This window comes from Kitasatospora sp. NPDC050543 (genome assembly GCF_044457565.1).
GTDB lineage: Bacteria > Actinomycetota > Actinomycetes > Streptomycetales > Streptomycetaceae > Kitasatospora.
Window position 1 is genome coordinate 1 of the sequence record NZ_JBITGZ010000042.1, and the last position, 53,239, is coordinate 53,239.

The window sequence follows — 53,239 nt, forward strand, 5'->3', positions numbered from 1 at the left end:
AACTACGCGGCGGCCAACGCCTTCCTGGACGCGCTGGCCGAGCACCGCCGCGCGGCCGGTCTGCCCGCCACCTCCCTCGCCTGGGGCCTCTGGGCAGGCGGCATGGCCGACACACTGGACGACACCGACGTGCAGCGGATGGCCCGCGGCGGCGTCGCGCCCCTGACCGCCGGCCTCGGCCTCGCCCTGTTCGACGCCGCCCTCGCCCAGGACGCCGCCGCGCTGGTGCCGATCCGACTCGACCAGGCCGGTCTGCGCGTCCAGGCCAGGGTCGGCCGGCTGCCCGCCGTGCTGCGCGGGCTGGTCCGCACGCCCAGCCGCCGCGCCGCCGAGGGCGCCGCGGCCTCCGCCGCCGGCTCCTCGCTGGTGCAGCGCCTGCTCGGCCTCACCGAGGAGGAGCAGCAGCGCGAACTGCTCGATCTGGTACGCGCGCAGGTCGCCCTGGTGCTCGGTCACGCCGGCGCGCACGCCGTCGACCCGGTGAAGGCATTCCGCGAGACCGGCTTCGACTCCCTGACCTCGGTCGAGCTGCGTAACCGCCTGGGCGCCGCCACCGGTGTCCGGCTGCCCGCCACCGTCGTCTTCGACTACCCGACCCCCACCGCCGTGGCCGGCTACCTGCTGACCGAGGCGTTGGGCCTGCGCGACGCCGTCGCCGAGCGTGCGCCCGTACGGGCCGCCGTCGCCGACGACGACCCGATCGCGATCGTCGGCATGGCCTGCCGCTACCCGGGCGGCGTCCGCTCGCCCGAGGACCTGTGGCGGATGGTCGCCGGCGGTACGGACGGCATCTCCGCCTTCCCCACCGACCGCGGCTGGGACGTCGAGAACCTGTACCACCCCGACCCGGACCACCCCGGCACCTCGTACACCCGCGAGGGCGGGTTCCTGCACAACGCCAGCGAGTTCGACCCGGCGTTCTTCGGGATCTCGCCGCGCGAGGCACTGGCCATGGACCCGCAGCAGCGCCTGCTGCTCGAAGCGTCCTGGGAGGCGTTCGAACGGGCCGGCATCGACCCGGAGACGGTCCGCGGCAGCCGCACCGGTGTCTTCGCCGGCGTGATGTACCACGACTACATCTCCCGTCTCCCGGCCATCCCGCCGGGCGTCGAGGGCTACCTCGGCACCGGCAGCTCCGGCAGCATCGCCTCCGGCCGGGTCGCCTACGTGCTGGGCCTGGAGGGTCCGGCCGTCACCGTCGACACCGCCTGCTCCTCCTCGCTGGTCGCACTCCACTGGGCGATCCAGGCGCTGCGCAGTGGCGAGTGCTCACTCGCCCTGGCCGGCGGCGTGACGGTGATGTCCACGCCTGACACCTTCGTCGACTTCAGCCGCCAGCGCGGACTGGCCGCCGACGGCCGCTGCAAGTCCTTCTCGGACGATGCGGACGGTACGGGCTGGGCCGAGGGCGTCGGCATGCTGCTCGTCGAGCGGCTCTCCGACGCGCGCCGCAACGGGCACCCCGTGCTCGGCATCGTGCGCGGCTCGGCGATCAACCAGGACGGCGCGTCCAACGGCCTCACCGCGCCCAACGGCCCCTCCCAGCAGCGCGTCATCCGCCAGGCACTCGCCTCGGCCGGACTGTCGGCCGAGGAGGTCGACGTGGTCGAGGCGCACGGCACCGGCACCACGCTGGGCGACCCGATCGAGGCGCAGGCGCTGCTCGCCACGTACGGTCAGGCGCACACCGAGGAGGAGCCGCTCTGGCTCGGCTCGGTGAAGTCCAACCTCGGCCACACCCAGGCCGCCGCCGGCGTCGCGGGCATCATCAAGGTGGTGCTCGCCATGCAGCACGGCGTGCTGCCGCAGACCCTGCACGTCGGCGAACCCTCCACCCACGTCGACTGGACCGAGGGCGCGGTCGAGCTGCTCACCGAGGCCCGCCCGTGGCCCGAGACCGGACGGCCCCGCCGGGCCGGCGTGTCCTCCTTCGGCGTCAGCGGCACGAACGCCCACACCATCATCGAGCAGCCGCCCACCCCGCCTGCCGTTCCGGAGGACCGGCCGCAGAGCGGCCCGCGCCCGCTGGTCCTGTCCGCCAAGAGCCCCGAGGCGCTGCGCGCCCAGGCTGCCCGGCTCGCCGAGCACCTGAAGGCCCGGCCCGAGGCCTGGTCGCCCGTCGACCTCGCCTACTCACTCGCCACCACCAGGACCGCGTTCGAGCACCGGGCCGTGCTGCTCGCCACCGAGCCCGACCGGATCGTGGCGGAGCTGGGATCCTTCACGGGCCTGGTCGCAGGCCTCGCCGGGACGGCGGGGCGGACGGCGTTCCTGTTCGCGGGGCAGGGCAGTCAGCGTGCTGGGATGGGGGAGGAGCTGTACGGCGCGTACCCGGTGTACCGGGAGGCCTTCGACGCCGTCTGCGCGGAGCTGGATCCGTTGCTGGGTCGTCCGTTGCGCGAGGCGATCGCGGATGCGGAGCTGGTCGGTGAGACGGGCTTCACGCAGCCGGCGTTGTTCGCGTTGGAGGTGGCGCTGTTCCGGCTCGTCGAGTCGTGGGGTGTGCGGCCGGACTTCCTGGCCGGGCATTCGATCGGTGAGCTGGCCGCTGCGCATGTGGCGGGTGTGTTCTCGCTGGCCGATGCCGCGAAGTTGGTGGCGGCTCGTGGCCGGTTGATGCAGGCGCTGCCGCGCGGTGGTGCGATGGTGGCGGTGCAGGCATCGGAGGCGGAGGTGCTGCCGCTGCTGACCAAGGACGTTGGCATCGCGGCGGTCAACGGGCCTACGTCGGTGGTGATCTCGGGTGCCGAGGACGCGGTGCTGGCGGTGGTGGCCGAGCTGGAGGGCCGTAAGACCAAGCGGCTGACGGTGAGCCACGCGTTCCATTCGCCGTTGATGGACGGCATGCTGGCGGACTTCCGTGCGGTCGCGGAGGGGTTGACGTTCACTGCGCCGCGGATCCCGGTCGTCTCGACCCTGACGGGTGCGCTCGTGTCCACCGAACTCACCGAGCCCGAGTACTGGGTGCGGCATGTCCGGGAGGCGGTGCGCTTCGCCGACGCGGTCCAGGTACTGGAGGCCGAGGGCGTCCGGACCTTCCTGGAGCTCGGCCCGGACGGCACGCTGACGGCGATGGCTCAGCAGTGCCTGACGGAGGACTCCGAGGCCGTCCTGACCCCGGCCCTGCGCCGGGACCGCGCCGAGGCGCTCAGCTTCGCCACCGCTCTCGCCCAGCTGCACGTGCGCGGCGTCAAGCTGGACTGGCAGGCCGTCTTCGCCGGCACCGAAGCCCGCCGCATCGACCTGCCCACGTACGCCTTCCAGTACGAGCGCTACTGGCTGGAGGCCCCGCCGCTCCTGGTGGGCGATGCGGCTGCTGCTCAGCTGGGCCTCGACCTGGCGGAGCACCCCTTGCTGGGGGCCTTCGTCGGCCTCGCCGACGGCGACGGTGTCCTGTTCACGGGTCGGCTCGCCCTGGACGCCCAGCCGTGGCTGGCGGATCACGCCGTCGCCGGCAGCGTGCTGCTGCCGGGGACGGCGTTCGTGGAGCTCGCGGTGCGGGCCGGCGACCAGGTGGGTTGCGGTCTGGTCGAGGAGTTGACGCTGGAGGCGCCGCTGGTGCTGCCGGTGCGTGGTGGTGTGCAGGTCCAGGTGTCGGTGGGCGTGCCGGATGCGGCGGGCCGTCGTTCGGTGGCGGTGTTCTCCCGGCTGGAGGATGCGCCGCTGGACGAACCGTGGCTGCGCCACGCGGCAGGCTTCCTGTCGCCGGCTGCCGAGCCTGCCGGCTTCGATCTGAGCGAGTGGCCGCCGGCGGGTGCGGAGCAGCTTCCGGTGGACGGGGTGTACGAGGCGTTCGCCGGCGCGGGCTTCGCGTACGGGCCGGTGTTCCGGGGCCTGCGGGCGGCGTGGCGGCGGGACGGTGAGGTGTTCGCCGAGGTTGCCCTGCCGGAGGAAGCCAGGGTGGAGGCCGGCTTCTTCGGTCTGCATCCGGCGTTGCTGGATGCCGCGCTGCACGCCGTGGGCGTGGGCGGGCTGCTGGAGGAGACCGGCCAGGGCCGGCTGCCGTTCGCCTGGTCGGACGTGTCGCTGTTCGCGGCCGGCGCGGGCGAGCTCCGGGTGCGGATCGCCGCGGCCGGTGCGGACGCTGTGTCGCTGGCGGTGGCGGATGCCACCGGGCAGCCGGTCGCGGTGGTCGGCTCGCTGATGCTGCGGGCGTTCGCCGCCGAGCAGCTGGCGGCTCCCGGCGGTCACGAATCGCTGTTCCGCCCCGAATGGACGCCCGTGCCGCTGCCGGCGTCGGCTCCGGCCGCCGGCTCGATCGGGGTGCTGGGCGGGGACGACCTGGGCCTGCCGGGTGCGGTGCGGTTCACGGACCTGGCCGCGGTGGCCGGCGGCGGGGCGGTACCGGCCACGCTGGTGTTCCCCGCCGTCACCGCGAGCAGTGCCGACCTGGTGGCCGGCACCCACGCGGCGGTGCGGGAGGCGCTGGCGCTGGTGCAGGAGTGGCTGGCGGCGGAGGAGTTCGCGGACTCCCGCCTGGTCGTGGTGACCCGGGGTGCGACCACCGCCGCCGACCTGCCGGCCGCCGCCGTGCACGGCCTGTTGCGTTCGGCGCAGTCGGAGAACCCGGGCCGGATCGTGCTGGTGGACCTGGACGAGGACGTCGAGTCGTCGGCGGTCCTGGCCCGGGCGTTGGGGTGTGGTGAGCCGCAGCTGGCGTTGCGCGCGGGTGTGGCGCTGGCGCCGAGGCTGGCGCGGGTGCTGCCTGTCGAGCCTTCGGTTCCGGCGCTGGATCCCGAGGGTACGGTGCTGGTGACGGGTGCGACGGGTTCGCTCGGTGGGGTGGTCGCGCGTCATCTGGTGACGGAGTACGGGGCCCGCAGGCTCCTGCTGGTCTCGCGTCGCGGGTCTGGGGCGGAAGGTGCGGCGGAGCTGGCGGCCGAACTGAGGGCCCTGGGCGCCGAGGTGGCGTTCGCGGCGTGTGATGTGGCCGACCGTGGCGCGCTGGCGGGGCTTCTGGGCGGTGTGCGGTTGACGGCGGTCGTGCACACGGCGGGTGTGCTGGACGACGGGATCGTGCCGTCCCTCACTCCGGAGCGGCTGGACACGGTCCTGCGTCCGAAGGTGGACGCGGCCTGGAACCTGCACGAGCTGACGAAGGATCAGGATCTCGCGGCGTTCGTGCTGTTCTCGTCCGCCGCCGGTGTGTTCGGTGCGGCGGGTCAGGCGAACTACGCGGCGGCCAACGCCTTCCTGGACGCGCTGGCCGAGCACCGCCGCGCGGCCGGTCTGCCCGCCACGTCCCTCGCCTGGGGCCTCTGGGCCGAGGACGGCGGTATGGCCGCCGCGCTGGTCCGCTCCGACGTGGAGCGGATGGCCCGCGGTGGCGTGGTCGCCCTGAGCGCCGAGGACGGCCTGCTGCTGTTCGACGCGTCCCTGGCCGCCGCCGAACCCGTACTGGTCCCCATCCAGCTCGACCTGGCGGGCCTGCGCGCACAGGCGGGCACCGGCCTGCTGCCGCCGATGCTGCGAGGACTGGTCCGGGCGCCGCTGCGCCGTGCCGCCGCCGACGGCGCGGGATCCACCGGTACCGGCGGCGGGTCGGCGCTCGCCGACCGGCTGGCGGCGCTGGGCGAGGCCGAGCGGGAGGCCCTGCTGCTCGACCTGGTCCGCGCCGAGGTGGCAGCCGTCCTGGGCTACCCGGACGCGTCCGCCGTGGACGCCGGCCGCGCCTTCAAGGAGCTCGGCTTCGACTCGCTGACCGCCGTCGAGCTGCGCAACCGCCTCAACGGCGTCACCGGTCTGCGGCTGCCCGCCACGCTGGTGTTCGACTACCCGAGCCCGGGTGTGCTCGCCGACCAGCTGCGTACCGAACTCCTCGGCGCATTGCCCGCCGCCGGTGGACTCCCGGTGGCGGTCGCCGCGGCCCTGGACGACGAGCCGATCGCGATCGTCGGCATGGCCTGCCGCTTCCCCGGCGGGGTGGACTCGCCGGAGGAGCTGTGGAGCCTGGTCGCCGACGGGCGGGACGCGGTCTCGTTCTTCCCCGAGGACCGTGGCTGGGACGTCGAGAACCTCTACCACCCGGACCCGGACCACCAGGGCACCTCCTACGCCCGCGAAGGCGGCTTCCTGCACGACGCCGGTCTCTTCGACCCCGGCTTCTTCGGGATCTCGCCGCGTGAGGCGATGTCGATGGACCCGCAGCAGCGGCTGCTGCTGGAGACCTCCTGGGAGGCGTTCGAGCGGGCCGGCATCGACCCGGTCGGTATGCGCGGCAGCCGGACGGGTGTCTTCGTCGGCGTGATGTACAACGACTACGGCATGCTGCTCCAGCAGTCCGCCGAGGGCGCCGAGGGCCACGTGGGCACGGGTACCTCGGGCAGCGTGGCGTCCGGGCGGGTCTCGTACACGCTGGGCCTGGAAGGGCCGGCCGTGACGATCGACACGGCCTGCTCGTCCTCGCTGGTCGCGCTGCACCTGGCCTGCCAGTCGCTGCGGCAGGGGGAGTCGACGCTCGCTCTGGCGGGCGGCGTGACGGTGATGCTGACGCCGAGCACCTTCGTGGAGTTCAGTCGGCAGCGTGGTCTGGCGACGGACGGGCGTTGCAAGGCGTTCTCGGACGACGCGGACGGCACCGGCTGGGGCGAGGGCGTGGGCATGCTGCTCGTGGAGCGGCTCTCGGACGCGCGGCGCAACGGGCATCGCGTGCTGGGCATCGTGCGCGGCAGCGCGGTCAACCAGGACGGTGCGTCCAACGGGCTCACCGCGCCCAACGGCCCCTCGCAGCAGCGCGTCATCCAGCAGGCGCTGGCGAACGCCCGGCTGACGGCCGACCAGGTGGACGCGGTGGAGGCGCACGGCACGGGCACCCGTCTCGGTGACCCGATCGAGGCGCAGGCGCTGCTGGCCACGTACGGTCAGGCGCACACCGAGGAGGAGCCGCTCTGGCTCGGCTCGGTGAAGTCCAACCTGGGGCACACCCAGGCGGCGGCCGGTGCGGCCGGTGTGATCAAGATGATCCTCGCGATGCAGCACGGGGTGCTGCCCAAGAGCCTGCACGTGGGTGAGCCGTCCTCGCACGTGGACTGGGAGGCGGGCGCGGTCGAGCTGCTCGCCGAGGCCCGCGACTGGCCGGAGAGCGGGCGTCCGCGCCGCTCGGCGGTCTCCTCCTTCGGGTTCAGCGGCACCAACGCGCACATCATCCTGGAGCAGGCGCCCGCCGAGGAGCCGGCCCCCGCGACGTCGGACGAACCGGTGGCGCCGGTCCCGCTGGTGCTGTCCGGCCGGACGCCGGAGGCCCTGCGGGGTCAGGCCGCCCGCCTGCACGGGTTCCTGCTGGCACGTCCCGCGTTGGACGCGACCGACCTGGCTCGGTCGCTCGCGACGGCACGGTCGGCCTTCGAGCAGCGCGCCGCGCTGGTGGCGGACGACCGCACGGAGCTGCTGGCCGCCCTGGCCGCGCTCGCCGCCGGCGAGTCCACCGCCCGGGCGGTCGCCGGCCCGGTGACCGGCGGCCGGACGGCGTTCCTGTTCACCGGCCAGGGCAGCCAGCGGGCCGCGATGGGCGAGGAGCTGTACGGCGCCTACCCCGCGTTCGCTGCCGCCTTCGACGCTGTCTGCGCGGAGCTGGATCCGCTGCTGGATCGTCCGCTGCGCGAGGCGATCGCGGACGAGACGCTCGTCAACGAGACGGGCTTCACCCAGCCGGCGCTGTTCGCCCTGGAGGTCGCGCTCTACCGCCTCGTCGAGTCCTGGGGTGTGCGGCCGGACTTCCTCGCGGGGCACTCGATCGGTGAGCTGGCTGCCGCGCATGTGGCGGGTGTGCTGTCGCTGGCGGACGCCGCGAAGTTGGTGGCGGCGCGTGGCCGGTTGATGCAGGAGCTGCCGCGCGGCGGGGCGATGGTGGCCGTCCAGGCGACGGAGGCCGACGTGCTGCCGCTGCTGACCGACAGTGTCGGCATCGCCGCCGTCAACGGGCCCACGTCGGTGGTGATCTCGGGTACCGAGCAGGCCGTCCTCGATGTCGCGGAGAAGCTGGCGGCGGACGGTCGCAAGACCAAGCGGCTCACCGTCAGCCACGCGTTCCACTCGCCGTTGATGGACGGCATGCTGGCGGACTTCCGGGCCGTCGCGGCGCAGCTGGCGTACAGCGCGCCGCGGATCCCGGTCGTCTCGACCCTGACGGGTGCGCTCGTGTCCACCGAACTCACCGAGCCCGAGTACTGGGTGCGGCATGTCCGGGAGGCGGTGCGCTTCGCCGACGCAGTCCAGGTGTTGGAGGCCGAGGGTGTCCGGACGTTCCTGGAGCTGGGCCCGGACGGCACGCTGACGGCGATGGCTCAGCAGTGCCTGACGGAGGACTCCGACGTCGTCCTGACCCCGGCCCTGCGCCGGGACCGCGCCGAGGCGCTCAGCTTCGCCACCGCTCTCGCCCAGCTGCACGTGCGCGGCGTCAAGCTGGACTGGCAGGCCGTCTTCGCCGGCACCGCCGCCCAGCGCGTCGACCTGCCCACCTACGCCTTCCAGCAGGAGAACTACTGGCCGCGCGCCCGACCCGGGCTGGTCGGGGACGTGGTGTCCGCGGGTCTGGGTGCGGCGGATCACCCGTTGCTCGGTGCCTCTCTGGCGCTCGCGGACGCGGACGGCCATGTGTTCACCGGGCGGCTCGCCCTGGACGCCCACCCGTGGCTGGCGGATCACGCCGTCGCCGGCAGCGTGCTGCTGCCGGGAACGGCCTTCGTCGAGCTGGCGGTGCGGGCCGGTGAGCAGGTGGGCTGCGCGGTGCTGGAGGAGTTGACGCTGGAGGCGCCGCTGGTCGTGCCCGACAAGGGCGCGGTGCAGATCCAGGTCTCGGTCGCGGGCCCCGAGGAGTCGGGTCGACGGACCGTCACCCTGCACTCGAGGGCCGAGGACGCGACGTCCGACGTGCTCTGGACGCGGCATGCGGTGGGTGTGCTGGCGGAGGCCGGGGCTGGTGCGGGTGAGGCGCTGACGCAGTGGCCGCCGGCGGGTGCGGAGTCCGTGCCGGTGGACGGGGTGTACGAGGCGTTCGCCGGCGCGGGGTTCGAGTACGGGCCGGTGTTCCGGGGGCTGCGTGCGGCGTGGCGGTGTGGGGGTGAGGTGTTCGCCGAGGTCGTGCTGCCGGAGGAAGTGCGTGCCCAGGCGGGGTTGTTCGGTCTGCATCCGGCGTTGCTGGACGCCTCGCTGCATTCGGTGGCTCTTGGTGGGTTGTTGGCGGACACGGGCCAGGGGCGGTTGCCGTTCGCCTGGTCGGGGGTGTCTCTGCATGCGGCCGGCGCGGACGAGTTGCGCGTCAGGATGAGCGCGACCGGGCCCGACTCGGTCTCCCTCGCGGTGGCGGATGCCTCGGGTGCTCCGGTGGCGACCGTCGAGTCGCTGGTGCTGCGGGCGTTCTCGCCCGAGCAGCTGGCGGCCACCGGCGGCCACGAGTCGCTGTTCCGCCCGCAGTGGCTGCCGGTGGCGCTGTCGCCGGAGGCTCCTGCCGGGGTGATCGGTGTACTGGGCGGTGACGATCTCGGTCTGGGCGGGGCGATCGCCTTCGCGGACCTGGCGGACGCGGCCGAGGGCGGTGTCGTCCCCGACCTGCTGGTGCTTCCGGTCCCCGGGGCGAGTGGCCCGGACCTGGCCGAGGCCACGCACACGGCCGTCCGGGACGCTCTCGCGCTGGTGCAGGAGTGGCTGGCGGCCGAGGAGTTCGCGGACTCCCGCCTGGTCGTGCTGACCCGGGACGCCGATGCGGGGAACCTCCCCGCGGCCGCAGTCCGAGGCTTGCTGCGTTCGGCGCAGTCCGAGAACCCCGGCCGGATCACCCTGGTCGACCTCGACGACGACCCGGCCTCGCTGCGGGCCCTGCCCTACGCGCTCGGCGTCGACGAACCGCAGCTGGCCCTGCGGGCCGGCACCGCCACGGCGCTCCGCCTGGCCCGCGCCGCCGAGACGGCTGCTCCGGCGGATGGTCTGCGGGCGTTGGACCCTGAGGGGACGGTGTTGCTGACGGGTGCGACGGGTTCGCTCGGTGGGGTGGTCGCGCGTCATCTGGTGACGGAGTACGGGGCCCGCAGGCTCCTGCTGGTCTCGCGTCGCGGGTCTGGGGCGGAAGGTGCGGCGGAGCTGGCGGCCGAACTGAGGGCCCTGGGCGCCGAGGTGGCGTTCGCGGCGTGTGATGTGGCCGACCGTGGCGCGCTGGCGGGGCTTCTGGGCGGTGTGCGGTTGACGGCGGTCGTGCACACGGCGGGTGTGCTGGACGATGGGATCGTGCCGTCCCTCACTCCGGAGCGGCTGGACACGGTCCTGCGTCCGAAGGTGGACGCGGCCTGGAACCTGCACGAGCTGACGAAGGATCAGGATCTCGCGGCGTTCGTGCTGTTCTCGTCCGCCGCCGGTGTGTTCGGTGCGGCGGGTCAGGCGAACTACGCGGCGGCCAACGCCTTCCTGGACGCGCTGGCCGAGCACCGCCGCGCGGCCGGTCTGCCCGCCACGTCCCTCGCCTGGGGCCTCTGGGCCGAGGACGGCGGTATGGCCGCCGCGCTGGAGGACGCCGATGTGCAGCGGATGGCCCGTGGCGGGGTGCAGGCGCTGTCCACCGCGGACGGTCTCGCCCTGCTCGACGCGGCCGGGGAGCTCGACGAAGCCGTCCTCGTCCCGATCCGCCTCGACCTCGCCGCACTGCGCGCCCAGGCCGACGCCGGGATGCTGCCGCCGGTCCTGCGCGGCCTGGTCCGGGTGACCGCCCGCCGGGCGGCCGCGACGGGCGGCACGACCGGCGGGCCCTCGCTGGCACAGCGGCTGCTGGGGGTGCCCGAGGCGGAGCACGAGGCCGTGCTGCTGGATCTGGTCTGCTCGGAAGTGGCGGCCGTGCTCGGCTATCCGAGTGCCGCTTCCGTGGACGCCGGCCGGGCGTTCAAGGACCTCGGCTTCGACTCGCTGACCGCCGTCGAGCTGCGCAACCGCCTCAACGGGGTCACCGGTCTGCGGCTGCCGGCCACGCTGGTCTTCGACTACCCGACCCCGGCAGCCCTGGTGGACCTGCTGCGGGCGGAGGCCGTGCCCGACCCGGCGGCGGCCCTGGTGCCACTGCTGGCCGAGCTGGACCGGCTGGAGGCCGCACTGCTCGGGACACCGGCGGACGACGACGGCCATCTCCGGGTCGCCAACCGACTGCAGTCGCTGGTCACCAGGTGGAACGACCAGCAGGCCGCCTCGGCGGAGAACGCCGCCGTCTCCGAGGAACTGGAGGAGGCCACCGATGACGACCTCTTCGACTTCATCGGCAAGGAATTCGGCATCTCCTGACCGCTCCGCCACCGCCCGACCTTCTGCAACATCCTGAAAGGTGACCTGACATGCCGGCAGACCAGGCGGCCGAGGACAAGCTTCGGTACTTCCTCAAGCGCGTCACGGCGGATCTCCACGAGACACGCCGACGGCTGAAGGAGATCGAGGACGGCGAGCACGAGCCGATCGCCATCGTCGGCATGGCCTGCCGCTTCCCCGGCGGGGTGGACTCGCCGGAGGAGCTGTGGCACCTGGTCGCCGACGGGCGGGACGCGGTGTCGTCCTTCCCCGAGGACCGTGGCTGGGACGTCGAGAGCCTCTACCACCCGGACCCCGACCACCCCGGCACCTCCTACGCCAGGGAAGGCGGATTCCTGCACCGGGCAGGGGAGTTCGACCCGGGGTTCTTCGGCATCAGTCCGCGTGAGGCCCTGTCGATGGACCCGCAGCAGCGGCTGCTGCTGGAGACCTCCTGGGAGGCGTTCGAGCGGGCCGGCATCGACCCGGTGAGCCTGCGCGGCAGCCGGACGGGTGTCTTCGTCGGCGTGATGTACAACGACTACGGCATGCTGCTCCAGCAGTCGGTGGAGGGCGCCGAGGGTCAGATCGGCACGGGCACCTCGGGCAGCATCGCGTCCGGGCGGGTCTCGTACACGCTGGGCCTGGAGGGGCCGGCCGTGACGATCGACACGGCCTGCTCGTCCTCGCTGGTCGCACTCCACCTGGCCTGCCAGTCGCTGCGCACCGGAGAGTCCACGCTGGCACTGGCCGGTGGCGTGACGGTGATGCTGACCCCGGGCACCTTCGTGGAGTTCAGCCGGCAGCGTGGTCTGGCGACGGACGGGCGTTGCAAGGCGTTCTCGGACGACGCGGACGGCACCGGCTGGGGCGAGGGCGTGGGCATGCTGCTCGTGGAGCGGCTCTCGGACGCGCGGCGCAACGGGCATCGCGTGCTGGGCATCGTGCGCGGGTCGGCGGTCAACCAGGACGGTGCGTCCAACGGCCTCACCGCGCCCAACGGCCCGTCGCAGCAGCGCGTGATCAAGCAGGCGCTCAGCAACGCCGGTCTGACCAGCGACCAGGTCGACGCGGTCGAGGCACACGGCACCGGCACCACGCTGGGCGACCCGATCGAGGCGCAGGCGCTGCTCGCGACGTACGGGCAGGGCCGACCCGGTGGGCGAGCGCTGAAGCTGGGGTCGGTGAAGTCGAACCTGGGGCACACCCAGGCGGCGGCCGGTGCGGCCGGTGTGATGAAGATGGTGCTGGCGATGCAGCACGGGGTGCTGCCCAAGAGCCTCCACGTGGGCGAGCCGTCCTCGCACGTCGACTGGTCGGCAGGAGCCGTCGAGCTGCTGAGCGAGGCGGAGCAGTGGCCGGAGACCGGCGAGCCGCGCCGCTCGGCGGTCTCGTCCTTCGGGTTCAGCGGTACCAACGCGCACATCATCCTGGAGCAGGCTCCGGCGGTGGATGCCGAGGAGCCCGTGGCCGTGGCTGCGGGCGTGCCGGGTGTTCCGGTGCCGGTGGTGCTGTCCGGGCGGTCGGCGGAGGCGCTGCGGGGTCAGGCGGGGCGGTTGGCGCAGCGCCTGGTGGCGGAGCCGGGGCTGGGTCTGGCGGATGTGGCGTTCACGCTGGCGACGGCCCGCTCGGCGTTCGAGCACCGGGCGGCGCTGGTGGGCGGTGACCGGGCGCAGGTGCTGGCGGGGCTGGAGGCGCTGGCGGCGGGTGGGCCGGGTGCGGGTTCGGCATCGGCGTCGGTTTCGGTGTCCGGGGTGTCGGGGACGGCGGGGCGGACGGCCTTCCTGTTCGCGGGGCAGGGCAGTCAGCGGGCCGCGATGGGGGAGGAGCTGTACGCCGCGTACCCGGTGTACCGGGATGCCTTCGATGCCGTCTGCGCGGAGCTGGATCCGCTGCTGGATCGTCCGCTGCGCGAGGCGATCGCGGATGCGGAGCTGATCGACGAGACGGGCTTCACCCAGCCGGCGTTGTTCGCGCTTGAGGTGGCGCTGTTCCGGCTCGTCGAGTCGTGGGGTATCCGCCCGGACTTCCTGGCGGGGCATTCGATCGGTGAGCTGGCCGCCGCGCACGTCGCCGGGGTGCTGTCCCTGGCCGACGCCGCGACGCTGGTGGCCGCTCGTGGCCGGTTGATGCAGGAGCTGCCGCGCGGTGGGGCCATGGTCGCGGTGCAGGCGACGGAGGCCGAGGTGCTGCCGCTGCTCACTGACGAGGTGGCGATCGCGGCGGTCAACGGGCCCACCTCCGTGGTGATCTCGGGCGTCGAGGACGCGGTGCTGGCGGTCGTGGCCGAGCTGGAGGGCCGCAAGTCCAAGCGGCTGACGGTGAGCCACGCGTTCCATTCGCCGTTGATGGACGGCATGCTGGCGGACTTCCGTGCGGTCGCCGAGCAGCTGACGTTCACTGCGCCGCGGATCCCGGTCGTCTCCACCCTCACCGGTGCGCTCGCGTCCGCCGAGGAGCTGACCGACCCCGAGTACTGGGTGCGCCACGTCCGCGAGGCCGTGCGCTTCGCCGACGCCGTCCGTGTGCTGGAGGCCGAGGGCGTCCGGACCTTCCTGGAACTCGGCCCTGACGGCACCCTGACGGCGATGGCTCAGCAGTGCCTGGCGGAGGACTCCGACGCCGTCCTCGCTCCCACCCTGCGCCGGGACCGCGCCGAGGCCCTCAGCTTCACCACCGCCCTGGCCCAGCTGCACGTGCGCGGCGTCAAGCTCGACTGGCAGGCCGTCTTCGCCGGCACCGCCGCCCAGCGCGTCGACCTGCCCACCTACGCCTTCCAGCAGGAGTACTTCTGGCCGAGGCCGCTGCGTGGCTTCGTCGGAGACGTGGTGTCCGCGGGTCTGGGCGTGGCGGATCACCCGTTGCTCGGTGCCTCGCTGGCGCTCGCGGACGCGGACGGCCATGTGTTCACGGGTCGGCTCGCCCTGGACGCTCACCCGTGGCTGGCGGATCACGCCGTCGCCGGCAGCGTGCTGCTGCCGGGGACGGCGTTCGTGGAGCTCGCGGTGCGGGCCGGCGACCAGGTGGGTTGCGGTCTGGTCGAGGAGTTGACGCTGGAGGCGCCGCTTGTGCTCCCGGCGCGTGGCGCCGTCCAGGTCCAGCTGTCGGTAGGCGTGCCGGATGCGGCGGGCCGTCGTTCGGTGGCGGTGTTCTCCCGGCTGGAGGATGCGCCGCTGGACGAACCGTGGCTGCGCCACGCGGCGGGCGTGCTGGCGGCGGGGAGTGCCACGGCCGCGTTCGATCTGAGCGAGTGGCCGCCGGCGGGTGCGGAGCAGGTTCCGGTGGACGGGGTGTACGAGGCGTTCGCCGGCGCGGGCTTCGCGTACGGGCCGGTGTTCCGGGGGCTGCGGGCGGCGTGGCGGCGGGACGGTGAGGTGTTCGCCGAGGTTGCCCTGCCGGAGGAGGCACGGGCGGAGGCCGGCTTCTTCGGTCTGCACCCGGCGCTGCTGGATGCCGCGCTGCACGCGGTCGGTGCGGGCCGCGTGTTCGAGGACACCGGCCAGGGGCGGCTGCCGTTCGCCTGGTCGGACGTGTCGCTGTTCGCGGCCGGCGCGAGCGAGCTGCGCGTACGGATCGCCGCCACCGGCGCGGATACGGTGTCGCTGGCTGTCGCGGACGGCACAGGCCGGGCGGTCGCCGAGGTCGGCACGCTGGTCCTGCGGCCGTTTGCGCCGGAGCACTTGGCGGGTGGCCGGCAGGAGTCGCTGTTCCGCCCGCAGTGGCTGCCGGTGCCGCTGCCGCAGGAGACACCGGCGCCCGGGTCGATCGGGGTGCTGGGCGGGGACGACCTGGGCCTGCCGGGTGCGGTGCGGTTCACGGACCTGGCCGCGGTGGCCGGCGGCGGGGCGGTACCGGCCACGCTGGTGCTTCCGGTCCCCGGGGCGAGCGGCCCGGACCTGGCCGAGGCCACGCACACGGCCGTCCGGGACGCCCTCGCGCTGGTGCAGGAGTGGCTGGCGGCGGAGGAGTTCGCGGACTCCCGCCTGGTCGTGGTGACCCGGGGTGCGACCACCGCCGCCGACCTGCCGGCCGCCGCCGTGCACGGCCTGTTGCGTTCGGCGCAGTCGGAGAACCCGGGCCGGATCGTGCTGGTCGACCTCGACGAGGACCCGGCTTCCCTGAAGGCGCTCCCGTTCGCGATCGGCGCCGAGGAGCCCGAACTCACCCTGCGTGCGGGCGAGGCGTCCGCGCGACGGCTGATGCGCGCCGCCGAGACGGTTGCTCCGGCGGATGGTCTGCGGGCGTTGGACCCTGCGGGGACGGTGTTGCTGACGGGTGCGACGGGTTCGCTCGGTGGGGTGGTCGCGCGTCATCTGGTGACGGAGTACGGGGCCCGCAGGCTCCTGCTGGTCTCGCGTCGCGGGTCTGGGGCGGAAGGTGCGGCGGAGCTGGCGGCCGAACTGAGGGCCCTGGGCGCCGAGGTGGCGTTCGCGGCGTGTGATGTGGCCGACCGTGGCGCGCTGGCGGGGCTTCTGGGCGGTGTGCGGTTGACGGCGGTCGTGCACACGGCGGGTGTGCTGGACGATGGGATCGTGCCGTCCCTCACTCCGGAGCGGCTGGACACGGTCCTGCGTCCGAAGGTGGACGCGGCCTGGAACCTGCACGAGCTGACGAAGGATCAGGATCTCGCGGCGTTCGTGCTGTTCTCGTCCGCCGCCGGTGTGTTCGGTGCGGCGGGGCAGGCGAACTACGCGGCGGCCAACGCCTTCCTGGACGCGCTGGCCGAGCACCGCCGCGCGGCCGGTCTGCCCGCCACGTCCCTCGCCTGGGGCCTGTGGGCCGAGGACGGCGGCGGTATGGCCGCCGAGCTGGAGGACGCCGATGTGCAGCGGATGGCCCGTGGCGGGGTGCAGGCGCTGTCCACCGCGGACGGTCTCGCCCTGCTCGACGCGGCCGGGGAGCTCGACGAAGCCGTCCTCGTCCCGATCCGACTCGACCTCGCCGCACTGCGCGCCCAGGCGGCCTCCGGCGGCCCGGTGCCGCCGGTCCTGCGCGGCCTGGTGCGGGTGCCGCTGCGGCGGGCGGCCACGGGGAGCGCGGGAGCCGGCGGGTCGGCGCTCGCCGACCGGCTGGCGGCGCTGGGCGAGGCCGAGCGGGAGGCCCTGCTGCTCGACCTGGTCCGCGCCGAGGTCGCCGCCGTGCTCGGCTATCCGAGTGCCGCGTCCGTGGACACCAACCGCGCGTTCAAGGACCTCGGCTTCGACTCGCTGACCGCCGTCGAGCTGCGCAACCGCCTCAACGGCGTCACCGGTCTGCGGCTGCCCGCCACACTGGTCTTCGACTATCCGAGCCCGGGTGTGCTCGCCGAGCAGCTGCGTACCGAACTCCTCGGCGCATTGCCCGCCGCCGGCGGTCTCCCGGTGGCGGCCTCGGCGGCCCTGGACGACGAGCCGATCGCTATCGTCGGCATGGCCTGCCGCTTCCCCGGCGGGGTGGACTCCCCGGAGGAGCTGTGGCGCCTGGTCGCCGACGGGCGGGACGCGCTCTCCTTCTTCCCCGAGGACCGTGGCTGGGACACCGACAACCTCTACCACCCGGACCCCGACCACCAGGGCACCTCGTACGTGCGCGAGGGCGGATTCCTGCACCGGGCGGGGGAGTTCGACCCGGGCTTCTTCGGGATCTCGCCGCGTGAGGCGATGTCGATGGACCCGCAGCAGCGCCTGCTGCTGGAGACCTCCTGGGAGGCGTTCGAGCGGGCCGGCATCGACCCGGGGACGATCCGAGGCAGCCGGACCGGCGTCTTCGTCGGCGTCATGTACAACGACTACGCCATGGTGCTCCAGCAGTCGGTGGAGGGCGCCGAGGGCCAGATCAGCACCGGGACCTCCGGCAGCATCGCCTCCGGTCGGGTCTCGTACACCTTCGGTCTTGAGGGGCCGGCCGTCACCATCGACACGGCCTGCTCGTCCTCGCTCGTCGCGCTCCACCTGGCCTGCCAGTCGTTGCGGCAGGGGGAGTCGACGCTCGCTCTGGCGGGCGGCGTGACGGTGATGCTGACGCCGAGCACCTTCGTGGAGTTCAGCCGGCAGCGTGGTCTGGCCACCGACGGGCGCTGCAAGGCGTTCTCGGACGATGCGGACGGTACGGGCTGGGGCGAGGGCGTCGGCATGATCCTGGTCGAGCGGCTGTCGGACGCCCGCCGCAACGGGCACCCGGTGCTCGGCATCGTCCGCGCCAGCGCCGTCAACCAGGACGGCGCGTCGAACGGGCTCACCGCGCCCAACGGGCCGTCCCAGCAGCGAGTGATCAAGCAGGCCCTGGCGAACGCGGGCCTGACGCCCGACCAGGTCGACGCGGTCGAGGCACACGGCACCGGGACCACTCTGGGCGACCCGATCGAGGCGCAGGCCCTGCTCGCCACCTACGGCCAGGGCCGGACCGAGGACCGTCCGCTCTGGCTCGGCTCGGTGAAGTCCAACATGGGCCACACCCAGGCGGCGGCCGGTGCGGCCGGTGTGATGAAGATGGTGCTGGCGATGCAGCACGGGGTGCTGCCCAAGAGCCTCCACGTCGGCGAGCCGTCCTCGCACGTCGACTGGTCGGCGGGCGCCGTCGAGCTGCTCGCCGAGACCCGCGACTGGCCGGAGAACGACCACCCGCGCCGCTCGGCGGTCTCCTCCTTCGGATTCAGCGGCACCAACGCGCACATCATCCTGGAGCAGGCCCCCGAGCCCGCCCCCGGCGAGACGGCGGACGGGGACGGCGCGCAGCCGCCCGCACCCGCGCTCGCGTCCGGCTTGCCCTGGCTGCTCTCGGCCCGGACACCCGGCGCGCTGGCCGGCCAGGCGCGGCGCCTGCTCGACCTGCTGGACGCCGCGCCGGACACCGCGCCCGAGGCGGTCGGCCTCGCCCTGGCGTCGACCCGGGCCGCCTTCGAGCACCGGGCCGTCCTGGTGGGTGCCGACGTCAGCGAGCTCAGGACGGCACTGGAGAGCCTGGTGGCCGACGGCGTGTCGGCCGGTCAGGTCCGGGGTGTGGCGGGTTCTGCGGGGAAGGTGGCGTTCGTCTTCCCCGGTCAGGGTTCGCAGTGGGCGGCGATGGCGGTGGAGCTGTTGGGGTCGTCGGTGGTGTTCGCGGCTCGGATGGCGGAGTGCGGGGCGGCGTTGGCGCCGTTCGTGGATGGGTGGGCGCTGCTGGATGTGGTGCGGGGTGTCGAGGGTGATGCCTGGATGGACCGGGTGGATGTGGTGCAGCCGGTGTTGTGGGCGGTGATGGTTTCGCTGGCGGAGGTGTGGCGGGCGTCCGGTGTGGAGCCGGGTGTGGTGGTGGGGCATTCGCAGGGTGAGATCGCGGCTGCGGTGGTGGCGGGTGCGTTGTCGCTGGAGGACGGTGCCCGGGTGGTGGCGTTGCGTAGCCGGGCGATCGCCGGTGGTCTGGCGGGTCTGGGCGGCATGGTGTCGGTGACGCTGCCGGTGGAGCGGGTGCGTGAGCGCCTGGCGCAGTGGGGTGAGGAGCGGATCTCGGTGGCGGCGGTGAACGGCCCGTCGTCGGTGGTCGTCTCCGGTGAACCCGCCGCCCTGGACGAGCTGCTGGCCTCCTGCGAGGCGGATGGTGTGCGTGCCCGCCGCATCCCGGTGGACTACGCCTCGCACTCGGCGCAGGTGGAGTCGATCCGCGCCGAACTGCTGGACGTGCTCTCCGAGATCCGCCCGCGGGCCGGCCGGGTGCCGGTCTTCTCGACGGTGACGGGTGAGCTGGTCGACGGCTCCGGCATGGACGGCGAGTACTGGTACACCAACCTCCGCACCACCGTCCGCTTCGCCGAGGCGACCCAGGCGCTGCTGCGCGAGCAGGGTGTCGGCACGTTCGTGGAGGTCAGCGCCCACCCGGTGCTGGTGACGGGCCTTCAGGAGAGCGCCGAGCAGGCCGGCTGCGACGCGGTCACGGTCGGCACGCTGCGCCGCGACGAGGGCGGGCCCCGCCGGGTGCTGGCCTCGCTCGCCGAGGCCTGGGTGCGCGGGGTGCCCGTCGACTGGCGGGCCGCCGCCTTCGCCGGCACCGGCGTGACTCCGGTCGCGCTGCCGACGTACGCCTTCGAGCGGGAGAACTACTGGCCGCGCCCGCTGAGCGGCTGGCTGGGCGACGTCGCCTCCGCCGGCCTCGGGGCGGCCGACCACCCGCTGCTGGGCGCGTCGCTCGCGCTGGCGGACGGTGACGGCGAGGGCCACCTGTTCACCGGCCGCCTCGGCCTGGACTCCCACCCGTGGCTGGCCGACCACGCCGTCGGCGACCTGGTGCTGCTGCCGGGCACCGCCTTCGTGGAGTTGGCCGTCCGGGCCGGCGACCAGGTGGGCTGCGACAGGCTGGACGAGCTGACGCTCCAGGCCCCGCTGTTCCTGCCCGCCCAGGGCGGGGTGCAGGTGCAGCTCTGGGTCGGCGCGCCGGACGAGGCCGGCCGGCGCACCGTCAGCCTCTACTCCCGCACCGAGGCCTCCGCTGCCGAGGAGCCGTGGACCCGGCACGCTGCCGGGCTGCTCTCCGCGGGTGCGGATCCGGCGGGTGAAGGTACGTCTGCGCCTACGGACGCCGGCCTGGCGGTGTGGCCGCCGGCGGGTGCCGAGGCGGTGCCGGTCGACGCGCTCTACCAGGGCTTCGCGGCCGCCGGGTTCGGCTACGGCCCGGTGTTCCAGAGCCTGCGCGCCGCCTGGCGCCGCGACGGTGAGCTGTTCGCCGAGGTCGAGCTGCCGGAGGAGAGCCGGGACCAGGCGGCCCGCTACGGGCTGCACCCGGCGTTGCTGGACGGCGCCTTGCACGCCATCGGCCTCGGCGGTGTGCTCGCCGACGCCGGGCAGGCCCGCCTGCCGTTCGCCTGGGGCGGGGTGAGCCTGCACGCCGTGGGGGCGACCGCGCTGCGGGTGCGGATCACCGCGCAGGGCGCCGACACGGTGTCGTTGGCGGTGGCGGACGGAGCCGGTGCACCGGTCGCCTCGGTCGAGCAGCTGGTGCTGCGGCCGGTCGCGGTGGATCAGCTGTCGGCCGGGCGCACGCCCTTCCACGAGTCGCTGTTCCGGCTCGACTGGGCGCCGGTTCCGCTCGGCGCGCCCGCCGCGAACGCGCCGGGCGACGGCTGGGCGGTCCTCGGGGACGGGGACGGCACCGCCGACACGCCGTCCGAGGGGCCCGCCGACGGGCCGGAGCGGCTGCTCGGCCTGAGCCGGGCGACCGCGTACGCCGGACTGGACGCGCTGGCCCAGGCCGTCGCCGAGGGCACCGCGGTCCCGGGCACCGTCGTCCTGCCGCTGATCGGCACGGTCGATGCGATCGATGCGGCCGCCGACGCCGGCGGGAGTGCGGAGGCCGGGGCCGCAGCGGAGAGCGGGCCCGGCATGGCGGGCGCCACCCGCGCCCGCCTGCACGGGCTGCTCGGGCTGCTCCAGCGCTGGTTCGCCCTGGAGGCCTTCGCGGACTCCCGTCTCGTCGTGGTGACCCGCGGTGCGACGACCGCCGAGGACCTGACGGCCGCGGCCGCCTGGGGCCTGCTGCGGACGGCGCAGTCGGAGAACCCGGACCGGATCGTGCTGGTCGACCTGGACGGCGACGCGGCCTCGCTGCGCGCCCTGCCGCAGGCCGTCGCCTGCGGGGAGCCGCAGCTGGCACTGCGGGCCGGTGCCGGGCTCGCCCCGCGCCTGGCGCGGGTGCCCGACACCGGCGGGGGGAAGGCGCCCGGGCTCGACCCGGACGGCACGGTGCTGGTCACCGGCGCGACGGGCCTGCTCGGTGCGCTGTTCAGCCGGCACCTGGTCACCGCGTACGGGGCCCGCCGCCTGCTCCTGGTCTCGCGCCGGGGTGCGGACGCCGAGGGCGCCGGGGAGCTGGCCGCCGAACTGACGGCCCTCGGCGCCGAGGTGACGCTCGCCGCGTGCGACGTCGCCGACCGCGCGTCCCTGGCCGGCCTCCTGGACGGCCTGACGCACCCGCTGACCGCCGTCGTGCACGCCGCCGGCGTGCTGGACGACGGGGTGCTCTCCTCGCTCACCCCCGAGCGGCTCGACGCCGTGCTGCGTCCGAAGGTCGACGCGGCCTGGAACCTGCACGAACTGACCGCGCACCGGCCGCTCGCCGCGTTCGTCCTGTTCTCGTCCGCCGCCGGTGTGTTCGGTATGGCCGGGCAGGGCAACTACGCGGCCGCCAACGCCTTCGTGGACGCCCTCGCCGAGCGCCGTCGCGCCGCCGGCCTGCCAGCGAGCTCGCTCGCCTGGGGCCTGTGGGCCGAGGAGAGCACCATGACCGGCGACCTCGGCGACGCGGGCGTGCAGCGCCTGGCGCGCGGCGGTGTCGGCGGGCTGTCCTCGGCGGAGGGCCTGGCGCTCTTCGACATCGCGATGGCCCTGGCCGGCACACCCGTCGCGCCGGACCCGGCCGCCGACCCCTCCGGCGCCACCCCCGCCGACCCGTCCGGAGTCGCGCCCGAGGCCGCCCCCGGCGGGGCGCTGCTGGTGCCGGCCAGGATCGACCTGGCGGGCGTGCGGGCGGGCGCGGCCGCCTCCGGGCAGGTGCCCGCGCTGCTGCGCGGCCTGGTCCGGATCCCGGCACGCCGCTCCGCGACCGCCGGCGGGTCCTCCCCGCAGGCCCTGGCCCAGCGGCTGGCCGGGCGGTCCGCGGAGGAGCAGGACGGCGTGCTGCTGGAGCTGGTCCGGGTGCACGCGGCCGCCGTTCTCGGCCACCCGCGGCCGGAGGCCGTGGACGCCGAACGGGCCTTCCTGGAGCTCGGCTTCGACTCGCTCACCTCGGTGGAGCTGCGCAACCGCCTCGGCGCGGCCACCGGCCTGCGGCTGCCGGCCACGCTGCTCTTCGACCACCCGGCGCCGCGGCTGCTGGCCGCCCGGCTGCGGACGCTGCTGGCGTCGGCCGCCCCGGCCTCCGGCCCGTCCGCGGACGGCCCGGCCGCCGCCGGGGCCGCGGCGCCCGGCGGGAGCGGGGACGCCGACGGCGGGGAGGCCGGGCGCCCGCTGGGCACCATCGGCACCCTGCTGCGGTCGGCGGCCGGCTCGGGCCGCAGTGGAGAGTTCATGGAGCTGCTGTTCGCGGCCTCCCGCTTCCGCCCGTCCTTCGGGGCGGCGGAGGTGGCGCGGGAGTCAGGGCCGGTGATGGAGCCGGTGCGGCTGGCGCAGGGCCCGGAGCAGCCGGTGCTGGTCTGCCTGCCCTCGCTGCTGGCGATCTCAGGCCCGCACCAGTACGCGCGGCTGGCCGCCGCGTTCCGGGGCCGGCGCGCTGTGAACGCGCTTCCGCTGCCCGGCTTCCTGGACGGCGAGCGGCTGCCCGCCGACGCGGCGGCGATCCTCGAACTGGCGGCGCAGAGCGTGCTGCGGGCGGCCGGGGGAGCGAAGTTCGTGCTGCTCGGCCACTCGACCGGCGGCCTGCTCGCCCATGCGACGGCCGACCGGCTGGAGGAGCTCGGCGCCGGGCCGTCCGCCGTCGTGCTGGTCGACACGTACTCCTTCGGACCGGCCGGTCCCGGGGACGTCGCCGCGGAGGTCGCCGGGGGCGCGACATCCGTCGCCGAGCTGCTGCCCGTCCTGACGGGCGCCATGCTGGCCCGGGAGGGCGCGTACGTGCCGATGGACGACGCCAGGCTCACCGCCATGGGCGGCTACCTGCGGCTGTTCACCGGCTGGCGGCCCGCGGAGATCGCCGCGCCGACGCTGCTGGTGCGGGCGCCCGAGTCGCTGTCCGTCCCCGGCGGCGGGGAGGAGAGCCTGACCAGCGGGGCCCGCGCCTCGTGGCCGCACGAGCACACGGTGCTCGACGGCCTCGGCGACCACTTCACCGTCATGGAGGAGCACGCCGCCGCGACCGCCGCGCTGATCGAAAACTGGCTGCGCGAGGTCTGCTGAGCCCGGTGCGGTGCCGTTCGCGGCACCGCACCCTTCCGGGCACCGGCTCCCCGTGCGCCGGTGCCGTGGCCGCCGTCCCGGCCCGACCCCCGGCGGGCCGGGACGGCGGCCCCTCGCCCCCTTAACCGACCCCACCCCACCCGCGAGAGACGAGAGAGATCCCCGAATGACCGTGCCCAACCCCGCCGAGTACGACCTCTGGATCCGCCGCTTCCACCAGGCTCCGGACGCGAAGGTGCGCCTGCTGTGCCTGCCGCACGCCGGTGGCTCGGCGAGCTTCTACTTCCCGGTGTCGACCGCGCTGTCCCCGCAGATCGAGGTGCTCGCGGTGCAGTACCCGGGCCGCCAGGACCGCCGCTCCGAGCCGAGCATCGGCACCGTCGCCGAGCTGGCCGACCGGATCCACCGGGTGCTGGGGCTGGTGGCGGACGACCGTCCGCTGGCGATCTTCGGCCACAGCATGGGTGCGGTCCTCGGCTTCGAGGTGGCCCGCCGGCTGGAGGCGGACGGCCGCGCACCGGCCGCGCTGTTCGCCTCCGGGCGGCGCGGGCCCGCCACCCACCGCGACGAGAGTGTCCACCTGCGGGACGACGACGGCCTGGTGGCGGAGCTCAAGTCGCTCAGCGGCACCAACACGGCGCTGCTCGGCGACGAGGAGATCCTGCGGATGATCCTCCCGGCGATCCGCAACGACTACCGGGCGATCGAGACCTACCGCCGCCCGGAGGGTGGCCCGCTGAGCACCCCGATCACGGCGATGATCGGTGACGACGACGTGAAGTCGAGCGTGGAGGAGGCCAAGGCGTGGGCCGAGGAGACCACCGGCGACTTCGCGCTGCGGGTGTTCCCGGGCGGCCACTTCTACCTGGCCGCCCACCAGAAGGCCGTGCTGGCCGACATCACCGACCGGCTGGCCGCGTACGCCTCCTGACCCCGGGCGTGCGAACGCCGCCGGCCCCGCTGGAGGAGCGGGGTCGGCGGCGGGCCCGGGCGGGTTTGGTGTGACTGCGTCAAGAGTGTGGTCAGGGGTCTGCGGTGCCAAGTCGCCGGAGGAGGGGGAACCGGAGGAGGACCGCCGGTCCTGAGGGTGCGTCGGATGCGGCCGGCCCCCGCGGCCGGCCCGGTGGCGCCTCAGGCGTAGCTGGCGGCGCCCGTGGCGCCACCGGTGACCAGGCACAGCTCGCCCGGCAGGTCACTGCGCCGGGTCACCTTGAGTTTGCGGTACACCCGGGTCAGGTGCTGTTCCACCGTGCTGACGGTGATGAACAGCTCCCGGGCGATCTCCCGGTTGGTGTGTCCGAGCGCCGCCAGCGAGGCGACCCGGCGCTCGGCGTCGCTCAGCCCGCCCGCGTACGCGCTGCCGGCCGCCTGCGGGGCCTCCTCGCGGACGTCGGAGAAGAGGCTGGACAGCCCTCGCTGGATGGGCTCGGCCCGGTGCTCCTTGGCCAGCTGCCAGGCCCGGTTCATCATGATCCGGGAGCGCTTGTGGTCGCCGAGGTTCTGGTGGGCGTAGCCGAGGTCGGCGAGCGCGAGGGCGAGCTCGATCGGGGAGTCGCTGCGCTGGAGCTCGTCCACGGCCTGGCGCAGCAGGGAGGGGCGGTGCTTCAGCTCGGCGACGGCGGCGCTCAGACGCACCGTCATGCCGCGGGAGCGGGAGGGGCCGGGCTGAAGGCGCCGGGCCTGCTCGTCGATCAGCACCTTGGCCTGGAGCATGTCGCCGGCCTGGAGGTGCACCCGGGCGGCGGCGCCGCGCCACGGCACCACGCTCGGCAGGTCGAGGTCCCAGTCCTGCATCATCTCGCCGCAGATCGTGAAGTCGTCCAGGGCGGCCTGGGAGTTGTTGGTGGCGAGCCGGAACTCGCCTCTGGCGTAGAGGTAGTGCAGGCCGTAGCGGGTCTTGTAGATGGCCTGCGGCACCGGTCGGTGGAGCAGCTCGGCGGCGTCCTCGTACTTGCCCATCGCGGTCTGGGCGAGCAGCAGGGTGGCGAGCGGCAGGCCGATGTTGACGCCCCAGCCCTGCCAGGGCATGATCTCCAGCGCCGTCATGGCGTCGCGCTCGGCGTCGGCGAGCCGGCCCTGGCGGATGGCGATCTGGCTGCGCAGCGCCAGCAGCGGGGGGCGCCAGCCCTCGGCGGCGTTGCCGATCCGCTCCAGCAGCTGGTCGCAGCAGAGCGCCGCGCGCTCAAGCTGGTCGCCGTAGATCAGGGCGAGCAGAGCGAACTCGGCCTGCTCCCACGAGCGGTAGGTCAGGCGCAGGCTGCGCAGGACCTGCTCGGCGGCGAGGAAGGTGTGCTCGCGGGCCCGGCCACTGAGGACCTCGTCCAGTACGGCGGCGGCCTGGAGCTGTGGGTCGGCGCGGACGGCGGCCGGGGTGCGGACCTCGTCGACGCGGCCGGGGCCGAGCGGCGGCAGGTCGGCCAGGGCGCCGGGGTAGGAGCTGGAGAGCATCAGTTTGACGGTCTGCAACTCGGCGGCGGTGCGGCCCTCCACCGTCCACTGCTGGCTCATGATGTGCTCCAGGGTGGCGGAGGCCTCGGTGAGCCGGCCGTGGCGCAGCAGGTACTTGAGCACGACGACGGACTGGCGCTCGGCGATGTCGCCGGCCCGCAGGGCGGACGTGAGCTGGGGCAGGTGGCGTACGGCGTTGCCGGCCTGGAGCTGCCATTCGACGCCGGCCAGCAGGGTGAGCACCTCGCCGCGCCGGCGGCGGTCCGTGCAGCTGCGGTGGGCGTGTTCGACGCAGCGCCGGGCGAGTGCGGCGTCGCCGTCCACCAGGGCCTCGCGGGCGACGTCGCAGAGCACCTTGATGCTCCAGGACTCGCCGGGCTCGGTGGAGGCCAGCAGCTGCTGGGCGATGGCCCGCTCGGTGGCGCCACGGCTGTAGAGCAGGTGGGCGGCGCGGAAGTGCAGCCGGCTGAGCTCGGCGGCGTCGGTGTCGTGCAGGACGGCGGTGCGTACGGCCGGGTGGCGGAAGCGGCCGTGCTCCAGCAGGCCGGCCGAGTCGAGGCCGCGTACGACGCGTTCGACGGAGGAGGGGGAGCGCTCCAGCAGGTGGCCGAGCACCTGGGGGCAGCCGTCCTCGCCGAGGACGGCGATGCCGCGGGCGACGGCCAGGGCCGAGCTCTCGCTGCGGTGCAGGCAGCTGACGACGGCCTGGGAGAAGGCGTAGCCGGCGCCGAGGGTCGCCGGCCGGGCCTCGGAGGGCAGCCGGGTGCAGGTGCGCAGGTCGTCCAGGAGGGCGTGCACGAGCAGCGGGTTGCCGCCCGTCAGGGCGTCGACGGCGGAGCAGAGTTCCTTCGCCGCCGGTTCCTGCGTCGTGAGGTCGCCGTCGCGGTGGGCGCCTCGGTGGGCGCCGGTGCGGTGGACGTCGTCGAGCCGGGCGCCGATCAGCTCGTTCACGCCGTCCCTGGTGAGCGGGCCGAGCATGACGCGGCGGCAGTTCGGCTGGCGCAGCAGTTCGGCGTGGAAGGCGGGCTGCGGGTGCTGGGAGGCGGTGCGCTCGGCCAGCACCACGGCTATCCGGGCCGAGCCCAGACGCCGGATCAGGAAGAGCAGCCACTGCAGGGAGTGGTCGTCGGCGTGGTGGACGTCGTCCACGCAGAGCAGGATCGGCGAGGTGGTGGAGAGTTCGAACAGCACGGCGCAGAGTTCCTGGACCAGGTCGGCGCAGAGGTGGGCCGCGCGTTCCCCGCCCCCCTCACCCCAGTGCGGGGCATTCTGCGTGGCGGCGGCGGCCAGCCGCAGCAGGTGCTGGACGTGCTTGTGCCGAGTGGGGCTGAGCGGGGCGTGGCGCAGCAACTGCCCGGTGATGCTGAGGGGGGTGTTGCTCTCGGCCTGCGCGCCCACGGCCCGCAGGGTGATGAAGCCGGCCAGGTGGGCCTGCTCGCACAGGGCGCTGAGCAGGACGCTCTTTCCGGTGGCGACCGGTCCTGCCACCAGGCCGACCGATCCCATGCCGTTCGTCGCGTCGGTGGTGAGCCGGGTCAGCTGAAGCAATTCCTCGCCGCGCTCGATCAATTCGGGTCGGGCCGTCATGTACTGGGCTCCTTGCTTCGGGTCCCGATAGCCGCCCGCAGTGAATTCCCGGTGCCGGGGAATCACCGTGGGCCCATGGATTGTTCAAAGAGGGTTTCCCGGCGGTTCGCCGGCCGCGGTGCGTGCCGGCCGGCGGTGTGCCGGCCCCGCCTGGGCGGGGCGGCGGCACCGGCGCCCACCTGGCGTTTCGTCGCCGTGGGTGCCGGTGGCCGCCTCAAGGATTGGCAGGCGCACAAGTGAAGTTGACGGTGCGTCCAGTGGTGCACCGGCGCGGCGCGGCCGACTGGCGGACCTCAAGGTGTCGAATGCCGTATCCCATAGCGTGGAACACCGTTCCCCCGTGAACTGGCGGAGACAATTCCGGCTGACCCGAATGAAGAATGATTCGGGATTCAACCAGAATCGTGTCCGCGCGGATTCCATGCCCGTCCGCTCCTCGTCCTGGCCGGTCGCCCTGACGGTGAATTGGAGTTGCGGGACAACTGGTCCGAACATAACACTGCCGACCCCCGCGGGGCGAAGGTTGTCGTCAGGAACTGATCAAGATTTGAGGTGCCTAGGTGCGCTAGGGGTAGGGGTAGGGGCCCCCATTCGGCGGGGGTCGATGGGGCAAATGGGGGCGAATCACCCCATCTTGCCGGGCGGCCACATGCGCACGTAATGGACACATGTGGTTAACCCTCGAACGCAACGGGTCGGCGTTCGGACAGCGACCGGACGGGGATCCGGGGGAGGTCCGTGGCAGGCGGTAACTGTCCCGTAATTGTTTTGACATATGAGAGAACGGCCGGGTTCACGCCAGCGGTTCACCGCTGGGGAACCCGGCCGTCCCGGATGGTCCTGCCGGCGCGTACCGCGCCCGGCGTAGCCGGCCCTACCCCGGTGTGCAGTCGGAGCAGCTCAGGCCGTGCGGATGGGCCGGTGGCGGGACCACGCCGTCGCCGTCGCACGGCGGCCCGGTCCGGACGACGAGCCGGCAGCGGCGCCGGCGAAGGGCGCTGGTGAACTCCAGGTGCGGGCCCAGGTGGCCGACGACCCGGTCGGCGGCGGACTTGGAGACCCCGAACAGCGAGGCGACCTCACGCATGGTCAGATTGGTGCGCCAGTAGGCCACCACCAGCAGGACCCGGTCCTCCAGGTCGAGGGTCCAGCGGCGTCCCGCCCGCGGTCCGTCGGCCCCGGCGAGCGGCCGCAGGGCCTCCAGCAGCTGGTCGAACTCCTCGGCGCTCAGGCCGGTGAGCAGTTCCACCCAGGTCGTCTCCGCCGCGCTGATCAGCTGGGTCATCGCCGGCCGCGCCCGCTCCGGCCCGTCGGGCCCTGCCCGGTCCGGTCCCGCGCCGTCGTGCGAGGCCGCCCCCTGCGCCGGCACCCTGTGCCCGGTCCCGCCGGACACCACCTGAACGTCGGACACCACCTGGACGTCGAGTACCGCCTGAGCGCCGAACACCGCCCCCGCCCCACTTTCACCGCTGCCGTCCCCCATTGCCCCACCCAGCCACAACACACCACGCTTGCCCCCGAGGCGGGCGCTCACTCCTCCGGGAGGAGGACGGGCGCGATCTCCTCGAAGACGTCCCCGGGGCCGGGGTTGGCCGGATCGCTGGCGCCCCCCAGGTGGTGCACCACTCCCCAGACCGCGTTGAGCGCGGTGGTGACCGCACCCTCGGCGAATCCCGCCGTCCAGGAGACGTCGTCCCCTGCCAGGAAGAACCCGCGCCGGCCGGCCGGCAGGCCGTCCTGAACGAACTGGGTGAACAGTCGCCGCTGGTAACGGTACTGGCCGGGAAGGTTCGCCTTGAAGGCACCCATGAACAGTGGCTCGGTCTCCCAGGTCACCGTGATGGGTGCTCCGATGATATGCCGACGGAGATCAACACCGGGATAGATCTCCGCCATCCGGAACAGCAGTACCTCCAGCCGTTCCTCGTCGCTCAGGGTGGCGAACTTCAGCGAGTCGTCGTTCCAGGTGTACGACAGGCAGATCACGCCGGGCCGGTCGGGGCCCTCGTCGAAGAGGTAGACCCCGCGCGGCGAGCGGTCGGTGAGCGTCATGCTCATCGCGTCGTGGCCGGTCCGGGGATCGCGGTCCAGCCAGAACGGGCGGTCCGTCAGCACGAACAGCTTGGAGGCCCCCATGTAGTGGGTGCGCTCCACCGCCGTCCACTGCCGCGGCGACAGCAGGGCCGGATCGCACTCCACGCGGCCCAGCAGCGTCCACACGTGCGGGGTGAACACCACCGCGGGGAAGCGCTCCGAAGCCCCGTCCTGGTCCGTCACCTCGACCCCGTCGCCGATCCGCCGCAGCGCAGACACCCCCGGGCGCGGGCGCCCGTCGTGCAGCGTGGCCAGCGAGGTGGCCGCCGGCCAGTGGCCGCCCGGACCCGCCGGGCGGGTCCACAGCCCGTCGACGAACCGCCCGGTGCCGCCCACCAGCCGCACCTGGTCCTGGTCGGCGCCGGTGAACACCACCCGCAGCACCTCCAGGATGGAGTTGGGGAAGTCCGTGTCCCAGCCGCCGGTACCGAACCCCACCTGCCCGAAGATCTCCCGGTGGCGGAACGAGCGGAAGTACGGCGAGGCGGCCAGGAAGCCGTAGAAGGACTGGTCGTCCAGGGTGCGCACCATCCGGTTCCACACCGCCTTGAGCAGCGGGGCGTTGCGGCGCCGGACGGAGTCCTCCATCACCGCCAGCTCGGCCTGCTCCAGCAGCGTCTTCTCCCAGGCGTCGGAGACCTCCCGGTACACCGGCGGCAGATCCTCCACCGTCCGGGCCACCCGCCGCTCGCCGTTCAGGTCCACCAGCGTGCTCGGGGTGTGCGCCGAGAGCGGGTTGGGGAACGGGCTGGTCTCCAGACCGAGTGCGTTCACATAGTGGAAGAGCGCCGTCGCCGCCAGCGGGAAGCGCATCGCGCCCATCTCCGCCGTGACCGCCGGATCCGCCGGGAAGGGCACCGCCCGCATCCGGCCGCCCAGCTCGCCGGCCTCGTACAGCACCGGACGCAGGCCCAGCCGCATCAGCTCGTACGCGGCCACCAGGCCCGCCACCCCACCGCCCACCACCGCGACCCGCGTACCGCGCCGCTCGGCCGGCAGCCGGCCGAGCCCGGCCGGATGCCCCAGCCAGTCGTCGTACGCGAACGGGAAGTCGGGGCCGAACATCGTCAGCGGAGCGGTCACTTCACGCGAGTACTCGCCGGTACCGGGAGACATGGGACACCTTTCGGGGCCCGGCGCACGAGGTCAGCCCAGCCGGGCGGGCAGACCCTCGTAGAGCTCGGGACGCCGGTCGTGGAGATAGGGAGTGTCGGCGCGCGCCTTCGTCACCACGGCCGGGTCGACGTCCGCCAGCAGCAGTCCCTCGACGGGCTCCTCCAGCGTCACCCGGGTGCCGTCCGGGGCGGCCACCGTGGTCAGCCCGCAGAAGTCCAGGCCGCCCCGCTCGCCGATCCAGTTGGTGTAGGCCACGTACAGCTGGCTCTCGAACGCCCGGGCCGGCACCAGGGTCCTGGCGACGAAGTCCCAGGGGCGCATCAGCGCCGTCGGCACCACCAGCAGCTGGGTGCCCGCCATCGCGTGCGCCCGCACGGACTCCGGGAACTCCACGTCGTAGCAGACCAGCAGACCCACGGTCAGCCCGCCCAGCCGCGCCTGCACCACACCGTGGTCGCCCGGCACGAAACGGGAGGTGTCCACGTCGCCGAAGAGATGCGCCTTGCGGTAGGCCGCCAGCGTGCCGCCGTCCGCGGCCACCAGCCGCGCCGCGTTGTAGACGCCGGCGTCCTCGTCCTCCGGCCAGCCGTGCACCACGGCGATGCCGAACTCACGGGCGATCGCCGAGACGGACGCGCAGTGCGGGCCGTCCAGCGGCTCGCGGGCCTGGGCCAGATTGCCGGGCCGCAGCGGATAGCCGCCCACGGTCATCTCCGGGGCGACCAGCAACTGCGCACCGGCCTCCGCGGCCCGGCGGGCCGCCTCGCGCAACCGCGCCAGCAGGTGCGGGACGTCGGGGGAGCCGCACGCGGCCTGCCAGCAAGCAATCCTCATCGCGTGCGTCCTCAGGTAGCGGGTGCGGTCGTCCCCGGGCGTCGTTCGCCGCCACCGACGCTAGGCTGGCGCGCCGCGGCCCGACAACCCCTGGCCAGCGCGGATCCGCCGGGGGCCGCGGCTAGGGGCGGCAGGGGTGGCAACAGGGGTGGCGGCCACCGGCCCCGGCGCGGTTACGTTCGACCAGGCCCTGTCCGGCCGACCCCCGCCGGGCGTGCGACGCCGGGCCCGCCTCCCCTGCGACCGGGGCCGGGCCGGCGCGAGCCGATCCGGCCGGATCGCCCGGGCAGGACCCGGACCGCACCGCGCCGACCCCTCGGCCGCCGCGCTCCGGCCTCGAACCGCCGACAGAACGGGCTGGACATGACGATCGGTAAGCCGGGGAGCAGCGCAATCGTCTTCCCCGCCATGGGCCCCTCGCGCTTCGCCGACTTCGGCCGCTTCATGGTGGCGAACGCCGCCGCCAGGAGGCGCTTCGCGGTGGCGGACGAGGTGCTCGGCCACAGCGTCTTCGACGCGCTGCGCGAAAGTGACGACGACTACTCCGAGGTCGCCCAGGTGACCTCCTTCGTCGCCTCGCTGGCCCTGGTCGAGTGGGGCCGGGACACCGGGCGGCAGGCGCCCGCCGACTACTGTGCGGGCGTCAGCTTCGGCAAGATGGCCGCGGCCGCCCACGCCGGCGTGCTGCCCTTCGACGAGGCCGTGCGCCTGGTCGCCGAGACCGCCCGCTGCGAGGCCGGCTACTTCGCCGAACACCACAGCGACATCGTCACCCACTCCTTCGTCAAGATCGGCCCCGAGAAGCTCGACGAGCTGCTCGCCGAACTCGCCGCCGCCGACGAGTGGTACGAGGTCTCCTCCCACCTCGACCACGACCTCTACATGGTCTCGCTCTCCGAACGCGCCCTGGAGGGCTTCAAGAAGCGCATCGGCGCCTGCGGCGGCTACTCGCTCTACACCATGCGCCCGCCCGCGCACGCCAGCATCTTCGCCCCGCTGCGCGAGCGCGTCCAGCAGGACGTCCTCGCCCGCTACCGGCTGCGCGACCCTCGGGTGCCGATCGTCTCGGACCAGGACGGCTCGCTGGTGGAGAGCGCCGAACAGGCCGCGCAGTGGATCCTCGGCGGTTTCGTCCGGCCGATGAACTGGCCCGGCATCGTCGACACCCTGGTCGGACGCGGCGTCGACCGGATCGCCATCGTGGGACGCGACCGGCTGCTGCGCCGCCTGCGGTGCACCGTCGACAACTTCACCACCAGCACGCTCGCGCCCGACTCGGCGCTCAAGCCGGTCACCTGAGCGTCCGGGACCGCCGGACCGGCGCCGGCCACCCGCTCGCCGCACCGCCGCACCGCCGCACCGCCGCGCCCGAGCGGCCCGAGGAAGGCACAACCCCCTTGACGAACCACCCCGGACCAGCGCACGGCACGCTCTTCGCCACCAGCGACCTGCACATCGGCTACCAGGAGAACCGCGAGATCGTCCAGGGCCTGCGGCCGCGGACCCCCGACGACTGGCTGATCGTCGCCGGTGACATCGGCGAGATCATGGCGGACGTCGAGTGGGCGCTGGGCGTGCTCGCCGAGCGCTTCGCCACCGTCGTCTGGGCGCCCGGCAACCACGAGCTGTGGACGCACCCGTCCGACCCCGTCACGCTGCGCGGAGTCGAACGCTACGAGCACCTGGTGCGGCTCTGCCGCGACCTGGGCGTGCACACCCCGGAGGACCCCTACCCGCTCTGGCACGGTGAGGGCGGCCCGGTGCGGATCGCCCCGCTGTTCGTCGGCTACGACTACACCTTCCTGCCCCCGGGCACCCGCACCAAGGCGCAGGCGCTGGCCCGGGCGCACGAGAGCGGTGTGGTCTGCTCCGACGAGTACCTGCTGCACCCCGACCCCTACCCGAGCCGCGAGGCCTGGTGCCGGGCCCGGGTCGCCGTCACCGAGCGCCGGCTCGCCGAGGCCGACCCGGCGGTGCCCACCGTGCTGGTCAACCACTACCCGCTGGTGCGCACCCCCACCGACGTCCTGTACTACCCCGAGTTCGCCCAGTGGTGCGGCACCACCGCCACCGCCGACTGGCACACCCGCTTCAACGTGGCCGCCGTCGTCTACGGCCACCTGCACATCCCGCGCAGCACCCGCTACGACGGTGTCCGCTTCGAGGAGGTCTCGGTGGGCTATCCGCGGGAGTGGCGCCGGCGCGGCCCCGACGTACCGTCAGGGCTGACCCGGATCCTGCCGGAGCGGGGTGCCCGGTGATCGAGCGGATCCTGCCCGGACAGGTCGTGGCGATCGAGTCGACGGCCCAGCTGCCGACCGTACCCGCGCAGCACGAAGGTCTCTTCCCCGAGGAGCAGGCGCACATCGCGCGCTCGGTGCCGCACCGGCAGGCCGAGTTCCACGCGGTACGGGCCTGCGCCCGGCGCGCGCTCGCCGCTCTCGGCCGCCCGGCCGTGCCGCTGGTGCCCGGGCCGCGCGGCGAACCCCGCTGGCCGGACGGCGTGGTGGGCAGCATGACGCACTGCGCGGGCTACCGGGCGGCCGCCCTCGCACCGGCCGCCGAGCTGCTCGGCGTCGGCATCGACGCGGAGCCCGACCAGCCGCTGCCGGACGGGGTGCTGGAGGCGGTCGCCCGCCCCGAGGAGCTGCCCCGGCTCGCCGAACTCGCCCGCGCCCACCCGGCGCTCAGCGCCGACCGGCTGTTGTTCAGCGCCAAGGAGAGTGTCTACAAGGCGTGGTTCCCGCTGACCGGGCTGATGCTCGACTTCTCCGAGGCGAGCCTGACCTTCGCTCCGGACGGTACCTTCACGGCGCGCCTGCTGGTGCCGGGCCCGGTGGTGGCCGGCCGGCGGCTGCCGGGCTTCGAGGGCCGCTGGCTGGCCGCGTCCGGCCTGGTCGTGACGGCCGTCGCGGTGCCGCACCCCTGAACGCCCGGCACTCTGAGGCGACACCCCGAGAAGGCACCTGAACGGCCAGCATGCCTGTGTCGAACGGGAGTTGGCCGTCCGGTACGGGCGCGCCGGCGGTGCGGCGGGTGGGGGCGGATAGGGGTACTGCGTCCGGCGTCGCCTCGGTAACGTCCGGAAGGTGGCGGTGCGGCGTTCCGGCGTTCCGGGCCGGGCCCCGACCGCGCCGACCGTGCGGTGCGCGCGCCCGGCGGCCGGCGCCGCGGGCGCCCGACCCCAGGCCGCGTCAGCCGACTGCCGCGGTCATTCCCCTCGGCCCCGGATTCGACGCCCGCGCGCCGCAGTGGCGGGCGCACCCCCTCGGTGGCCGCCGAGCACAAGAAGGAAGAGTGAGCCGATGGCGGCAAAGATCCTTGCGGAGGACTCGGCGGCGACCCTCGCCGAGTTCGAGCAGGACACCCTGAGGGTCGCGCAGGTGCTGCGCGAGCGCGGTGTCGGGCTGGGCAGCCGGGTACTGCTGAAGGCGGGGAACTCGGCGAGCTACGTCTCGGTCCTGTTCGCCCTGATGCACCTCGGCGCCTCCGTCGTGCTGGTCGACCAGCAGGAGAAGAGCGAGGCCACCGGCTCGATCATGCGCCGGGCCGGCACCAAGCTGGTTCTGGTGGACGACGACGCCCCGGTGCCCGCCGAGACCGAGCCGGTTCACCTCTACGAGCTGATCTCCGCCGCGCCCGAGGTCCAGGTCACCGACGAACGTCTGGACTTCGGCGCCTGGTGCGATCTCGACGACGCCCTGATCATGTGGTCCTCCGGCTCCACCGGCGAGCCGAAGGGCATCGTCAAGAACGGCGGCAGGTTCCTGGAGAACCTGGAGCGGAACGCCCGGCACATGGGCCACTGCTCCGACGACGTGCTGCTGCCCCTGCTGCCGTTCTCCCACCAGTACGGCCTGTCCATGGTGCTGATCGCCTGGATCGTGCAGGGCTCGCTGGTCATCGCCCCCTACAAGCGCCTGGACCGGGCGCTGCGGATGGCCGGCCCCTCCGGTGCGACCGTCCTGGACGCCGCCCCGGCGACCTACCGCAGCATCCTGGGCATCCTGCGCCAGAAGCCCGCCCTGGAGGGCTCGCTGGGCGCGGTGCGGATGTTCTGCAGCGGCGCGGCCCCGCTCGACCAGGCTCTCACCGACCTGTACGTGGAGCGCTTCGGCCTGCCGCTGCTGGACAGCTACGGCAGCACCGAGGCCGGCAACGTCGCCTTCGCCACCGGCGACAACCCGGTCTCCTGCGGCCAGGTCATGGACGGCCTGCGGATCCGGGTCGTCGACGACGAGGACCGGGAGGTGCCGGCCGGGGTGGTCGGCGAACTGCTGGTCGAGACACCGGACGTGATGATCGGCTACCTGACGGACGCGGGCGGTATCGACCCCGTCGCCCAGGACGTCTTCCGTACCGGCGACCTCGGCTACCTGGACGCCGCCGGCAACCTCTTCGTCCTCGGGCGGAAGTTCGCCGTGCACCGCAACGGCTACACGCTCTACCCGGAGATCGTCGAGCGCAAGGCCGCCGCCGGGGGCTGCGCGACCCGCATCGTGGCGCTGCCGGACGAGCGGCGCGGCAGCAGCCTGGTCTTCTTCGTCGAGGACGAGCAACTGCGCGACGCCGCCCACTGGCGGGAGAAGCTGAACGGGCTGCTGCCCGCCTACGAGCAGCCGAACCGGGTGGTCGTCCTGGAGCAGTTCCCGCTCAACCGCAACGGCAAGCCGGACAAGCGCCGGATGACCGAGCTGGCGCTCGCCGAGGCCGAGGCCGGCTCCGGGGCCCCTGCGGGCACGCCGGGCGGCTGACCCCCGCTCAGCGCGTCGGGCCGCCGCCCGTGCTCCGGGCGGCGGCCCGAAGGCATGCCCGGGGCGCGCGGGGCCGGCCCGTCCATCCGCCGTCGGTCCATCCGCCGTCGATCCGCCGCCGGCGTGCATCCGTGGGTGTCAGTCCAGCAGCCCGCGTTCCATCGCGGCCAGCACCGCCGCCGTGCGGTCGGACACCTCCAGCTTGCGGAAGATCCGCAGCAGGTGCGTCTTGACCGTCGCCTCGCCGATGTGCAGCTCGCGGCCGATGTCGGCGTTGGTCAGGCCCCGGCCGACCAGGTGCAGCACCTCGCGCTCGCGGGCCGACAGCGGCGGCGGCTCCTGGGCCCGCGCCCGGAAGAGCCGGCCCGCGACGGCGGGGGAGAGCACCGTCTCGCCGCGGGCCGCGGCCCGGACGGCGTCGATCAGGTCGCCGCGCGAGGTCCCCTTCAGCAGGTAGCCGGCCGCGCCCGCCTCGACGGCGCGCAGGATGTCCGCGTCGCTCTCGTAGGTCGTCACCACGACCACCCGGGGGCGGCGCGAGCGGGCCAGGATGCGCGCGGTGGCGGTGACGCCGTCCATCGCCCCCATCCGCAGGTCCATCAGCACCACGTCCGGGTCGAGCGAGGCGGCGAGCACCACCGCCTCCTCGCCGCCGCCGGCCGTCCCCGCGACGGTGATCCCCGGCGCGGACTCCAGCATCGCCGACAGGCCCTCGCGTACCACGGGGTGATCGTCGGCGATCAGTACGGTGATCGCCGGCTGGTCGGGGGCGGCGGTGGTCATCTGGTCTCTCCGGAGGGCTTGTGCTGTGCGTCGTCGGGGAGCCGGCCCGCGCCGGCCGCGTCCGGCTGCGGTGTGTCCGGGTGCGGTGTGTGCGGGCCGGCCGTGTCCGGGCCGGCGCCGAGCGGCACCCGGACCTCAACGACGGTGCCGAAGCCGGACCGGCTTGACACCCGGACGGTGCCGCCGGTCTCCCGCAGGCGCTCCCGCAGGCCGCGCAGCCCGTATCCCTCGCTCTGCCGGCCGGTGTCGAACCCGCAGCCGTTGTCCGTCACCGTCAGCCGGACCTCGCGGTCCGTGAACTCGGCGCGCAGCGCGACCCGTTGGGCACCGGCGTGCTTGCGGACGTTGGCGAGCGACTCCTGGACGGTGCGCAGCAGCACCACGCCCACGGCCGTCGGCAGCGGGAACTCGGTGCCCTCGGCGGTGTAGTCCACCGTCAGGCCGGTCTCGGCGGCCAGCGCCTCGCCCTGGCGGCGCAGCGTCGCGCCGAGCGAGTTGCCGCGCAGCGCGGCCGGGGTGAGTGCGGCCACGAAGCCCCGCGTCTCGGCCAGGTTGTCGGTGGCGGACCTCGCCGCCAGCGCGAGGTGGTGCCGGGCCAGTTCCGGATCGTCCTCCAACTCCGACTCGGCGGTCTGGATCAGCGCGATGATACTGGTCAGGCCCTGCGCCACGGTGTCGTGGATCTCGCGGGCCAGCCGCTCACGCTCGGCGGCGATCCCGGCCTGGTGGGAGAGCCGGGCCTCCCGCTCCCGGCTGCACTCCAACTCCTCGATCAGCCGGCCGCGTTCGCGGCTCTGCTCGACCACCCTGGTGATCCACAGGCCCAGCAGCACCGTCAGGGCGATCCCCAGCAGCGTCAGCGGCAGGATGCCCAGCACCTCGGCGCCGAGCCGGCCGCTGCTGATCCACACCAGCACGAGCGGCACCAGGTTGGCGCAGAGCACCACCGCGACACCGAGCGAGGACGGCAGGCTCATCAGCAGCATCGGGCAGATGGCGAACAGCGCGAACCCACTGGCCGGGTCGAGCACCGAGGCGACGGCGAACAGGGTGAGCAGGCCGAACGCGAACCACCGGCTGCGCGGGAGCTTCTCACGACCGAGCACCAGCGGCCGGCCGAACGCGGCGTACCAGGGGACGATCAGGGTCAGCGCGGCGACGGCGCCCGCCACCCGGCCCGGGGCGGCCTGCGAAGTGAGCAGCAGCCCGGCGGTGACCAGGTAGGAGAGGCCGAAGTAGGTGTCCCACAGCCCGGCCCAGCGCACCACCGGGTCCTGACGGAAGGCCGCCTCGGCGGCGGCATCGCCGGCCTCGGCGTCGTCGGGGACGCGCGGGGCGGCGGTGGCCTGGTCGGTGGTCACCTGCCCGGCGGCGCGGGGGCCGGTGGCACGGGAGCCGGTGGCGGATCGGTCGGCGGCGGGGGGCTGGTCGGGCAGGGCGCGAGCTGGCACGCTGACCAGTCCTACCACGCGCCGCCACCCCGTGCACCCGCCGCCCGGGGCAGGCCCCGGCCGCGACCGTGGTCGGGTGCCGGAGCGCGCGCCCCCGCCGCCCCTCCGGCGGCACCGGCCGGGCCGTCCGCCGGGTCGTCAACCGCCCCGTGTCCACCGACCGGTGGACAGCCGGGTCCGTCCACCGGTTGTTCCGCCGCGTACGCCGCGTCCCTAGCGTGGAAGCAGTGAGGACGTCAGAAGGTCCTCGACCCACGAGCTTCGGGAGCCGCACCACATGAGCGGGTTCGCCACCACCCTGGTGGTCAGCGGGACGGTGCTGGCCGTCATCCTGGCCAGTGACCTCGGCCGCCGCCGGATCACCACGATGCGCCTGATCCGGCCGCTGATCGCGGTGGCCGTCGTGATGGTGCTGTTCTTCCACACACCGCAGCTGGCCGGCAACGACCTGTCGCTCCAGCTGGTCGGCGTCGGCGTCGGCATCATTCTGGGCCTGACCGCCGGGGCGATGCTCCCCGGCGAGGCGGATTCCGACGGAACCGTGTACACCAGGGCCGGTCTGCTGTACGCATTGTTCTGGCTCGCAATGTCGGCGGCCCGGGTGGTCTTCGTCTACGGAATCGAGCACTGGTACACGGCCGATATCATCGAGTTCGCCGTCAAGTACCGGATCAGCGGGCCCGAGGTCTTCTCGAATTCGCTCGTCCTGATGGCGCTCGCCACCGTACTCGCACGGACCGTCGTGGTGCTGAACCGCCGCCGACGGCTCCAGGTCGCCACCCGATAGGAACAGGACAGGAAATGCCCTCATCCGAAGGTCTCCGGCTCCGGCCACCGCAGCACCGGGTGGAGCGCCGCGCCCTCGCCTGGTGGACGGTGCAGGCCTCGCTGATCCCCGTGCCGCTCATCCTGACGGTTGCCGCCCTCTACCTGTTCATCCCCCCGGCCCGGTTCGTCTTCGGGTGGGTGCTGCTCGCGGTCACCGTCCCGGGCCTGGCCTACATCGCGGTGATGCCGCAGTGGCGCTACCGGGTGCACCGCTGGGAGACCACCGACGAGGCGGTGTACACCACCTCCGGCTGGCTCTGGCAGCGCTGGCGGGTGGCCCCGCTGTCGCGGATCCAGACCGTCGACACCGTCCGGGGCCCGCTGGAGCAGCTGTTCGGCCTCTCCGGCATCAAGGTCACCACGGCCTCCGCCTCCGGTGACGTCAAGATCCGCGGGATCGACCACCGCAGGGCGCTGGAGGTCGTCGAGCACCTGACCCGCACGACCCAGGCCACCCCGGGGGACGCCACATGAGCGCCGGACCGCTCGGGCCGGAGCACGCCGGCGCCGCGACCTCCCGGGGCGCCGTGCCCGGGCCGCGTGCCGAGGCCGCGCCCGCGGGGGAGGCGGACGACGCCGCCTGGCAGGGCCTGAGCCTGCGCTCCGTCCCCATCCACCTGACCTGGCTCCTCGCCCCCCTCGCCACCGCGGCCGGCAGCGTGCTCGGCGGGGACGGCACCCTCAACCTCCAGGCCCTGATCACGCTGGCCTCCCTCACGGTCACCTTCGGGGTGATCACCGGCATCAACCTGATGCGCTGCCTCACCACCCGCTACCGGATCACCCATGACCGGCTGGAGGTGCGCAAGGGCCTGCTGTTCCGCAGCCGCCGCACCATCCTGCTGGAGCGCATCCGCAACGCCGACGTCGTCGCCAAACCGCTCTACCGCATCCTCGGCCTCGCCTCGGTGACCGTCGGCGTCGCCGCCGGCGGCTCCTCGGGCGGTTCGCTGACCCTGGACGGTGTCACCCGCGACCAGGCCACCGAGCTGCGCCGGGACCTGCTCAACCGGCGCGCCGCCCTGCTCGCGGCCGGCCACGGCGATCAGGCCGAGGACGTCGCCGCCGCCGCGATCGCCGCGTTCGAGCGGTCCTGGGTGCGCTACGCCCCGCTGACCATCTGGGGCGTCGGCGGCCTGTTCGCCGTGATCGGCGTCGCCTACCGCACGCTCCACGAGCTCCAGGTCGACCCGCTGAAGCTCGGCGTCGTGCGCGGCCTGGCCGACACCTTCGCCTCCGTGCCCGTCTGGGTCGCCGTGCCGCTCACCCTGATGGTGGTCGCCGCCATCGGCACCGCCGGCGCGGTCGGCCTCTACATCGAGGGCTGGTCCGGCTTCCGGCTGGCCCGCGAGGACGGCGGCATCCTGCGGGTACGGCGCGGGCTGTGGATCCACCGCTCGGTCTCCATCGAGGAGCAGCGCCTGCGCGGCGTCGAGGTGATCGAGCCGATGATGCTGCGCTGGGGTGGCGGCGCGCGGCTCCAGGCGATCGCCGGCGGCCTCGGCACCGCCGAGGAGAACCGCGCCCGCGGCGCGCTGATGCCGCCCTCGCCCCGCTCGGAGGTCCTGCGGGTGGCGGCCGACGTGCTCGGCGCCGACCGGTCGCCGACCGAGGGCGCCGAACTGCGCCGTCACCCCCGTCGCGCGCTGCGCCGTCGTCTCAACCGGGCCCTGCTGGTGGTCCTGCCCGTGGTCGGCGCCGTGGCCGTGCCCGGCATCTGGGTGCCCGCGTTCCTCACCGCGGCCTGGATCACCGCCGCAGTGCTGCTGCCCGTCGCGGTGCTGCTCGCCGTGGACGCGTACCGCACCCTCGGCCACGGCCTGGCCGGGCGGTACCTGGTGGCCAGGGCCGGCACCTTCGCCCACCGCACGGTCGCGCTCCAGCGCGAGGGCGTGATCGGCTGGACGGTCTCGCGCTCCTTCTTCCAGCGCCGCCACGGGCTGCTGACCCTCAGCGCCGCCACCGCGGCCGGCGCCGGGGTCTACCGGGTGCGCGACGTCGCCGAGGCGGAGGGGCTGGCCTTCGCCGAGCAGGCCGTGCCCGGACTGCTCGCGCCGTTCCTGGAGCGCGACTGAGCCACCGCGTGAGGCAGGGGTGGCCCGTCCGAAGGGAATTCGGCCGCCCGCTTTACCAGCCCCACCGGGAAGCGGTAGCGTGACCCGATTGTGGGAGCGAATTCCCCCGCGCATTCCACCGCCGCATTTCTCCGCCTTTCTCGCCGGCCGGCGGCCCCGCGAATTCCTAGGGGCCGCCGGCCCAATCGTAGGGGTGATTAGGGGCCCCTTAGGGGGTTATCCGCAGCTCCTTTCCCGTGGCACGCTGACCAAAGGTGTTTGATACCGTCAGCCGGGTAGTGGAGCGCGCGATGATGAACCAGTCCGAGGAATTCATTCCGGAGCCGGCCGGCGCGGATGTCGAAGATTCGGACGGTGTCTCGTCCTGGCGAATGCGACTCGCCGAGTCCTCCGAGGCCGAGCAGCAGCGGACCGTCCTGAACCTCGTCCTCGACCAGGCCAGGGAAGCCCTGCGCGGCCGGTCCGGTGCCACCGTCGACGCCGACCGCCCGTTTCTGGAGCTCGGCTTCGACTCGCTCGCCGCCGTGGACCTGCACAGCCGGCTCACCGCCGCCACCGGGCTGCGCCTGCCGGTCACCCTGGTCTTCGACCACCCCACCCCGGCCTCGCTCTCCCGCCACCTGCGCGCCGAACTGCTCGGCCTCACCGGCGAGTCGGAGCCGCTGCCGGTGCCCGCGGGCACCGACGACGAGCCGATCGCCATCGTCGCGATGGCCTGCCGCTTCCCCGGCGACGCCCGCTCCCCCGAGCAGCTGTGGCAGCTGGTCGCCGACGAGGTCGACGCCGTCTCCGCGTTCCCGACCGGCCGCGGCTGGGACCTCGGCGGCCTCTTCGACGACGACCCCGAGCAGGCCGGCACCTCGTACGCGCGCGAGGGCGGCTTCCTGCACGACGCCGATGCCTTCGACCCCGGCTTCTTCAACATCTCGCCCCGCGAGGCCCTCGCGATGGACCCGCAGCAGCGCCTGCTGCTGGAGACCGCCTGGGAGGCGTTCGAGCGGGCCGGCATCGACCCGACCGGGCTGCGCGAGTCACGCACCGGCGTGTTCATCGGCGCCGAGGCCCAGGAGTACGGCCCCCGCCTGCACGAGGCCGCCGACGGCATGGAGGGCTACCTCGTCACCGGCAACGCCGCCAGCGTCGCCTCCGGCCGCATCTCCTACACCTTCGGCTTCCAGGGCCCGGCCGTCACCATCGACACCGCCTGCTCCTCCTCGCTGGTCGCCCTGCACCTGGCCGTGCAGTCGCTGCGCCGCGGCGAGTGCGGCGTCGCCCTGGCCGGCGGTGTCGCCGTGATGGCCGGCCCCGGCTCCTTCGTCGCCTTCAGCCGCCAGCGGGGACTCGCCCCCGACGGGCGCTGCAAGCCGTTCGCCGCCGCCGCCGACGGCACCGCCTGGGGCGAGGGCGTCGGCATGCTGCTCGTCGAGCGGCTCTCCGACGCGCGGCGCAACGGGCACCCGGTACTCGCGGTGGTCCGCGGCACCGCGATCAACCAGGACGGCGCCTCCAACGGCCTCACCGCCCCCAACGGCCCCTCCCAGCAGCGCGTCATCCGCCAGGCCCTGGCCGACGCGGGCCTGACGGCCGACCAGGTGGACGCCGTCGAGGCGCACGGCACCGGCACCACCCTCGGCGACCCGATCGAGGCGCAGGCCCTGCTCGCCACCTACGGCCAGGGCCGAGACGAGGACCGCCCGCTCTGGCTCGGCTCGCTCAAGTCCAACATCGGCCACACCCAGGCCGCCGCCGGAATCGGCGGCATCATCAAGACCGTCATGGCGATGCGCCACGGCGTGCTGCCGAAGACCCTGCACGTCGACGAGCCCTCCCCGCACGTCGACTGGGCCGCCGGCGCCGTCGAACTGCTCACCGAGGCCCGCCCCTGGCCCGAGACCGGGCGGCCGCGCCGGGCCGCCGTCTCCTCCTTCGGCTTCAGCGGCACCAACGCCCACGCCGTCATCGAGCAGGCCCCGCAGACCGCGGACATCCCCGCCGCCCAGCCCGCCACCCACGCGCCCGCCGCGCTGCCCTGGGTGCTCTCCGCCAAGACCCCCGAGGCGCTGCGCGAGCAGGCCCGCCGGCTCACCGCCCACCTCGACGCCCACCCCGAGCACCGCCTCGCCGACCTCGGCCACTCGCTCGCCACCACCCGCACCGCCTTCGAGCACCGAGCCGTCCTGGTCGCCGGCGAGCGCGAAGGCTTCCGCCGCGCCCTCGACGCGCTCGCCGACGGCCTCGGCGCCCCCGGCCTGTTCCAGGGCTCGACCGCCCCCGGCCGCACCGCCTTCGTCTTCACCGGCCAGGGCAGCCAGCGCCTGGCCATGGGCCGCGAACTCCACGAGACCTACCCCGTCTTCGCCCGCGCCCTCGACCAGGCCATCGGCCACCTCGACCTCCAGCTCGAACGCCCGCTGCGTGACGTGCTGTTCGCCGCCGAGGGCACCCCCGAGGCCGAACTGCTGCACCGCACCGCCTACACCCAGCCCGCGCTGTTCGCCGTCGAGGTCGCCCTCTACCGCCTCGTCGAGTCCTGGGGCCTGCGCCCCGACGCGCTGGCCGGCCACTCCATCGGCGAGTTCGCCGCCGCGCACGTCGCCGGGGTGCTCTCGCTCGCCGACGCCGCCCTGCTGGTCGCCGCCCGCGGCCGCCTGATGGAGGCGCTGCCCGCCGGCGGTGCGATGGCCGCCGTCCAGGCCACCGAGGCCGAGGTCCGCGCCTCGCTCGCCGGCCGCGAGGACACCGTCACCGTCGCCGCCGTCAACGGCCCCTCCTCCGTCGTCGTCGCCGGCGACGAGGACGCCGTGCTCGCCGTCGCCGCCCACTGGGCCGAGCAGGGCCGCAAGACCCGGCGCCTGACGGTCAGCCACGCCTTCCACTCGCCGCACATGGACGGCATGCTGGCCGAGTTCCGCCGCTGCGCGCAGGCCGTCTCCTACGCCGCTCCGAGCATCCCGATGGTCTCCACCCTGACCGGCGGGCCCGTCACCGCCGAGGAGATCGGCGACCCCGAGTACTGGGTGCGCCACGTCCGCGAGGCCGTCCGCTACTGCGACGCCGTACGGACCCTGGAGGCCCAGGGCGTCACCACCTACCTGGAGCTCGGCCCCGAGGGCGTGCTCTCCGCGATGGGCCAGGACTGCCTGGCGGACCCGGACGCGGCCGTGTTCCTCCCGCTGCTGCGCGGCGACCGCCCCGAGGTCCACACCGTCACCGCCGCGCTCGGCCAGGCCCACATCCGGGGCGCCGCCCCCGACTGGGACGCCGTCTTCGCCGGCCAGGGCGCGCGCCGCGTCGACCTGCCCACGTACGCCTTCCAGCAGGAGCGCTTCTGGCTCACCGCCGGCGCCGGCAGCGGCGACGTCGCCGCCGTGGGCCTGGGCGCGGTCGACCACCCGCTGCTCGGGGCGGCCCTCGCACTGGCCGACACCGACGGCATCCTGTTCACCGGCCGGATCGCGCTGGACACCCACCCCTGGCTGGCCGACCACGCCGTCCAGGACACCGTCCTGCTGCCCGGCACGGCCTTCGTCGAACTCGCCGTGCGCGCCGGCGACCAGGTCGGCTGCGCCCTGGTCGAGGAACTCACCCTCCAGGCGCCGCTGCTGGTGCCCGCCCAGGGCGGCATCCAGCTGCAGATCGTCGTCGGCGGCCCCGACGAGGGCGGCGCCCGCACCCTCTCCCTGCACTCGCGCCCCGAGGACGCCGAGGCGGACGAGCCCTGGACCCGGCACGCCGACGGTCTGCTCGCCCCCGCCGCCGAACCGGCCGGCTTCGACCTCACCGCCTGGCCGCCCGCCGACGCCCGGCCCGTGGACGCCGAGGAGGTCCACGCCCGGCTGGCCGAGGCCGGCTTCGGCTACGGCCCCGCCTTCCGCGGCCTGAACGCCGTCTGGCTGCGCGGCACCGAGATCCTCGCCGAGATCGAGCTGCCGCAGGAGGTACGGGACGGCGCCGAGCGCTTCGGCCTGCACCCCGCCCTGCTCGACGCCGCCCTGCACGCCCTGGGCGCCGACGGCTCGGACGACGCCGTCGGCGGCGGCCTGCCGTTCTCCTGGCACGGCGTCACCCTGCACGCCACCGGCGCCACCGCGCTGCGCCTGCGGGCCACCCTGCTCGGACGCGGCGAGGTCGCCCTGGAGCTGGCCGACACCGCCGGGCAGCCGGTGCTGTCCGTGCGCTCCCTCGCCCTGCGCGAGATCTCCGCCGAGCAGCTCGACGCCGCCCGCGCCGCCCGCACCGACTCGCTCTTCCGGGTGGAGTGGACCGCGCTGCCGGTCTCCGCCGCCACCACCGGCCGCTGGGCCGTGATCGGCGCCGGCGCAGACGGCTCCGACGGCTCCGCCGCACTCGCCGCCCTCGGTGCGCTCGGTGCCGAGCCGCATGCCGACCTGGCCGCCCTCGCGGCCGCCGTCGAGGCCGGCCAGGCCGTCCCCGACGCGGTGTTCCTGCCGCTGGACCAGGCCGCTACCACCGCTGCCGCTGCCGCTGCCGATACCGCCGTCGCCGACGCGCCGGCCGCCGACCGCGCCGACGCCGTGCACGCGACCCTGCACCGGGTGCTCGCCGTGACCCAGCAGTGGCTGGCCGACGAACGGCTCGGCGCCGCCCGCCTGGTGCTCACCAGCACCGGCACCGCCGACGGCCCGGACGCCCTCGCCGACGCCGCCGTCCGCGGCCTGATCCGCTCCGCCCAGCTGGAGCACCCCGACCGCCTGGTCCTGCTCGACCTCGACGCCCGCGGCGTCTCCGGCGAGATGCTGGCCGGCGCCCTCGCCTCCGGCGAGCCCGAACTCGCCGTCCGCGACGGCGTGGTCCGCGTCCCGCGGCTCGTCCGGGCCCACGCCGCCCCCGCGGACGCCGGCGCCGCGCCCGCCTTCGGCCCCGAGGGCACCGTCCTGATCACCGGCGCCTCCGGCGCCCTCGGCACCCTGCTCGCCCGCCACCTGGTGACCGAGCACGGCGTCCGCAGCCTGCTGCTCCTCTCCCGCCGCGGCGCCGACGCCCCCGGCGCCGCCGAACTGACCGCCGAACTCACCGAGGCCGGCGCCACCGTCACCGTCACCGCCTGCGACGTCGCCGACCGGGACGCGCTCGCCGCCGCCCTCGCCGGACACGAGCTCACCGGTGTCGTCCACACCGCCGGCGTGCTCGACGACGGCGTCCTCGCCGCCCTCACCCCCGAGCGCCTCGACACCGTCCTGCGCCCCAAGGCCGACGCCGCCCTGCACCTGCACGAGCTGACCGCCGGTCAGCCGCTCACCGCCTTCGTCCTCTTCTCCTCCAACGCCGGCGTCCTCGGCGGCCTCGGCCAGGCCAACTACGCGGCCGCCAACGCCGCCCTGGACGCCCTGGCCACCCGACGCCGGGCCGCCGGCCTGCCCGCCACCTCCCTCGCCTGGGGCCTGTGGGCCGACGGCGGCATGGCCGACACCCTCGACAGTGCCGACCTGCTGCGCCTCGCCCGCGCCGGCATGAGCGGCCTGGCCGACGACGAGGGCCTGGCCCTGTTCGACGCCGCCACCGCGACCACCGAGCCGGCGCTCGTCCCGATGCGCCTGGACCTCACGGCCCTGCGCGCCCAGGCCGCGGCCGGCACCCTCCCTGCCCAGCTGCGCGCCCTCGTGCGCACCCCGTCCCGCCGCACCGCGCGCGCCGGCCGGGCCGGCGGCACGGAGCTGATGCGCCGGCTGGCCGGCCTCCCCGAGGCCGAACTCGACCGCGAGATCCTCGAACTGCTGCGCGTCCGGGTCGCCGCCGTCCTCGGCCACGCCTCCTCGGACGTCATCGACGCCGGCCGCGCCTTCAACGAGCTCGGCTTCGACTCGCTGACCTCCGTCGAGCTGCGCAACGAGCTGAACGCCGTCACCGGCCTGCGCCTGTCACCCACGCTGATCTTCGACTACCCGACGCCCGCCGCGCTCGCCGCCCACCTGCGCAGCGAGATCGCCGGCGCCGGAGACCAGGCCGCCGCCCTCACGGCCGCCCCGGCCCGCCGGGACGACGAGCCGATCGCCATCGTCGGCATGGCCTGCCGCTACCCCGGCGGCGTCTCCTCGCCCGAGCAGCTGTGGCAGCTCGTCACCGGCGGCGTCGACGCGATCTCCGCCTTCCCGGCGGGCCGTGGCTGGGACCTCGACCACCTCTTCGACCCCGACCCGGACCACCCCGGCACCAGCTACGCCGACCAGGGCGGCTTCCTGCACGGCGCCGGCCTGTTCGACCCGGCCTTCTTCGGGATCTCGCCGCGCGAGGCGCTCGCGATGGACCCGCAGCAGCGGCTGCTGCTGGAGACCACCTGGGAGACCTTCGAGCGCGCCGGCATCGACCCGGCGACCGTGCGCGGCAGCCGTACCGGCGTCTTCGCCGGCGTGATGTACCACGACTACGCCACCCGGATCGGCGCCGTCCCCGACGGCGTCGAGGGCTACCTCGGCACCGGCACCTCCGGCAGCATCGCCTCCGGCCGCGTCGCGTACACCTTCGGCCTGGAGGGCCCGGCCGTCACCGTCGACACGGCCTGCTCCTCCTCGCTGGTCGCCCTGCACCTGGCCGTCCAGGCGCTGCGCCAGGGCGACTGCACCATGGCCCTCGCGGGCGGTGTCACCGTCATGGCGACGCCCGAGCCGTTCGTCGACTTCAGCCGGCAGCGCGGTCTCGCCCAGGACGGCCGCTCCAAGTCCTTCTCCGCCGCCGCCGACGGCACCAGCTGGTCCGAGGGCGCGGGCATGCTGCTCGTCGAGCGCCTCTCCGACGCCCGCCGCAACGGCCACCAGGTGCTGGCCATCGTGCGTGGCTCGGCGATCAACCAGGACGGCGCCTCCAACGGCCTCACCGCGCCCAACGGCCCCTCCCAGCAGCGCGTCATCCAGCAGGCGCTGGCCGACGCCGGCCTGAGCGCCGCCGACGTGGACGCCGTCGAGGCGCACGGCACCGGCACCACCCTCGGCGACCCGATCGAGGCGCAGGCCCTGCTGGCCACCTACGGCCAGGCCAGGACCGAGGAGGAGCCGCTCTGGCTCGGCTCGCTCAAGTCCAACATCGGCCACACCCAGGCCGCCGCCGGCGTCGCCGGCATCATCAAGATGGTCATGGCGATGCGCCACGGCGTCCTGCCGCAGAGCCTGCACCTCGACCAGCCCTCGCCCAACGTCGACTGGGCCTCGGGCGCGGTCGAACTGCTCGCCGAGGCCCGGGCCTGGCCCGAGACCGGCAAGCCGCGCCGCGCGGGCATCTCCTCCTTCGGCTTCAGCGGCACCAACGCCCACACCATCATCGAGCAGGCCCCGGCCGCCGACCGGGCCGAGCGCCCGGCCGCGTCGCAGCCCGGGCAGGCCCCGGCCGTCCAGCCGTGGGTGCTCTCCGCCAAGACGGAGGAGGCCCTGCGCGAGCAGGCCCGCACCCTGCTGACCCACCTCGGCGCCGAGGGCGTGCCCGCCGACGCCGAGCGCGCCGAGGCCGCGCTCGCGGGTGCCGCACTCGCCGATGCGACGCCCGTCGACGTGGCGTACTCACTCGCCACCGGCCGCGCCGCCCTGGAGCACCGGGCCGCCGTCGTCGCCGAGGACCGCGCCGAGTTCCTGGCCGGCCTCGCGGCGCTGGCCGCCGGCGAATCGACGGCCTCCGTCCTGCGTGGCACCGTCACCGCCGGCCGCACCGCCTTCCTCTTCACCGGCCAGGGCAGCCAGCGCGCCGCCATGGCCGAGGAGCTGTGCGCGGCGTACCCCGCCTTCGCGGCCGCCTTCGACGCCGTCTGCGCCGAGCTGGACCGGCACCTGGACCGCCCGCTGCGCGAGGCGATCGCGGACGCCGACCTGATCGGCCGGACCGGCTACACCCAGCCCGCCCTGTTCGCCGTGGAGGTGGCCCTCCACCGGCTCGTCGAGGCGTGGGGGATCCGCCCGGACCTCCTGGCCGGCCACTCCATCGGCGAGCTGGCCGCCGCCCACGTCGCCGGGGTGCTCTCGCTGGCCGATGCCGCCGTCCTGGTCGCCGCGCGCGGCCGTCTGATGCAGGCGCTGCCGCAGGGCGGAGCCATGGTCGCCGTCCAGGCCACCGAGGCCGAGGTGCTGCCGCTGCTCAGCGAGGGCGTGGGCATCGCGGCCGTCAACGGGCCCACGTCGGTGGTGCTCTCGGGCGCCGAGGACGCGGTGCTGGCGGTCGTGGCGCAGCTGGAGGGCCGCAAGACCAAGCGCCTGACGGTCAGCCACGCGTTCCACTCGCCGTTGATGGACGGCATGCTGGACGACTTCCGAGCGGTCGCCGAGCAGCTGACCTTCCGGGCCCCGCGCATCCCGATCGTCTCCACCCTGACGGGTGCCCTGGCCACGGCCGAGGAGCTGTGCTCGCCCGAGTACTGGGTACGCCACGTGCGCGAGGCCGTCCGCTTCGCCGATGCCGTGCGGACCCTGGAGGCCCAGGGCGTCCGCACCTTCCTGGAGCTGGGCCCCGACGGGGTGCTGGCCGCCCTCGGCCAGGAGTCCGTCACCGAGGACGCCCTCTTCGTCCCCGCCCTGCGCGCAGGCCGTCCCGAGGCGCACGCGCTCACCACGGCGCTCGCCCGGCTGCACCTGCGCGGCACGGCCGTCGACTGGCCGGCCGTCTTCGACGGCCAGGCCGCCCGCCGCGTCGAGCTGCCGACCTACGCCTTCCAGCGCCATTGGTACTGGCTGGAGAACCTGACCGCCCCGGCCGCCGGCCCGGCCGTGGTCGACGCCGTCGACGCCCGCTTCTGGGAGGCCGTCGAGAGCGGCGACCTGGACGCGCTGTCCGCCACCCTCGACCTGAGCGGCGACCAGCCGCTCAGCTCGGTGCTGCCGGCCATCGCCGCCTGGCGCCGCCGGAGCCGTGAGCAGGCCACCGTCGACGCCTGGCGCTACCGCGCCACCTGGAAGCCGGTCGGCGAGGCGGCCGCCGCGCTGCCCGCCGGTGTCTGGCTGCTCGCTGTCCCGGCCGGCTCGGCCGAGGACACCGCCGTGCTCGGCGCGATGCAGACCCTGACCGCGCGCGGCGCGGAGGTCCGGCCGATCGAGCTGGACGCCGCCGCAGGCCGTCCGGCCGTGGCCGCGCTCCTGACGCAGGCCCTCGTGGACGGCGCCGCCGTCGCGGGCGTGCTCTCCCTGCTCGCCCTGGACGAGCGGCCGGTCGACGGCGTGCCGAGCGGCCTGCTGCTCACCGCCCTGCTCGTCCAGGCCCTCGGCGACGCCGGTGTAGCGGCTCCGTTGTGGTGTGTGACGCGTGGTGCGGTGGCGACCGGTCGTTCGGAGCGGGTGGCGGATCCGGTGCAGGCGCAGGTCTGGGGTCTGGGCCGGGTGGTGGGTCTGGAGCATCCGGAGCGTTGGGGTGGTCTGGTCGATCTGCCGGAGGCGGTGGACGAGCGGGTGCTCGGCCGTCTGGCGGGTGTCCTGGCGGGCGCTGCCGGCGACGAGGTGGCGGTGCGGGCGTCGGGTGTGTTCGCGCGTCGTCTGGTGCGGGCCGTTCGGGGCGACGGCTCGGGTTGGTCGCCGTCGGGGACGGTGTTGGTGACGGGTGGTACGGGTGCGTTGGGTGCGGAGGTGTCGCGCTGGCTGGCCCGGGGTGGTGCGGAGCATCTGGTGCTGACCAGCCGTCGTGGGCTGGATGCGCCGGGCGCGGCGGAGTTGCGGGACGAGCTCGCCGCTCTCGGTGTGACGGTGACGGTCGCCGCGTGTGATGTCGCCGATCGGGACGCGCTTGCGGCTCTGCTCGCCGGGCATGAGCTCTCGGCCGTGTTCCATACGGCGGGTGTGCTGGATGACGGTGTGGTGGACGGGCTGACCGCGGAGCGGTTCGCCACGGTGGCCCGTCCGAAGGCGGACGCGGCCCGCAATCTGCACGAGCTGACGGCCGGTCACGGTCTGTCCGCGTTCGTATTGTTCTCCTCGATGGCGGGTTCGGTCGGTAGTGCCGGTCAGGGCAACTACGCTGCGGCCAACGCGTACCTGGACGCGCTCGCGGAGCAGCGTCACGCCGACGGGCTGCCGGCCACCTCGATCGCCTGGGGTCCCTGGGCGCAGGGCGGCATGGCCGCCGACGGCACCGTGGAGCAGCGCCTGCACCGCGACGGTGTCCCGCCGATGGCCCCGGCCCTCGCGATGGCCGCCCTCCGCCAGGCGGTCGAGCACGGCGACGGCGCGATCACCGTCGTCGACATCGCCTGGGACCGCTTCCTGCCCGGCCTGACCGCCGTCCGCCCGAGCGCCCTCTTCGACGAGATCCCCGAGGCCCGGCAGGTCGCGGCCGCCGCCACCGAGGTGTCCGGCGCCGCCGCCGTCAGCTCCTCCCAGGCCGGCCGCCTCGCCGGTCTCTCCGACGCCGAGCAGCAGCGCGTCATGCTCGACCTCGTCCGCACCAACGTCGCGGCCGTGCTCGCCCACTCCGGGACGGACGCGGTCGAGGCCGGCCGGGCGTTCAAGGAGCTGGGCTTCGACTCACTGACCGCCGTCGAGCTCCGCAACCGGCTGGGCGCCGCCACCGGCCTGCGCCTGCCCACCACCCTCGTCTTCGACTACCCGTCCGCCGCCGCGCTCGCCGAGCACCTGCGTACCGAGCTGGTGGGCCGCGAGCCCGCCGCCGTCGCCGAGCGCACCCCCCGGACGGCGGTGGACGACGAGCCGATCGCCATCGTCGCGATGAGCTGCCGCTTCCCCGGCGGCGTGTCCTCGCCCGAGCAGCTGTGGCAGCTGCTGGTGGGCGGCGGCGACGCGATGTCCGGCCTGCCGACGGACCGAGGCTGGAACGTCGACACCCTGTACGACCCGGACCCCGACCAGGTCGGCAAGATCTACACCCGCGAGGGCGGCTTCCTCTACGACGCGGCCGAGTTCGACGCCGGGTTCTTCGGCATCTCGCCGCGTGAGGCCCTGTCGATGGACCCGCAGCAGCGCCTGCTGCTGGAGACGTCCTGGGAGGCGTTCGAGCGGGCCGGCATCGACCCGACCTCGGTACGCGGCAGCCGGACCGGCGTCTTCGCCGGAACCAACGGGCAGGACTACCTCGCCCTGCTGATGAACTCGCCCGAGGAACTGGAGGGCCACCTCGGCACCGGCACGGCGGCGAGCGTCGTCTCCGGGCGCCTGTCCTATACCTTCGGCCTGGAGGGCCCGGCGGTCACCGTCGACACGGCCTGCTCGTCCTCGCTGGTGGCGCTGCACCTGGCGGTGCAGGCGCTGCGCAACGGTGAGTGCACGCTGGCGCTGGCGGGTGGTGTCACCGTCATGGCCACCCCGGACACCTTCCTGGACTTCAGCCGCCAGCGGGGACTTGCCGCCGACGGCCGGTGCAAGGCGTTCGCCGCCGCCGCCGACGGCACCGCCTGGGGCGAGGGCGCGGGCATGCTGCTCGTCGAGCGGCTGTCGGACGCGCGGCGCAACGGGCACCCGGTACTCGCGGTGGTGCGCGGCAGCGCCGTCAACCAGGACGGTGCGTCGAATGGTCTGACGGCGCCGAACGGTCCGTCGCAGCAGCGGGTGATCCGCCAGGCGCTGGCCAGTGCCGGTCTGACGGCCGACCAGATCGACGCGGTCGAGGCGCACGGCACCGGCACCGCCCTCGGCGACCCGATCGAGGCGCAGGCGCTGCTCGCCACCTACGGCCAGGGCCGCTCCGCCGAACAGCCGCTCCGGCTCGGCTCGGTGAAGTCCAACATCGGCCACACCCAGGCCGCCGCCGGTGTCGCCGGTGTCATCAAGATGGTCATGGCGATGCAGCACGGCGTGCTGCCGAAGACGCTGCACGTGGACGAGCCCTCACCGCACGTGGACTGGTCGTCGGGCGCCGTCGAGCTGCTGACCGAGAACCTGGAGTGGCCGCAGACCGGCGAGCCCCGCCGCGCGGGCATCTCCTCCTTCGGCTTCAGCGGCACCAACGCGCACGCCGTCCTGGAGCAGGCTCCGGTGGTCGAGGATGTGCCGGCTTCGGTGGCGGCTGCTGTTCCGCCGGTGGTGCCGGTGGTGCTGTCGGCGAGGAGTGCGGAGGCGTTGGCGGCGCAGGCGGCCGGGTTGGTGGCGCTGGTCGAGGGTGAGGGGGCGCCGGGTCTGCTGGATCTGGGCTTCTCGCTGGCGACGAGCCGGGCCGCGTTCGAGCACCGGGCCGGGTTCGTTGCGGGGGACCGCGTGGAGCTGCTGGCCGGGTTGACCGGCCTGACCGGCTCCGGCGCGATG

Annotated in this window: 15 protein-coding genes and 2 pseudogenes; 11 read left to right on the forward strand and 6 right to left on the reverse strand. The window is 74.5% G+C overall.

The annotated features are described in order from the left end of the window. From ACIBH3_RS32025 to ACIBH3_RS32035, 3 genes are all read left to right on the forward strand, one after another. Positions 1 to 11,256 (forward strand): SDR family NAD(P)-dependent oxidoreductase (locus tag ACIBH3_RS32025; protein WP_396315614.1); only part of this gene is annotated, 11,256 nt, incomplete at its 5' end. A 50-nt stretch (positions 11,257 to 11,306) separates the two neighbouring features. Further along, positions 11,307 to 23,093, forward strand: a complete 11,787-nt coding sequence (locus ACIBH3_RS32030; protein ID WP_396315615.1) for a type I polyketide synthase — start codon at positions 11,307 to 11,309, stop codon at positions 23,091 to 23,093. A gap of 166 nt (positions 23,094 to 23,259) precedes the next feature. Beyond that, on the forward strand, positions 23,260 to 24,024 hold the full coding sequence (locus tag ACIBH3_RS32035; protein WP_396315616.1) for a thioesterase II family protein: 765 nt from the start codon (positions 23,260 to 23,262) through the stop codon (positions 24,022 to 24,024). A 200-nt stretch (positions 24,025 to 24,224) separates the two neighbouring features. Here the strand turns inward: ACIBH3_RS32035 and ACIBH3_RS32040 are convergent, their stop codons facing one another. The 4 genes and pseudogenes from ACIBH3_RS32040 to ACIBH3_RS32055 form a co-directional block, all read right to left on the reverse strand. Beyond that, positions 24,225 to 27,128, reverse strand: a complete 2,904-nt coding sequence (locus ACIBH3_RS32040; protein WP_396315617.1) for an AAA family ATPase — start codon at positions 27,126 to 27,128, stop codon at positions 24,225 to 24,227. Between the two features lie 1,009 nt (positions 27,129 to 28,137). Next, a pseudogene (locus ACIBH3_RS32045) lies at positions 28,138 to 28,413 on the reverse strand (transposase family protein); the annotation flags it as partial. A gap of 245 nt (positions 28,414 to 28,658) precedes the next feature. Continuing rightward, on the reverse strand, positions 28,659 to 30,338 hold the full coding sequence (locus ACIBH3_RS32050; protein WP_396315618.1) for a flavin monoamine oxidase family protein: 1,680 nt from the start codon (positions 30,336 to 30,338) through the stop codon (positions 28,659 to 28,661). Between the two features lie 30 nt (positions 30,339 to 30,368). Then, positions 30,369 to 31,172 (reverse strand): carbon-nitrogen hydrolase family protein, encoded by an 804-nt coding sequence (locus tag ACIBH3_RS32055; RefSeq protein ID WP_396315619.1) that lies wholly within the window; start codon positions 31,170 to 31,172, stop codon positions 30,369 to 30,371. 363 nt (positions 31,173 to 31,535) lie between these two features. Here ACIBH3_RS32055 and ACIBH3_RS32060 point away from each other — a divergent pair, with 363 nt between their 5' ends. The 4 genes from ACIBH3_RS32060 to ACIBH3_RS32075 all read left to right on the forward strand — a co-directional run bounded on the left by ACIBH3_RS32060 (position 31,536) and on the right by ACIBH3_RS32075 (position 35,926). After that, a complete protein-coding gene (locus ACIBH3_RS32060; RefSeq protein WP_396315620.1) occupies positions 31,536 to 32,471 on the forward strand; it encodes an ACP S-malonyltransferase in 936 nt (311 codons plus the stop codon). A 98-nt stretch (positions 32,472 to 32,569) separates the two neighbouring features. After that, on the forward strand, positions 32,570 to 33,433 hold the full coding sequence (locus ACIBH3_RS32065; RefSeq protein WP_396315621.1) for a metallophosphoesterase family protein: 864 nt from the start codon (positions 32,570 to 32,572) through the stop codon (positions 33,431 to 33,433). Then, positions 33,430 to 34,101, forward strand: coding sequence for a 4'-phosphopantetheinyl transferase (locus ACIBH3_RS32070; protein ID WP_396315622.1), 672 nt, complete (start codon positions 33,430 to 33,432; stop codon positions 34,099 to 34,101). The genes ACIBH3_RS32065 and ACIBH3_RS32070 overlap by 4 nt, the downstream gene beginning before the upstream one ends. A 376-nt stretch (positions 34,102 to 34,477) precedes the next feature. Beyond that, positions 34,478 to 35,926, forward strand: a complete 1,449-nt coding sequence (locus ACIBH3_RS32075) for a class I adenylate-forming enzyme family protein (RefSeq protein ID WP_396315623.1) — start codon at positions 34,478 to 34,480, stop codon at positions 35,924 to 35,926. A 138-nt stretch (positions 35,927 to 36,064) separates the two neighbouring features. Here the strand turns inward: ACIBH3_RS32075 and ACIBH3_RS32080 are convergent, their stop codons facing one another. Next, complete coding sequence (locus tag ACIBH3_RS32080; protein ID WP_396315624.1) at positions 36,065 to 36,709, reverse strand: response regulator; 645 nt, start codon at positions 36,707 to 36,709, stop codon at positions 36,065 to 36,067. Continuing rightward, the gene (locus tag ACIBH3_RS32085; RefSeq protein WP_396315625.1) at positions 36,706 to 38,160 is read right to left on the reverse strand and encodes a sensor histidine kinase; all 1,455 of its coding nucleotides are present in this window, start codon (positions 38,158 to 38,160) and stop codon (positions 36,706 to 36,708) included. The genes ACIBH3_RS32080 and ACIBH3_RS32085 overlap by 4 nt, the downstream gene beginning before the upstream one ends. A 277-nt stretch (positions 38,161 to 38,437) precedes the next feature. On the opposite strand from ACIBH3_RS32085, the gene ACIBH3_RS32090 reads away from it, so the two are divergent. From ACIBH3_RS32090 to ACIBH3_RS32105, 4 genes and pseudogenes are all read left to right on the forward strand, one after another. Next, on the forward strand, positions 38,438 to 38,947 hold the full coding sequence (locus ACIBH3_RS32090) for a hypothetical protein (RefSeq protein WP_396315626.1): 510 nt from the start codon (positions 38,438 to 38,440) through the stop codon (positions 38,945 to 38,947). A gap of 14 nt (positions 38,948 to 38,961) precedes the next feature. Next, positions 38,962 to 39,462: a PH domain-containing protein gene (locus ACIBH3_RS32095; RefSeq protein ID WP_396315627.1), complete on the forward strand. Its 501-nt coding sequence runs from the start codon at positions 38,962 to 38,964 to the stop codon at positions 39,460 to 39,462. Beyond that, the gene (locus ACIBH3_RS32100; RefSeq protein ID WP_396315628.1) at positions 39,459 to 41,063 is read left to right on the forward strand and encodes a PH domain-containing protein; all 1,605 of its coding nucleotides are present in this window, start codon (positions 39,459 to 39,461) and stop codon (positions 41,061 to 41,063) included. Before ACIBH3_RS32095 ends, ACIBH3_RS32100 begins: the two co-directional genes overlap by 4 nt. 359 nt (positions 41,064 to 41,422) lie before the next feature. After that, positions 41,423 to 53,239 (forward strand): annotated as a pseudogene (locus ACIBH3_RS32105) (type I polyketide synthase); the annotation flags it as partial.

Excerpts from the sequence above, each read along its gene's own strand:
- ACIBH3_RS32095 (WP_396315627.1), top strand. The coding sequence starts at position 38,962 with ATGCCCTCATCCGAAGGTCTCCGGCTCCGGCCACCGCAGCACCGGGTG.
- ACIBH3_RS32055 (WP_396315619.1), bottom strand. The coding sequence starts at position 31,172 with ATGAGGATTGCTTGCTGGCAGGCCGCGTGCGGCTCCCCCGACGTCCCG.
- ACIBH3_RS32050 (WP_396315618.1), bottom strand. The coding sequence starts at position 30,338 with ATGTCTCCCGGTACCGGCGAGTACTCGCGTGAAGTGACCGCTCCGCTG.
- ACIBH3_RS32040 (WP_396315617.1), bottom strand. The coding sequence starts at position 27,128 with ATGACGGCCCGACCCGAATTGATCGAGCGCGGCGAGGAATTGCTTCAG.
- ACIBH3_RS32100 (WP_396315628.1), top strand. The coding sequence starts at position 39,459 with ATGAGCGCCGGACCGCTCGGGCCGGAGCACGCCGGCGCCGCGACCTCC.
- ACIBH3_RS32080 (WP_396315624.1), bottom strand. The coding sequence starts at position 36,709 with ATGACCACCGCCGCCCCCGACCAGCCGGCGATCACCGTACTGATCGCC.
- ACIBH3_RS32060 (WP_396315620.1), top strand. The coding sequence starts at position 31,536 with ATGACGATCGGTAAGCCGGGGAGCAGCGCAATCGTCTTCCCCGCCATG.
- ACIBH3_RS32075 (WP_396315623.1), top strand. The coding sequence starts at position 34,478 with ATGGCGGCAAAGATCCTTGCGGAGGACTCGGCGGCGACCCTCGCCGAG.
- ACIBH3_RS32090 (WP_396315626.1), top strand. The coding sequence starts at position 38,438 with ATGAGCGGGTTCGCCACCACCCTGGTGGTCAGCGGGACGGTGCTGGCC.
- ACIBH3_RS32035 (WP_396315616.1), top strand. The coding sequence starts at position 23,260 with ATGACCGTGCCCAACCCCGCCGAGTACGACCTCTGGATCCGCCGCTTC.
- ACIBH3_RS32030 (WP_396315615.1), top strand. The coding sequence starts at position 11,307 with ATGCCGGCAGACCAGGCGGCCGAGGACAAGCTTCGGTACTTCCTCAAG.